Here is a 57,671-nt window from a genome sequence, read left to right as displayed (position 1 = left end):
GCTGGGTGTGCCGCAATGGAAGCTGACCCTGCAAATCGTCCTTCGCGCGGCCAAGGCTGGTGTGGTAACCGGCGTATTGCTCGCATTGGCACGCATCACCGGCGAAACCGCGCCGCTGCTGTTCACCGCTTTCGGCAACCAGTTCTGGAGCAGCGATCTGCTCAAACCCATCGCCAGTGTTCCGGTGGTGGTTTTCCAGTACGCCATGAGCCCGTTCGATGACTGGCACTCCCTGGCATGGGCCGGTGCGCTGGTCATGACGTTGTTCGTACTGATACTGAGTCTGCTGTCTCGCTTAATTCTTCTGCGCAATAGGGCGTCCTGATGAACAACCTTTCCCTGGCCAACGAAAAAACCAAGATCCAAGTGCGCGGTCTGGAGTTTTTCTACAACAACCAGAAGTCGTTGAAGTCCATCGACATGACCATCCCCGAGAAGCGCATCACGGCGATCATCGGCCCGTCGGGTTGCGGTAAATCGACCCTGCTGCGCGTCTTCAACCGCATCTACGCGATGTACCCGAAGCAGGAAGCGCGTGGTGAAGTGCTGCTCAATGGCGAAAACATCCTGGCCCCAGGTTATTCGATGAACCGCCTGCGCAGTCATGTGGGCATGGTGTTCCAGAAGCCGGTGCCGTTCCCGATGTCGATCTACGACAACATTTCCTACGCCATCAAACATCACGAAAAACTATCGCGTCGGGAAATGGAAGATCGCGTCGAGCAGGCCCTGCGTGGCGCGGCCTTGTGGGACGAGGTCAAGGACAAGCTCAAGCAGAGCGCGACCGGTCTGTCCGGCGGTCAGCAGCAGCGTCTGTGCATCGCCCGTACCATCGCGCTGCGTCCTCAGGTATTGCTGCTTGACGAGCCGACCTCCGCGCTCGATCCGATCTCGACTGGTCGTATCGAACAGCTGATCACCGAGCTTAAAGAGCAGTTCACCGTGATCATCGTGACTCACAACATGCAGCAGGCGGCGCGTTGCTCCGACTACACCGCCTTCATGTTCATGGGTGAACTGATCGAGCACGGCGACACCGATACCATCTTCACCAAGCCCTCCAAGACCCAGACCGAAGATTACATCACTGGTCGTTTCGGCTGATCATCCGGCCAGGGCGGGCGCTTCCTGGCGCTCGCCCATGAACTCCTCGATCCTGCTGCGTAGCCAACGCTCGGCAGGGTCGCTGTCCATCACACTCAGCCACGTCATCGACAGGTCCAGCCCCGGTGTGGGGAAGGGCAGTGGCTCGTCATACAGCAAGCCCAATGCGCTCATGGCCTTTGCCGCATAGTCGGACAGCCCCGAAATCATGTCGGTGCCGGCCATCAATGCGGGCAGGGTGGCGAACTGCGGCACCGACAACACCACCTGACGCTTGCGCCCCAGCGCGGTCAGCCACTCATCGGCGAAACTGCTGACACTCGCGACGTGCGACACCACAACATGTGGGCGCGAGCAGTATTCGTCCAGGCTCATGGGGCTGGCAGGCTTGTCGGCGCGCACCAGCCTCGGCTGCACGTTACGCAGCGTCTTGCGCTTGGCATTGGCGGGCAGTTCACGGGTCAGGCAGACGCCAACGGTGATATCGCCGGACATCAGCACCTCGGAAATATTCAGGTAGTCGACGTGCTTGACCACGATCACCACGCCGGGCGCTTCCTGGCGGATGGCCTTGAGCATCGCCGGCAGCAGGCCGAATTCGACGTCATCGGTCAGGCCGATGCGAAAGGTCATCTTGCTGACCGACGGGTCGAAGTCGGTGGTCAGGCTGAGCGCTGTGGACATGGCGTCCAGCGCAGGCGTCAGGTGCTTGAGAATCTCGTGAGCGCGCGCGGTGGGTTCCATGCGATGGCCGACGCGGATGAACAGTGGATCATTGAGCAGACTGCGCAGGCGATTCAAGGCAGCGCTTATCGTAGGTTGGCCGAGAAACAGTTTTTCGGCTGCGCGGGTGACGTTACGCTCCTGCATCAATGTTTCGAATACCACCATCAGGTTGATGTCGGCCTTGCGCAGTTCATTTCGATTCATTGCTGTTCCTTGGCATCAGACCTGGACGGCCAAGTCTAGGCAGTCCACGCAGAAGGCGTCCAGCATTTTGCCTCTGCATGATGAAACGTCTGCTTACGGTTCTTCGGGCAGGAAAAGGGCGAATCTGTAAGGGGAAACAGGGTCTACTGGCAGGCCTGCGGTTTAACGTAAAAACCGCCTTGGATTCCCGATCCCTAGCTACAGGAGGTGCCCCTTATGCGGGCTGCAAAGATTGCCGGTATGTTGATGTCGCTGACGCTGTCAGGCGCAGCACTGGCTGAAACGCCCGGTTATGGCCAGCAACTGGAAGGTTTTACTTACCCTCACGCGCTGCATAAATTCAGTTTCCAGTCCCAGGGCCAGACGCTGGAAATGGGTTACATGGACGTCGCGCCGAGCGGCAAGGCCAATGGCCGCACGGCGGTGCTGCTGCATGGCAAGAATTTTTGCGCTGCGACCTGGGAAGACACCATCAAGGGGCTGAGCGCTGCGGGCTATCGCGTTGTCGCACCGGATCAGATCGGTTTCTGCACCTCGACCAAGCCGGAACACTACCAGTACAGCTTCCAGCAGTTGTCGATGAATACCCATGCGCTGCTGGAAAAACTGGGTATCGACAAGGTGTCGGTAGTCGGTCACTCCACGGGCGGCATGCTGGCCACGCGTTATGCGTTGATGTACCCGAAGCAGACCGAGAAGCTGGTGATGGTCAACCCTATCGGTCTGGAAGACTGGAAAGCACTCGGCGTGCCGTACCGCAGCGTCGATCAATGGTATGAACGAGAGCTGAAGACCACCGCCGAAGGTATTCGCGCTTACGAGCAGAAGACCTACTACGATGGCCGCTGGAAGCCGGAATATGACAAGTGGGTCGACATGCTGGCCGGTCTGAACAAAGGGCCGGGGCACAAGATCGTGGCCTGGAACTCGGCGTTGATCTACGACATGATTTTTACCCAGCCAGTGTTCTACGAGTTTCCCAGGTTGCAGGTGCCGACGGTGCTGATGATCGGCGATGCCGATACCACTGCCATCGGCAGCGACATCGCGCCGCCTGAGGTCAAGGCAAAGATCGGCAATTACAAGGTACTGGGCAAGCAGGTGACGCAGATGATTCCAGGCGCCAGGCTGGTGGAGTTCAAGGGCAAGGGCCATGCCCCGCAGATGGAGGATCCGCAGGGCTTCAACAAGGCACTGGTCTCCGAGCTTCAATAAGCTGCACGTCATGCCATGCAGCAACCTGGTCCGACAGCCACCAGGTTGCCTGCGACCGGCACTGCCGATTACACGGCAATTTCTACCAGATCACCCTTGAGCCTCACCGGCCAGACGTCGAGCCGCTGTTCCGGGTATTCGATGCAACTGCCGTCGTGCAGGCGAAAGTGCTGCTTGTACAGCGGCGAGGCGATGACCAGCTCGCCCGCGATCTGCCCGATCAGACCACGCCCGATCACGTTGGCCCCGGATTTGGGATCGCGGTTGTCGATGGCAAAGAGCTGCTCGCCCTGTGCGGTTTCGGGCAGGTAGAACAGCGCGACCTGCGCGCCGTCCAGCCACGCCACGACGCCTGAATTGGCAACCAGATCCGCGCGTCCGCACAGGGGCTGCCAGTGTAACTGCGCTGCCGCGGGCGCATTGTTGCCGGCGATTATTGTCTGAGACGCGTTCATCACACCACCTCCTTGAACAACGGGATAAGGACCAGCTCTTCGGGTTTTGCCGGCCGGCGCTGGGCGCGTTCCTTGACGAACTGCACGTCGGGGTCAGCACGCCCGTCGTTGACGAAGGTGCGGAAGCGCTTGAGCTTTTCCGGGTCCTTGAGGGCGTTGGCCCATTCGCATTCGTAGCGGTCGACCACCAGTTGCATCTGCGACTCCAGCTCTGCGGCCAGGCCCAGGCTGTCGTCGATGATGACCGCCTTGAGATAGTCGAGGCCGCCTTCCAGCGATTCACGCCAGACCGAGGTACGCTGCAGCTTGTCGGCAGTGCGGATGTAGAGCATCAGGAAACGGTCGATGTAACGAACCAGGGTTTCATCATCCAGATCGGTGGCGAACAGCTCGGCGTGACGCGGACGCATGCCGCCGTTGCCGCACAGGTAAAGGTTCCAGCCGTTTTCGGTGGCAATCACGCCGACGTCCTTGCTCTGCGCTTCGGCGCATTCGCGGGTGCAGCCGGATACCGCAAACTTGAGTTTGTGCGGCGAGCGCAGGCCCTTGTAACGGTCCTCGATGCGCAGCGCCATGGCGACACTGTCCTGCACGCCGTAGCGGCACCAGGTGCTGCCGACGCAGGATTTAACCGTACGGGTCGACTTGCCGTAGGCATGGCCGGTCTCGAAGCCTGCCTCGATCAGCTCGCTCCAGATATCCGGCAACTCGTGCAGTTGCGCGCCGAACAGGTCGATGCGCTGGCCGCCGGTGATCTTGGTGTACAAGTCGTATTTTTTCGCCACCGCGCCAATCGCTATCAGGCCGTCAGGGGTAATCTCGCCACCCGGAATACGTGGCACCACCGAGTAGGTGCCGTTTTTCTGCATGTTGGCCATGAACGTATCGTTGGTGTCCTGCAGAGGCACCAGCGAAGGCTCGGTGATGGGGCGGTTCCAGCACGACGCCAGGATCGAGCCGACTGCGGGCTTGCAGATGTCGCAGCCATGCGCGCCTTTGCCATGGCGAGTCAGCAGCTCGTCAAAGGTTTCGATGCCTTCGACGCGGACCATCGAGTACAACTCCTGGCGGGTATGAGCGAAGTGTTCACACAGGCTTTTATCGACCGCCACGCCGCGAGCCAACAGTTCATGCTCGAAAACCTGTTTGAGCAGTGCGGTGCAACCGCCGCAGCCGGTGGCGGCCTTGGTGCAGGACTTGATTGCGGTCAGATCGGTGCACCCATTGTCGATGGCCGAGCACACGGCGCCTTTGCTGACGTTATGGCAGGAGCAGATGGTCGCTGTGGCGGGCAGGGCATCGGCGCCCAGCGTCGGCGCGCCTTCGCCACGCGGCAGAATCAGGCTCGATGGATCGGCGGGCAGCGGGATGCCGTTCTGCGCATATTGCAGCAGCGTGTCGTAATAGCTGTTATCGCCGACCAGCACAGCGCCGAGTACCTGCTTGCCATCGGCCGACACCACCAGGCGACGGTAGCTGGCGGTGGCTTCATCAATGAAGCGATAACTGACGGCCCCGGCCAGCGCACCGTGCGCATCACCGATGGAGCCGACATCCACACCCAGCAACTTGAGCTTGGTGGACATGTCGGCGCCGAAGAACGCGTCGGTATCCTGTTCGCACAACTGTGCTGCCACGCCGCGGGCCATTTGATAGCCGGGCGCGACCAGGCCGAACACGCTGCCGTTCCAGGCTGCGCATTCGCCGATGGCATAGATATCAGCGTCGCTGGTGCGGCAGTGCTCGTCGATTGCGATGCCACCGCGTGGGCCGAGCGCCAGCTCACACTGACGGGCCAGGGCGTCTTGCGGACGAATACCTGCGGAGAACACGATCAGGTCGGTCTCGAGAAACTCGTCGTTGGCGAAGTTCATCCGATAGCGATACTGCTTGCCGTCGCTGATCGACTGCGTGGCGCGGGACAAATGCACGCCGACGCCCAGCGCTTCGATACGCGCCTTCAATGCAGCGCCACCGAGGTCGTCCAGTTGCACCGGCATGAGAAGCGGCGCGAACTCGACGACATGGGCTTCCAGCCCCAGGGATTTAAGCGCATTGGCCGCTTCGAGTCCGAGCAGACCGCCGCCGACCACTACGCCTCGTCGGGCCTTCGACGCGGCATAGCGAATGCTGTCCAGATCCTCGAGTGTGCGATAGACCAGCCGGGAATTGCCCCGCGCGCCTTCGATAGGCGGTACGAACGGGTAGGAGCCCGTGGCCAGGATCAGTTTGTCGTAACCGAAGCAGCCTTCGGCGGTGATGATTTCGTGACGATCACGATCGATTTCCAGCACCGGTACGCCGAGGTGCAACGTCAGGCCGGGTTGTTCGTAGACAGACATCTCGCTCATGGCCAGCGATTCGGCGTCGCGGCCTGTGAAGTATTCGGACAGGTGCACGCGGTCATAGGCGCGCTGTGTTTCCTCGCCAAAGACGTGGATGCGATAGCGTTCGAGTGCGCCGCCTGCGATCAACTGCTCGACGCAATGATGCCCGACCATGCCATTACCGACGACGATCAGGGTTTTTACATCGTTGAGGGGGAAGACTGTGGTGTTCATAGCGAGTCCCGGCCGAGGCCAATCAGGTTTTTCAAAGCAAAAAAAAAGCGCCCGGAACCGTTCGGTTCCAGGCGCCTTTGCCTGTTGTCTTATTGGGTATTCGGGGGTGCCATCGAGCCACGTTGCCGGAAGCACCCGAGTAGCCCTCTGGTCTCTGCGAGACTGGCGATCCACGTCGATCAACCGGGGCGGCCCGACCACATTCATGGTGGGGTTGTTGAGGATTATGCAGAGGTTGTGCCAGCTTGCGTCGGCAGCGCTCCAAGCCCGAATTGGCAATGCACGCAAGGCTGCGCAGCGTTTACGGCGGCGTCCGGCGCATGACTTTTCCTGCCTTGCATTGGTGCGCATCGAAGGGTTTGCGCTGTAAAGCTGTGCGCCGTACGCGGAGCGTGGGCACGATAACGGCGTGCCTGCGGTCTGTCATTGATTCTGCCCGCAGGGCGCAGGAGCGACCGGGGCGGCGATCCTCATTGTTCGCGAAGACGGTGGGTAAGACGACGCATTTCCTCAGACTGTACCGGCCCTTTCGCGAACAAGTTCGCTCCCACGGCCTTCGGCCAGAATCAAAAGCGGACTTGCGTACAACGCGGAACGCTCCGCGTGGGAATGCCTGTCGTGACGCTCTGCGTCACAATTCTGCGCCGCACCGCTTGTTCTATAGTTAAGCAGTGCGTTCAAAAGCCCAAGTCTGGCGTAACATTTGTATCACCCTGCAATTCCCCCAATAAGTCCGTGCTCATGAACATCACTATTACTGAGGTACACCCCTCCGAGATCCCGCACACCGTCGATTTCGTCATGCGTGCGCGTGCCGGAATCTTTCCCTTGCTCGACACTGTCACCGTTCCGCCCGATCTGGCCGGTTTCGAGCAGGTGTATCTGCACGGGGAGGACGGCAAGTTTCTGATCGCCCGCAGTGAAGGGCAGATCATCGCGGCTGTGGGCTACCTGCCGTTTGATCATCGTTTCCCGCAGCTCGATTATCGCGGGCGCAGAACCGTTGAGATCGTGCGCCTGTTCGTCAGGCCGGAGTTTCGTGGCGACGGGCTGGCCAGCCGTTTATGTCAGGCGCTCTGGGCCCATGCCGAGGCAGGTGGCATAGAGGTTTTGTACCTGCATACCCATCCGTTTCTGCCCGGCGCGATCCGTTTCTGGGAGAAACAAGGCTTTGCCGTGACCGATGTGGAGAGCGATCCGGTGTGGAACACGACCCATATGGAGCGCGTTCTTTAAGAGGGCTTTGTCAGAAGACGAAAGGGGCTGGCAGGGCGCCAACCCCCTTGTACCGATCAGTGCGGAGAACGCTGACGCGCAGTCTTGAGCAGGTCTTCCGGTGTGATATGGCCGACCACCGATTTGGCCGCCGCGCTGCCGGGGAGCGGCAAGTCGAGAATGTGACCTTTCATCTTGCCGATCACGTGCATTTCGCAAGGCTTGCAATCGAACTTGAGGGTCAACACTTCATCACCGTGCACCAGTTGCATCGGCGCGACCTTGGTGCGCACGCCCGTCACACCTTTGGCCTGTTTCGGGCACAGGTTGAACGAGAAGCGCAGGCAATGCTTGGTGATCATCACGGGCACTTCGCCGGTCTCTTCGTGGGCCTCGTAGGCCGCGTCGATCAGCTGTACGCCGTGGCGATGATAGAAGTCGCGAGCCTTCTGGTTGTAGACGTTGGCCAGAAAAGACAGATGCGACTCCGGGTACACCGGTGGCGGGGTCGTCTCCGCCTTGCGGCCACCGCGCGGATGAGCCTTGATTCGCGCTTCGGTCAGTGCCTCGATGGCGTCGCGGCGCAGGGTCTTGAGCTGCGAGTTGGGTACGAAGAACGCCTGTGGCGCGTCAAGGCTGACGTCCTGGGCATGATAGATCGTAGTGCCCAGTTGAGTGAGCAGGTCACGCAACTGATCCAGCGCCTGTTCGGGCTTGTTGGCCGCGCCAAACGGTCCATCGAGACCGACCGTGACGCTCACGCCTTCTTCGCTGGTGGCTTCCAGACTCAAGTGATCTTCGCGCAGCGTAACCTGCCACTGAACGCCGATACGACGTTCGGCCGAGGTCTTGAGCAGCGCCTGTTGCCAGTTGTGGTCCAGGTTGCGGTTCAGCGGATGATTGGGGCGTACGCGCGACAGCGCTGCGGGCATCTCGTTGGGCTCTACGCGATAGCGCCAGCGCTTCTGGCCGTCCTCTTCGAACTCGCCCTTGAGCTCGGCGATGTTGGCACGGAAGCCCACCACTTCACGCTTGATCTGCACATTGAGGCCGTCGCCGTTGGACAGCGGCTCGTGGGTCACGGCGATCAGGTCGCGCTTGCCGAGCTTTTCAACGGTGCCCACCGCCAGACCGGTGAAGGTCGGCGTGTCGAACGCGCCGATGTCGATCTTGCGGTCGCTGACGAAATAATCGGTGCTGCCGCGATGAAAGGTCTTTTCCGGGTCCGGCACGAAAAAGTGCGCGGTACGGCCGCTGGAAGCGGGTGCGAGGTCCGTGCGGTCTTCGAGAATCTCGTCCAGACGCTGGCGATAATAGGCCGTGATGTTTTTCACGTAGCCCGCATCCTTGTAGCGCCCTTCGATCTTGAACGAGCGCACGCCGGCGTCCACCAAAGCACGCAGGTTGGCGCTCTGATTGTTGTCTTTCATCGACAACAGATGCTTTTCGAAGGCCACAACGCGACCCTGATCATCCTTGAGGGTGTACGGCAGGCGGCAGGCCTGCGAGCAGTCGCCACGGTTGGCGCTGCGGCCGTTTTGCGCGTGGGAAATATTGCACTGCCCGGAGAACGCCACGCACAGGGCGCCGTGGATGAAGAATTCGATGGCCGCATCGGTTTCATCGGCGATTGCGCGGATTTCCTGCAGATTCAGTTCCCGGGCCAGCACCAGCTGCGAGAAACCGGCCTGATCGAGAAACTTCGCCCGGCTCAGGGTGCGAATATCGGTTTGCGTGCTGGCGTGCAGCTCGATGGGCGGAATGTCCATCTCCATCACCCCGAGGTCCTGCACGATCAACGCATCCACGCCGGCGTCGTAGAGCTGGTGAATCAGCTTGCGCGCGGGCTCCAGCTCGTCGTCATGGAGGATGGTGTTGATGGTGGTAAAGATCCGCGCGTGGTAGCGGTGCGCGAATTTGACCAGCTCGGCAATGTCGCTGACCTCGTTACAGGCGTTGTGCCGCGCACCAAAGCTCGGCCCGCCGATATACACCGCATCGGCACCATGCAGGATGGCTTCACGGGCGATGGTCACATCCCGTGCAGGGCTGAGCAATTCCAGGTGGTGCTTGGGTAACGACATGGCAACGGGATCCGGCTGCGGGCAAAGCGCGCATTGTAGTGCCACAGACCGCGCGGTGCACCTGTTGCAGATGGCAGCAGGTGCCGGACTGACCATCGGCGTGGTTCAGCGCGAGCGCAGGCGCAGAATCTTCGCCCCGTCACTGGGGTCTGTCAGCCAGTGCGCCACCACGCCGAAGGTGCTCAGCAAGCGTTCCGGAGTCAGTACCTCGAGCGGCGCACCCAGCGCGACCAGCCGACCCTTTTCCATGACCGCCACACGGTCGCAGTCCAGCGCCTGATTCAGATCGTGCAGGGCAATTACGGTGGTCACCGGCAGGGCCCTGACCAGGCCGAGGATGGTCAGTTGATGCTGGATGTCCAGATGATTGGTCGGTTCGTCCAGCAGAAGGATCTGCGGCCGTTGCGCCAGCGCCCTGGCGATGTGAACACGTTGCCGCTCGCCACCGGACAAGGTGTGCCAGGCGCGTTTTTTCAGGTGCAGCATGTCCACATCCTGCAGCGCCTGGCGAACGATTGCATCGTCCTCGGAGCTCCACGGCTCGAGTGCCGACAGCCAGGGCGTGCGGCCCAGTTCGACGGCATCCAGCACGGTCACGGCGTCGCTGGTTTCAGCCTGCTGCTCGACCACCGCCAGCAGGCGCGCCACGTCCCTGCGGCTCAAGGCCTCAAGTGCTCGCCCGCCCAGGCTGACCGAGCCGCTGACCGGCTTCTGAATACCGGCCAGTAGCTTGAGCAGGGTGGATTTGCCCGAGCCGTTGGGACCGACCACGGCCAGGGTTTCACCTGCGGCAATGCTCAGGTCGACATCGCGCAGCAGCGCTGCGCCACGTACCGAATAACCCAGACCGGAACAACCGAGTACCGGTGCACTGAGCGGATGAGGTAAGGCATTCATCGCGTGCTGTTGCCCCGGATAAGAATCAAAGCGAAGACCGGTGCGCCGATCAGTGCGGTAATCACCCCGATCGGCAGCGCCTGCCCCTTGATCAGGGTGCGCGAAAGGATATCGGCAGCGATCAGAAACAGTGCGCCGCTCAAGGCGCTCAACGGCACCAGCCGGGCGTGCCGGACACCGACCAGCATCCGCACCGCGTGCGGGATCACCAGCCCGACGAAGCCGATGGAGCCGACAATCGAGACCATCACCGCGGTGACCAGCGCAGCGCTGGCGATCAGGATGATCTGCACGCGCCGTACCGCGATCCCCAGTGATGCCGCCGAGTCGCTGCCGAAGGTGAACGCGTCCAGCGCTCGCCGGTGCCAGAGGCACACCAGCAGGCCTGCCAGTACTGTCGGCACAGCCAGCCAGACCGAGTGCCAGCGCACACCGCTGAGGTTACCCAGCAGCCAGAACATGATGCCGCGTGCCTGCTCGGAGCTTGCCGATTTGGTGATCAGAAACGAGGTCAGGGCATTGAACAGTTGCGACCCGGCGATCCCGGCCAGAATGATCTGCCCGGCTGCCGTCGTGCCGCGTGAGGAATGCGCCAGCAGGGCGACCAGCGAAAACGCCGCCACGGCCCCGACAAAGGCGCCTGCCGACATCGAGATCGCACCTGCACCAAAGCCCAGAATGGCGACCAGTACCGCGCCTGTCGAAGCCCCTGCGGAAATCCCCAGCAGATACGGGTCTGCCAGCGGGTTGCGCAATAACGATTGCAACACCACACCACAGATCGCCAGCCCGGCCCCGCAGGCCGCCGCGACAATGGCGCGGGTCAGCCGGTAGTTCCAGACGATGCCTTCGTCTATAGGGTCGAGTACATAGCCAGCGCCCCAGAGTTTGTTGGCCAGCACCTGGAAAACCACGTTCAGGCTGATCGAGGTTTCGCCGATCGCGGCCCCGATCATGATCGCCAGCACCAGCACTGCCGAGACCCAGAGCACATGAACCAACGCTATCGGCAATCTCATTTGGCAGCGTTGAAACGGTTGGCGGCGTCAGCCAGTTCCTCGAAACCGGTAAACAGACGCAGGCCCGCCTGCATGCCCTCGGCGTCGATGATCACGATCCGGTCATGCTTGACCGCGTCCATGTTGCGGGTCACCGGGTCGGTCTTGAGGAATTCGATTTTTTTCAGGTAATCGTCAGCCGGGAAGCGGCGGCGATCCATGCGCGCGATGACCAGAATGCTCGGGTTGGCTTTGGCGATGGTTTCCCAGCCCACAGTCGGCCATTCCTCGTCGGACTGAACGATATTGCGCATGCCCAGGCTGTTGAGCATGAAGTCCGGAATGCCTTTGCGGCCGGCCACGAAAGGGTCGCTGGCGAGGTCGGAGCTGGAGAACCAGAACAGCGCCGAGACGTCATTGGCCTTGTTCTGCCGGACGTTGGCGATCGCTGCGCTCAGGCGGGCCTTGAGGTCGGCAACCAGCGCGTCGCCGCGATCCCGCACATCGAAAATCTGCGCCAGTTGCTCGATGCTCTTGTAGATGGTGTCGATGCGGAACGGCTCCAGGCGTGTGCCATCGGCACCGACCAGATTGTCCTTGCCTTCGCAGTCGGACGGCAGGATGTAAGTGGGTATCTTCAGGTCATGGAACTGCTCGCGGGTGCCGACCACGCCCTGTTTGCCGACCATCCACTCCAGTTGCACGGCCACCAGTTCCGGTCGCTTGCCAATCACCGCTTCGAAACTGGGCTCGTTGTCGGCCAGGCGCTCGACCTTGTCGTTCTGCGCCTTGAAGCGTGGCAATACGTTGTTGAACCACAGGGAAGTACCGACCAGTCTGTCGCCCAGGCCCAGTTCGTAAAGCATTTCGGTGCCGGCCTGGCCAATGGTGACAGCCTTGGTCGGCGCATGCTGGAAGGTCAGGGTCGCGCCACAGTTTTCAAGGGTCAGCGGGTACTGAGTGGGGGCGGCGAGGGCCAGGGTGGACAGCGTCAGGCTGGCAGCGAGTGCGGCGAGGCGGGGCAGCGACATGAAATGCGGTCTCCGTTGGAGCAGGTGCCAGGGCGCAATGCACATCAGGAAACACATCCCCGGATGATCACCGGGCACGACAGGAAATGCCGACGCGTGCGGATGTCCTTCCCGGACACCCCGCCGGTTAGTGGGTTGAAGCGGGTCGGCAGGTCTCCTGACTGACACGTCAGCGCCAGGCTCCGGCCTTCCCGGATCACGATCCAGTGGCAGTCATGGAGCAGGCTCGGTGCCTACAGTTGCGGGGGCAGTTTCGTTTTTCGCCTGGTGAGAAAGGCGTGCGAATTCCCTGTTAGTTCCTCTCGGAAACCGACGCGCGGCATGGTAAACGATAAGCGTTTTAGTGGCTAATCCTTTGCGCACAGCTGCTGCAGCAGACGGTCTGTGAGTCCAAAACCGTCCCGATGGGCACTGAACTTTCGGGAAAAACGCTTAAATTATCTTCATGTTCACGTCCGTAAAACCGCAAAGGCCCATTCCAGAGCGTTCGCGTGAAAAACATGGCGCTGGGCCACAACACGTTTTTCACATCTTCTTCACCGCATCGGGACGATGCTGAACCTATCTTGCCTGCATGGGAGCGGCACAGACCTCGGGCACTCCCTGGGTCAACGCCACACATAGGTTCATGGCAGGAGTGGTCCTTTGACCGACACGATAATCAACAAGAATGTACTTCCCCGTTCGGGCATCAGTCAGCGCTACAAATTGCATCGGCACATCGTATCGATGTCCGTTGCCGTCGTGCTGACGGCTATCTGTGCATGGTTCTACTCGGCGTTCTCAGGCGTGCATGTGGTGGACCTGGGGGTCGGCAGCAACCTGAGCGTTTCCGGCCTTCGCGAGCACTGGCGGCAAGGCAATGTGGTGGTGATGATTCGCCACGCCGAACGCTGTGACCGCTCGAGCAACCCGTGCATGAGCGACGCCGACGGCATTACCTCCAACGGCCGCGACGCCGCTTTGGCGGTGGGCGCCGGGTTGCAGAAAATGGGCATGGACCACGCGCGCATGATCGCCAGCCCCAAGACCCGCACGCAACAGACTGCGCAACTGTTGGCCGGGCACGCGGTGGCTGGCCAGGACTGGATCAACGACTGTGACAGCGGTTTCATGAAAGCGGTGCAGGCCCACAAGGTCAGCGGCGAGAACATGGTGCTGGTGACTCACAGTGGCTGCATCGATCAGTTCGAGCGCAAGGTCGGCGTACCTGGCGGCGAGCGCTCCAGTGAGTACGCCCAGGCGTTTTTCGTACAAATAGACGGCAGCCATCCGCCGAAAATCCTCGGCTCCCTGAATGCCGGGCAATGGGCAAACCTCAACAGCGAGCAATTCAATTGACGACATCTTCCAGCGCCAGGCTGCGGTTCTACGGCATCAACCTGGGTGTACCGGTGTTTTTCGCGTTACTGGTCTTCGTCACCTTCGACTTGACCACGATCGACCGGCAACTGAGTGACCTGTTTTTTGATTCGACGGCCGGGGTGTTTCCCATCGGCCAGAGCCATCTGTTCGAGAACATCACGCACAGATGGGCGCGGATCCTTCCGAACTGGACCGGAGAGCTGGCGATCATTGGTGCGATGCTGTCCTTGGTCTGGCCGTTGCTGGAAAAATATGATGATTCGCGCCTCGCGAGGCGGCTGACGGGTTCTCGGTTGGGCACCTTCCTGCGCTTTGCACGCAGGCACCGGCTGGACTTCTTTTTCGTCATCGTTGCCTTTGCGCTGAGCACCGCCATGATCCATTACCTGAAAAGCCACACCAGCGTTTACTGTCCTGTCGAGACTACCTTGTACGGTGGCAGTCAGGCGCACATCGAGTGGTTCAGGAACTTCAACCTGCTGCACGAGGCCGGCGCCGGGCGATGCTGGCCGGGCGGTCACGCGTCAAGCGCGTTCAGTCTGCTGGCCCTGTACTTCGTGGCTCGTCGCTATTGCTGGCGGCATTCGAATACTCTGCTGGCGACCATTCTGCTGCTCGGGATGATTTACGGCACCACGCGGGTGCTGCAAGGCTGGCACTTCATGTCGCACACCTTCTGGGCAGGTATTGTGGTGTGGCTGAGCACGTTGCTGGTTGCCTTGTGCTTCTATGGCCGATCGAGGTTGCAACAGCCGATTCGCCAGGCGTTGGCCGTCAACAAACCTGATGCATTCGTCACTCGACCTGCACACGCACTGGCGACAGGTTCCCGGTCGGCCGGGTAGAACAACAACAAGGCGCGGCAATGAACATTCTGGTTATTGAAGACCATCGTGATATCCACGATAACCTGCTGGAATTCTTCGAGCTCAGGGGGCATGCGGTAGAAGGGGCGCTGGACGGCCTGAGCGGGCTGCATCTGGCCGCGTCGAAACGCTTCGATGCGATCATTCTCGACATCATGCTGCCCGGCATCGACGGCAACCAGATCTGCCACAGCCTGCGCCAGTATTCGAAGTCGGAAGTCGCGATTGTGATGCTCAGCGCGCGCGATGAACTGGATGATCGGCTCACCGGTTTCAAGGTGGGGGCCGACGACTACATCACCAAGCCGTTTGCAATGTCCGAAGTGCTCGCCAGGGTAGAAGCGATCGTCAGCCGACGGCAGCGCCAGGACAACCGGATGATGGTGGTTGCCGACCTGCAGTTCGATCTCGACACCCTGGAGGTCACCCGCAAAGGCGTGCCTTTGAAGCTCAACCCGACCAACATGAAGCTATTGGAACTGCTGATGCGCAAAAGCCCGCATATCGTCAAGCGGGCCGAGCTGGAAGAGGCGCTTTGGGGCCGTGATGCCCCGAACAGCAGCAGTTTGCGCAGCAACATCCACGTGCTCAGGCGGGTACTGGATGGCGGGCACGACACGCCGTTACTGCACACGGCCCATGGCCTGGGTTACAAGCTGTGCGCGCAGCGCTGAGGCGGACTCATTCGAAGTTGAACAGGCGCTGGATCAGGGTCGGTGTGCTGCCGGTCCAGCGTTTGAATGAACGGCGGAAATTGGCCGGGTCGTTGAAGTTCAGGTAGTCCGCCACAGCTTCGTTGCTCATCCCCTTGATCTGATACAGGTACAACGCGACGTGCTTGCGCGCCAGGTCGTGCTGCGCCTGAAAGTGCGTGCCGTGCTTGTGCAGCTTGCGCTTCAGCGTGGCCGGGCTCATGGCGAAAGCGTGAGCGACCTGTTCCAGGCTGGTGGCCTGTCGCACATGTTCACGCAGGTGCTGGTGCAAGCGGTCCAGCAGGCTGAACGACATGCCCAGCGCGGCGAGTTGCCCGTCGGCTTCCTGCTGCGCGACCTGCACGGCAATGGGCGATGCGCCAGGCCAGGCATGGGTAAGGTAATACCTGGGCAGGCGCATCATGTTCAGCGGGCGGCCAAATGCCGTGTTTTCGCCCAGATGAACCCAGTACTGCTCGATGTAGCGTGGCTCTTCGTGACAGAAACTGCATTCCCACGGCAAACGCTCGCCGCTCAGCGACTGACTCATCGCCACCAGTGCGGTCATGCCGGCTTCGAGCAGGAAGCGTTGCTGTTCACCTGCACCACAACTGTCCAGCCAGTAGAGATAGGCGAACTGTTCGTCCAGCTCCAGACGCGGTATCAGCAGCGGGCTGAGCAGCGCCTGTTGGCGGATCAGTATCTCCAGCGCCTGATGCAGGTTTTGCGCATGACGCAGCGCGTGACTGGCCGCGCCGTAGTGGCCGGGAAACAGCCGCTGGCCGAACAGGAAGCTGGTGTCGTCGGCTTCCATCTGACGTTGCGCGTTACCGATCAGGACGAAAAACTGTTGCGGGCTCAGGCGCGTCTTGCCCGCAACGATGTCCTCGTAAAACAGCCCGGTGCCTTTGAGCAGGCGATGGCTGTCAATGCCGCGCGACAAGGCAAGATCAATCAGCGTTGCCGGCTGGTAGTGGCCGGGGATGAAGCGGCTGTCGATTTCATACCAGTCACTTTTAAGCGTCATGGCAGGCGCTCAGGCAGTGCAGGTCAGAGGGCGTCGGGCGCGAGCCAGCGACAGATTGAGGCGGCGCAGCAGGTTGTCCGGCGTTTCATTGAGTGCCATGACGACCGCCACGCTGGCCGACAGGTGAATGCGTTCGCCCTGTTGGCGGGTCTTGTGCGCCAGACTGGCGACCGCCTGCTGCAACTCCAGCGCCAGCAGCTTTGCCTGGCTTTCTCCGGTGTTGGGCAACAACACCACGAAACGGTCGCCAGCCAGACGGCAGAGCAGGTCCTGACGGCGTAGATTGAGCACCAGCAAGTGGCTGAGCGCCGACAGCACCTCATCGCCTTCGGCATGCCCGAAGGCATTGTTGATCGCGCTGAAACCATCCACGTCCAGCGCCAGCAGCGACAGTGGCTGCTGTTGGCAGACACTCTGTTCCAGGCTGACCACCAGTTGGCGCTTCAGGTAGTCGGCGCTGCCCAGCGGGGTGAGTTTGTCGTACAACCGGTGCTCCCGGAAGCCGCGCTCGCGTTTTTCCATTTGTGCGCTGATTGCCAGTTGTTCGCGATGCCAGTGGTAGATGCCCAGGGTCAACAGAATCAGGCCGACCGGCATCGGGCCGGATTCCAGCCAGTGATCCCATTCGATCGCGGCGGGCAGGCGGATGAATTCGTCGAGCGCGTCGATCCACCACGAGAAGAACACGCAACTCAGGCCGATCGACAGGTAATTGGTCACCCGGCCGGCCGGTCTGCTCTTGAACACCAGAAACAGCCAGACCAGCGACAGCAGGGCGGAGCCACCTTCACCGACGATGTCCAGCCACTGCCATTCGCTGACATGTTTGAGCGTGCCGAATGCCAGAAACGCCAGCAGGCCGAGATTGGAGGCGACCATCAGCACGGCGAGTTTCCAGCGATGAGGTTGGATGATCCTGAACATGAACAGACGGCTCCCGAGGTGCTGATTATCGGCCAGCAGAACAGATGCACATGACACTTCGGTGACGGGTAACGCGAACCGCGAAAGGTCGAATCAGCTCACGTGTGTTACAGGTTTTTGCTTCGCATCTGACGTATAAGCCACCTCTGATCAGCGCCAGGACTCAGCCGTCACTTACGTCGCACTCTGCGTCTTCAGTGCCATTGCCGCGTTGGCAGCGGTTGCGGGTAACGCATGAGGTTGTGTCGTATCAGAGTTACCTGCCTGTCGGCGTTTGATTCTGGCCAGCGGCCGTGGGAGCGAGCTTGCTCGCGATCTGTCGGGAACCGACAGTAGAGTCGGTATATACAGTGCGCCAGACACACCGAGCATCAGTACGGCCTGCAGCTCCAGCCCCGCCTGAAAGTCAAATCAGCTCATTTACCTGCTCGATTCCCCTCAAACCCGCTGTTTTCAGCCCCTGGGCCCGTTACCTGTCACAGAACCGTCACTGCACGACTCTAGCTTGCGCCTCCAGTTGCCGGGCCATTTGCCTGGTCTGTCGGGTTTATGGGGGAGGACTTACATGCACAGGCGTCGCAGCAGGGCCCAACTGGTCGGTTTCACACTCAGCGCGCTGGCGTTTGCCATCGGCAGCGAACGTTTGCAGGCCGCCGAAGCCGATACCACCGAGCACGTGCAAGTGGTCGGCCAGGCCGCGAGCATCGACAACGCGCTCAAGGAGCAACGCAGCTCCGACAGCATAAAGAGCGTGGTGCATGCCGACGGTGTTGCGCAGTTACCGGACCAGAACGTCGCCGAAGCGGTGCAGCGCCTGCCGGGCGTCAGCGTCGAGCGCGATCAGGGCGAGGGGCGCTTTGTCACCGTTCGTGGCCTGGCCCCCGACCTGAACAGCGTGACCATCAACGGCACCATGGTGCCTGCCCCGGAAAGTGATCGACGCGCCGTGGCGCTGGATGTCCTGCCCGCCGAACTGGTGCAGTCCCTGTCAGTGATCAAGACCCTGACCCCGGACATGGACGCCAATTCGCTGGGTGGCACCATCGATGTCGAGAGCCTCTCGGCCTTCGACCACAAGGGCCTGTTCTACACCGGCAGCAGCGAGGCCAGCTACGACAAGAACACCCGTCAGACCAGTCCCAAGTTTTCCGGCGCGGCGAGCAATCGTTTCAGCCTCGGCGACGGCATCGACAACTTCGGCGTGGCAGCAGCGCTGAGCTGGCAGAAGCGTGACTTCGGCTCCGACAACGTCGAAACCGGCGGTGACTGGGATGGCGCGCGGCTGCAATCATTCGAACAGCGCGACTACGACATCAGTCGCGAGCGCGCCGGTGGCGGCCTGAACTTCGATTACCGGCCCGATGACGTCAGCAAGTATTACCTGCGCACCCTGTACAGCCGCTTCAAGGACGACGAAGTCCGCACCACCAACGGTTTCGAGTTTGCCGATGCGCAAAGCGCAGGGCAGACAGGCGATGCCGAAGGCACGCGCAAGCTCAAGGCGCGTACTGAAACCCAGGAAATCCAGTCCTACGTGTTCGGTGGCGAGCGCATGGTCGGCCTGTGGACCCTCAGCGGCCAGGCCGGTTACAGCGAATCCAGCGAGGACAGCCCTGGCCATATCGCAGGCGCCACGTTCGTCGGCAACGATGACTTTGCCGACACCGGTTTCTACGACCGCGACAAGCCGCGGCCGATTGTCGGCTCCTCGTTCTACGACAACTCGAACTTCACCCTGGACAAGGTCGACTTGGAAAAGCAGTACACCAAGGACACCGAGAAAAACCTGCGTCTGGACCTGGCCCGTGATTACGATTTCAAGGGCTATGCCTCGCAGTTCAAGTTTGGTGGCAAGGTCAGCCGTCGCGACAAGAGCAATGACCTGGAAGTCTGGAAATACGAGGATTTCGATGACTTGGGCTTCAGCGACCAGCAACTCAACCTGACGCAGTTCCAGAAAGGCAACATCGACTACCGGCTGGGCAACTTCGGCAGCGGCATCAGCCCCGGTGCGATCAAGGGGCTGATCGGTGGCCTCAACGCTGCTGACGCCTACGACGAGGCCGAAAGCCGCGCCAATGACTTCAAGATCAACGAAGACATCAACGCCGGTTACTTCATGAATACCCTGGATGTCGACAAGTGGCGCTTCATCGCCGGACTGCGCTACGAAGGCACGGAAATGGACGCCAAGGGCACTGGTGTGCGTGATGGCGCGTTCGAGTCCAGTACCACCAGCCGTCGCTATCATCACTGGCTGCCGGGCCTGCATGCCCGTTATCAGATCGACAAGAGTACCCAACTGCGCGCTGCATGGACCAAAACCGTGGTACGTCCCACGTTCGGACAACTGGCACCGGGTTTTGTGATCGACGATGACGAAGCGTCTTTCGGTAACCCGAATCTCAAGCCGCTGGAGTCAAGCAACCTGGACCTGGGCATCGAACACTTCATGGGCCGTGCAGGCACGGTGTCGGCGTTCGTGTTCTACAAGGACATCCAGAATTTCGTCTACAACACCGACCTGGCCGGCACCGGGCAGTGGGCGAACTTCTCCGAGGCCAACACCTTTGCCAATGGCGACAAGGCCAAGCTGTATGGCCTGGAGCTGGCCTACTCGCAGAAGCTCGACTGGTTGCCTGCGCCATGGAACGGTCTGCTGCTGGGCGCCAATGCCACGTTGAGCCGCTCGGATGCCAGCATCAACGGTTTCGACCAGAGCACCGGCAGCAATCGCAAACGCGATATCGACCTGCCCAGCCAGTCGAAAACCGTCGGTAACGTCATGCTCGGCTGGGAGAACGACAAGCTCAGTCTGCGTCTGTCCGCCAACTACAAGTCGGCCTACCTCTACGAGCTGGCGGCGATCGGCGACAAGGACCATGACCAGTATGTGGACGCGCAGACCTTCGTTGATTTCAGCGCGCGCTATTCACTGACGAAGAACCTCAAGGTCAGCTTCGAGGCCCAGAACCTTACCGATCAGCCGTACTTCGTCTACAGCGGCCATCGCGCCTACAACGGCCAGTACGAAGAGTACGGCCCGACTTACAAGGTCGGCCTGACCTTCACCCATTTCTGATCGATCTGAAGCGCTCATTCAAAGGATTCAACCGTTCATGATGATTTCGCTATTACCCAAGCCAGTGTGCCTGGCGCTCTTGCTTTACCTGACGGCCGGGGCTGCGCAGGCCTCGTCGCCGATGGATCTGAACCTGACGCGCTGGGCTGAAAACGCCTCGTTCAAGGCTCAGTCTGTCGCCTTCTTGCCGGACAGTGACGGCAGTCGGCGTCTGGCCACGAGCATCAAGGCCGGCCTGTTGCTGCTGGATGAGCAGGGCCGCGAACTGGCAAGCATGCCCGGTTCATTTCAAGGGCTCGACAGCCGCTCAACGGGCGAGAGCGTCTTGCTCGCGACGCTGGACAACGCACGTCAACAGGCACTGCTGACCCAGCTGGACCCGGCGAAGATGCACTGGTCGAAGCCGGTCTACCTACCGGCACGCGACTATTCAGTGGCCGGCCTGTGTCTGTATCGCGATGACGCCAGCAACCTGTTTGTATTTTTGGTGGGCGAAGAGGGCAAGGGCGAGCAATGGCTGATTGGTGCGAACAACCGGCTCAATGGCGAGCCGCGCCTGGTGCGCAATCTGCCGCTGCCTCCCAACGCCGAGTTTTGTCAGGTCGACGATGCTGCGCACAGGTTGTTCGTCAATGAAGCGAACATCGGCTGGTGGGCTTACCCGGCGCATCCCGAGGCCGATGTCGCCCGGCAGCCGGTGGCGCTGCGCGAGCCGTTTGGCGAGCTGAAACAGGCCGCCGGGGCAATGGCTGTTGTGCCTGGCGGTCTGCTGGCGCTGGACCCGAAGGGCAAGTCGTTGCATCTCTATCAGCAGCAGGATGATCAACAGCAGGCAGCCTGGGTGCCGGTGGCCGATCTGTCATTGATGAACCTGAAGAAGCCCGAAGGTCTCTCGGTGCATGAGAACAAGGGTGGTTTGCAGGTGCTGGTCAACGACAAGGACGGTGAGCGTCTGTATCAGGGGGCGCTGAACTGGACGCCCAAACCGGTCGCGGTTGCTGCGCCGCTGCCGAGTGTCATGCCGGCCATCCAGAGCCAGTCGGTCGGGCGTCAGGGTGACGCCGCCGACGACCCGGCGATCTGGGTCAACCCGAAAAATCCGGCACTCAGCCGGGTGCTGGGTACCAACAAGAAGCAGGGTCTGCTGGCTTACGACCTGAGCGGCAAGCAGTTACAGGAGCTGCCGGTCGGGCGTTTGAACAATGTCGATGTGCGCCCCGGTTTCATGCTGGGCAACAAGAACGTCGACCTGGCCGTGGCGAGTAATCGCGATCGCAACAGCCTGAGCCTGTTCAGCATTGACCGCGCCAGCGGCACGCTTCACGAGGCGGGGGAAATTGCCACGCCATTGGCGGAAATCTACGGCGTCTGCCTGTTCAAGCCTGCCAGTGGCGAGCTGTATGCCTTCGCCAACGGCAAGGACGGCAGCTTTCTCCAATACCGGCTCAGCGCCCCGGACGGCAAGGCCAAAGGCGAGCTGGTACGCCGCTTCAAGGTCGACACCCAACCGGAAGGCTGCGTGGCCGATGACCAGCGTCAGCGCCTGTTTCTCGGTGAAGAAGACGTAGGTGTCTGGGAAGTCGATGCGCGGGCGGATCAGCCTGCAACGCTGTCCAGCGTGATCAAGGTGGGTGAAGTGGTGCACGCCGATGTCGAGGGGCTGGCGCTGTACCAGAGCGATGGCCATGACTATCTGCTGATTTCCAGTCAGGGCAACGACAGCTATGTGGTGGTGGATGCCGAGCCGCCTTATGCACTGCGCGGCGCCTTTCGGGTCGGCCTGAACGCGAAGGCGGGGATTGACGGCACCTCGGAAACCGACGGCATCGAAGTGACCGCCATGAACCTCGGCGGCCCCTGGAGCAAAGGCATGCTGGTGGTTCAGGACGGGCGCAAGCGCATGCCCGAGCAGGCGCAGAACTTCAAGTTCATGCCGTGGGCGGAGGTCATGAAGACCTTGAAGCTGCCGTAAGTCGTTTGTCATCAAGCGGTGCTAATCATTCGTTCCATTACAGAGGACTACCCCGATGCACGCCACTCTCGAACACATGACCATCTGGGGCCTGATCAGCGATGCCAGCCTGCTGGTCAAGGCCGTGATGCTGATTTTGCTGCTCGCCTCGCTGGTCAGCTGGTACCTGATCATTCAGCGCAGTCTTGTCCTGCGTCATTACGAGCGCTCACTGGATGCCTTCCAGCAACGCTTTCGCAGTGCCGCCGACCTGGCACCGCTGCAGGCGCAGGCATCCTCTGCGCAGCGTGATGCGACTGGGATCGAGGACGTATTTCAGGCGGGTTACGCCGAATACATGCAGCTCAAGCAGCGGCCGGGTATCGAGCCTGATGTGGTGCTCTCCGGCGTCGAGCGCTCGCTGCAGGTCGCCATCAGCGAGCAAGAGCTGCAATTGGAAAAAGGCCTGCAGTTTCTCGCCACGGTAGGCTCGGTCAGCCCGTATATCGGCCTGTTCGGCACGGTGTGGGGGATCATGAATTCCTTCATCGGCCTGTCGCAGGTGCAGCAGGCCACACTATCGACGGTCGCGCCGGGTATTGCCGAAGCGCTGATCGCCACCGCCATCGGGCTGTTCGCGGCCATTCCGGCGGTGATCGCCTACAACCGCTTTGCCGCCCGTGGCCAGACCCTCACGGCACGCTACTACAGCTTCGGCAACGAACTGCAGGTGCGCCTGAATCGCACTCTGCAAGGCCTGACACGCAACATGGCCGCTGCTGCCTGAGGACTTGTCATGCTGGTCAAACCGCAACGCAAACATGGCCCGAAGGCCGAAATGAATGTCGTGCCTTACATCGACGTAATGCTGGTGCTGCTGGTGATTTTCATGGTGACGGCGCCGATGCTCACCCAGGGCGTGAAAATCGAGTTACCCAAAGTGGCCAGCGAAGCGCTCGTCACCGACACCCGGCAGCGCATCGTGACGTTGTCCGTCAAGGCGCAGGGCGGCTACTACTGGAACCTGGGCGATACCGTCGACACTCAGGCGCAGACCGATCAGGCCGCGAGCCTGGAAGACATGCAGGCGCGCATTGCCCAACTGGTGGCCGAGCGCAACGACACGCAAGTGTTCATCCGTGCGGATGACAAAGCCGATTACGGTCGTGTGGTTGCTGCCATGGCGGCCCTGCAACGCAGTGGCGTGACGCAACTGGGGCTGGTGACCGAGGCGCCGCAATGAACACCCTGACCCTCGACTATCAGCCGCCGCGCCGCGAATGGGGGAACCGGCCCTGGCTGCGCCGCAATGGCCTCGCGGCGGCGGTCGCGCTGGCGTTGCATGGCGCTTTGCTGAGCGGTCTGATGCTCGGCTGGAACGCCTGGGAAAAACCGCCCGAACCGGTCAGAACCCTGACCACCCAATTACTGATTCTGCCGCCAACGCCCGCGCCTGAGCCGGTTCCAGTGGCAGCGGCACCGGTAAGCGAACCCGTGCAGATGCCGCCACCCCCTGCACCGGCATCGTTGCCGGTCAGCAAACCGCTCGAAGCTGCGAAACCGCAGACAGAGCCGCAACGTCAACCCGACCAGGCTGCAGTGGCCCGCAAGCGCGTCGAAGAGCAAAAGCGCGAGCGCGAGCAACTGCAGAATGCCCAACGCCTGCGCGAGGCCGAGCAGCGCAGGCAGCAGGAACAGCAATTGGCCGAACAGCAACGTCAGCAAATCGAGCAGCAGCGTCAGGCTGAGCAGGCACGCCAGTCCGCCGAGCGTGCCCGCCAGGCGCAGCACTCATCACAGCAGCAGACTGCCGCTGCCGACAGCAGCCAGTATCAGCCACTCAGCAAGGAGGCTCCGGACTATCCCGAACGGGCTCTGGACAAAGGCATCGAGGGTGATTGCACGGTGGTCTACGACGTGTCGCCGCAAGGCACGGTGGTCAACCCGCAAGTGCAGGGTGCGTGCCATCCATTGTTCATCCGTCCGTCACTGGCCGCAGCGCAAACCTTTCGTTATCAGCCACGGGTTGTCGAGGGCAGGGCGGTGACCGTGTCCGGGGTGAAGAATACCTTCCACTACCGGATCAAATAGACAGCGGGCCTGACGCAAGCTGCGACAGGCCCGCTGAGGTTTTAACTGACCTTGAAGCGCCGTACCAGCGCAATCAGGCGAGTGTTGGACTCGGAAAGGGCAGCGGTGCTGCGTTCGTTGCTGGAGCCGCCTTCGACCAGCTCTTCGACGATGTGCCGAACGGCAATGATGTTACGGCTGATTTCCTCTGACACCGCGCTTTGCTCCTCGGCCGCTGTGGCGATTTGCGTGCTCAGGTCGTTGATCTGCAGAACCGAGCGAGTCATGTCGTCCAGGCCGCTTGTTACGGCGGTGGTTTTGCCCGCCGTGGTCTGGCAACTCTGGCGGGTTTTTTCCATCGCGGCTACTGCGGCGCTGACGCCTTGTTGCAGGCTGCCGAGCATTTCGTTGATCTCCGACGTGCTGGCCTGGGTACGAGCGGCGAGGGCGCGCACCTCATCGGCCACGACCGCGAAGCCACGGCCCTGTTCGCCGGCGCGCGCGGCTTCAATGGCGGCGTTAAGCGCGAGCAGGTTGGTCTGCCCGGCGATTTCGCCAATCACCGCCAGCACCGCGTTGATGCGCTTGGCGTCCTGCTCCATCGACTGCACTTTGCTGGTGGCCGAATCGACCTCGCTGATCAGTGCATTCACGCTGTCAGAAGCGTCCGCAACCACAGTTTTCGATACCTGCGCGTTCTCGTTGGCCGACTGCGTGAAGCTTGCGGTCTGCGCCGCGCTGCGGGCCACTTCATCCGCAGTGGAGGACATCTCGGTGATCGCAGTAACGGCCTGATCGGTTTCGTTGGCGTGACGGATCAGAATGGCATTGGTAACGCCCGCCTGACTGCGCAGTTGTTCGATACCGCTGGCAATCTCGCTGGTGGAACTGCTGACGTCGAGCATCATGCGTTGTAGGTAGGCAATGAAGTTGTTGACCGACTCACCCACCTGATCCACTTCATCGTGCCCTTTGACGGCAATGCGCCGGGTGAGGTCGGCATCACCGGCCGACAGCGTGTCGATGTTGGTTTTGAGCACGCCCAGGCGGTTCATCAGCGTGCGCAACGCAACAATCATCAGCACCAGCAGCACCAGAACCATCGGGATCTGCAGCCAGGCCAGGGTCTTGAGGACGGTTTCGCTCTGGCTTTTCAGCAGGTCGGTGTTTTGCGAAACGGCCAGCAACCAGGGCGTGCCCGTGACCGGGATCAGAAACAGCGTCGATTCCTCGCCATCGCTGTTCTGGTAGGTCAGACGCGAGGTGCCAGTACCTTTGGCGGCGAGTGCCGACTTGATGCCATTGATGAACGGCGATTGCGCCGCCAGTTCGGAGACATTGCGCAGCACGATCTTGTCGCTGCTGCCCGGCACGTTGGACAGAATCTTGCCATCGGCCTCGATGATCATGATCCGGCCGTGGACTTCCTGCTCTTTGGCTTCAACCAGCTTGTTGAAGAAGCCCAGCGTCACGTCGATGGTCGACACGCCCCACGGCTGGCCGTCTTTGGTGATGGCCATGGCGCAGTTGGTGCGCGGTTCCGGGCTGGCGGCGTCCTGATAGGCGGGCGCCCAGGCGCATTGGCCAGCAGGCGAGTTCAAGCCGCCTTTGTGCCAGCCCTGTTCGAAATAGTTGAGCGACTCAGGCGAGTTCCAATGGGTGTTGACGATCAACTTGCCCGACGCATCGCGATGGTAAAAGGTGCTGTGCTTGGCACGACCGGGCGTGCGCACGTTCGGCAAAGGCCAGATCCCGCCGCCGAATACCTTGGCTTCGCCGTACTGGTTGACCATGAACGGCAGCAAGCGATCGATATCGTCACTGGACAGTTGCGGCACCAGTTCGGTAATGACCCGCGCCTGCGCCTGTACGCGGGCCAGTTCGGTCTTGATCTCGTTACTGATATCTGCTGCCTTGGCGGTCAGCATGTTTTCATCGTTGGCGGTGAGCCTGGGGGAGACGAACTGACCGATTCCATAAACCGTCAGAACGATGACCAGCGCCATGAATCCTACGAAGGTTGCGGTGTAGCGAGCTTGTACTGTCTTGAGCGAGGCCATTTTTTGTTATACCTGGTCCGTAGGAAAGGAATTGCCTGACTCAGGTGTCGACCGGGATAGATATTTCTTGATGTGACAAAAGTGCCAACTTCAGTACGATCAGCTGCGTCCCGTGTCGCGTAGGGCACTAGAGGCATTTTCTCGTGCTTCGGGCCGGAGGCCGTGGGAGCTACCGGGCCGCCGCGCATTGCTCGCGATCTGCCGGGAACCGGAAGCAAGATCGTTGCATACGGTGCATGAGGAACAACCGATATCGCGCAAGCCGCAACGCAGAAAATTTTTCAGTCCCTCGCTTGACTTCCTTTTCCTAATCAGTAACATAGCGCTCATTCCGCGATAGCTCAGTTGGTAGAGCAAGTGACTGTTAATCACTGGGTCCCTGGTTCGAGTCCAGGTCGTGGAGCCACCTTCCGTAATGCAAGTTCAGTGTTGATTTAAGTGATTGCTCTGCAATCACTTAACCGCGGTAGCTAGGGTTTGGAGCCTTACTCGCGGCAGTAATGAATTTAAATCTCGCTTTGCTCCTCCCTTTTCAAGCACTTTTCGCGTCATAGCCTTGAGCACCGCGTGCTACAGCGCATGTCGTCACGTGTTGAATTCGCCTCTCGCCCGAACCGCCGTCAAACCCTAATCCAATAGACCCTTTCTTGGAAAACCCAGCGTTTTTTTCAGCGAAGGGCGATTTCGCGCGGCCGCTGCAGCCGCAGTCAGATGAGCCTGTAGCAGATGGTTCAAACCGTTCGTCGGATTTATTCGGTATTTGCAATAAAAGCAATCTGCCAGCACGGAGCGCAATTTACTTCCTCTACAGATTTGTACAAGATTTGATACAGGTCGACGAGGGCCGTTGTAGGTGGCTGAAGAAGACCCTCCACCGATGTCTTTTCGATATTTATTAGGACTCATGGCATGCAAAAAAATGCATGCCAGGCGCTTTACTGTTTGGATCAGCACGTTGGTTTGAAAACTACGTGTTGAATTCATTTGCATTATAGCGTTATCGAATGTAGATCACTTGGTCTGCATGTTTATTTAAATAATGTTGTGGCATCAGCGTGCTCTGATGATAAGGGAGAGGTGAAAATTTGGCGATCTTCGTAATGCCGTTGTTGTACTTATACTATGTTCTTGCTTTCTGGTTTATTTGCAAAGTTTCTCTGTGGGGTTACTCGAGTAATGTAAGAAAGGTTCACGTTGTAATAAGATTTCTCTGTTTGTCGTTTATATTCTATGGGTCTGAGCTTTATTCGTATGCTGAGTGGAAAGTGGCATGCGCTACTATGGCAGGGCTGCATGTTTATGCTAAAGAGCCTGTGCAGGGGTTTTTCTATCCTCGTATTAGGCAAGTAGAGTCTAAATATTTTCTGAATAAGGGGTATGGTTTTGTCGAAGGTGCAGAGCTTGCCAAGTTGAAGCCTGCCTCTGATCAAATATATAGATTTTATAAAGGGGAAGATGGGGATGTAAATAAGGAGGCTGTTACAAAAATTCAAAGTGTTTACCAGTACGAGTCCAAGCATATAAAAATGTTAGGCGGCGGCAAAATCGACAAAAACATAGTAAGGAAAATAGACTCTGATCAGATATTAGGGGAGTCAATAATTGTTCAGTACAATGGAGGCATAATACAAGATTTGCTATTTTCTTTCTTTTCGGCTGATCGGGTGGGGCTAAGTGCGCAGTGTGTCGGTGATTTGAATGGAAAAAACATCATCGAGGAAGTTATTCCTCCTATCTTGAGCAGGGAAATGAAATGAATATTAAAATTTATGCAGTAAATAGTTTGTTAGCGCAGGCATCATATGGGCTTTTTTATTCTTTAGCAGATACAGATGTAATTAGTGCGTTAATTAATCCTGACAAGGGAGGTTTTTCGGAGGTACAAGCTACAGATTTTGTTGAGCAGTACGAACTGGTCAGCTACCAGCAGAATACAGAAAATGGATTTGCCGCTGCGATATTTGAAAATCGTATTACACATGAGGTTACGTTTACAATCCGAGGGACCGAAGGCGATTTTAACGATATGGTTGAGGCGGACGCAATTGGGATTGGATTCAATGGAATTGCAACTTGGCAAAGCATTGATCTATTCAATTATTACCAAGAGCTTACTACGCCGGCAGGCCAAGCATACACTGCTTATAGTTACAGCTCGGGTATTTACACGCCTCTCGGGTTGACCATCGTTCCTGCAGGAATTACAACTGAGGTCAAGATTGCAGGCGACGGGTATAAATTAAGTTCAAGTGGTTTTAATATTGCAGGCCATTCTCTGGGAGGGCACCTGTCGATCGTGCTGAGCAGGTTGGCAGAAGACAGTGTAAAATCGGTATTTACATACAATGCGCCGGGTTTCGATACGGCACTTGTTCCCGCGGCTAATAATACCGAATGGTTATTTAACACGCTAGCTGCATTGCAGGTTGCGGAGACTGGAGCCACATCGATTGGTACCAAGTTCTCGCCGGAAAAAATAACCAATCTGGTATCTCCTGGCGATATGGTGTCCAAAATAGGTACCGTGCCAGGGATCATCTATAAAAGCTTCGATGAACTGTCAGATATAGTGGGGGCACACTCTATTGTCAATCTTTCGGATGCACTTGCAGTTGCATCATTATTGCACTTTTTTGACCCCTCTCTGACCCTTGGTGCTATTGCAGGTATATTGTCCAGCAGCACGCTTAATGAAAACCTGGCACTGGACTCCGTGGTATCGGCTTTAAGCGCGATTATCAATTCAAGCCCTGTCAAGGAGCCCGCAAGGGTTAGTGAGCTTTCACGTGACGATATGTACGAAAATATATTGTCTATGAACAATCACTGGGTGGCTGGAGATAAGCCCACTACTTTTGTTACTTCGTTGGTAGGTTTATCTGCTAACGCAATCGAAAGTCTCATGTATAGCAACGTTGCTTATAAATACGCAGCCTACAACTTTAATGGTTTTGCGTTGAAAAACGACAGTTTTTATCAGGGCATGCAAGGGATCGATACTCTGAATGATTACAATCAGGCGACAGGCACAGGTAATATAACTTCGGCATGGGTGTCAGATAGAGCGTTATACTTGAGTTTGCTATTGAAAGCTGATGCTGAAGGTGCTGATACGGCACTGGGTTCTCCTCTGATAACGCTGTCAAAGCACGCTTTCCTGTTTGAAGAAGGAAATACGACCTACAACACTCTTTATGTCAACGAAGGTATAGATCGGCAATCAATACTCTTTGGTTCTCGGGCTGATGATAACCTGCTTGGAAGCTTGGCACGTGATCATCTTTATGGCGAAAGTGGTAATGATTATTTGTACGGAGGTGATGGCGATGATCTGCTTGAGGGCGGGGAAGGTAATGACCACCTGAATGGTGGACGAGACGATGACCGTTTAATCGGTATGGGCGGAGCCGATACCTTAACCGGCGGCTCAGGAAATGATCAGCTTGAAGGGGGGGCGGGTATTGATACTTATAGCTTCTTCAAAGGCGACGGTCTTGATCACATTATTGACGGGGATGGTTTAATAAAAATAAATGAAGCGGCTGTGCACGGTGGTAAGCAAGTTGGTCCTGGTGCTAACACCTGGTTGAGTGAAACGGGAGATGTAAGATTTTCCTTAAGTGACGAAGGTGGTGACCGTAAAAGCTTGTCGATGTTTTATGGAGACGGCGATCGGATAGTCATTGATAATTTCGTAATGGGTACTTTTGGAATCACCCTAAGTGACTACATTGAGCCTGATCGAAGTTTTGGTAATTTAACTACCATTGAAGGAGATTTGAAACCTGAAGATCAGGATGTCACGGAGGCGGATATTCAGGTCGGCCTTGACGGCTGGGGTAATGAAATAGTCATGCCTGGCGTCGCAGATCCGGACCGCGAAAATAGATTATTCGATACCCCTGGGAATGATAATTTATTAGGGCTGGGCGGTGACGACGAGTTAACGTCTCGACAGGGTGGCGATGACAGGCTAGATGGCGGTAGTGGAGACGATACGTTAACAGGTGGTGTCGGTGATGATACCTTGGTCGGTGGTGTTGGAACAGATATTCTCATTTCCAGCGATGGTGATGATGAATTATATGCTGAAGTGGAAACAACGCTAGACGACTTTATAATGTCAACGTCAACCAAGAATGGGGCCAATTTCCAGGATTGGCTAGATGCTGGTAAAGGAGATGATCTACTTATCGGATCCTCATCACGGGATATGCTGCTTGGCGGTGAAGGAGCGGACACCCTGGCAGGTGGCAATGGTGATGATTTTCTTGGCGGTGACGAGATAGGAGGTATTCCTGATGCAGATTGGTCTTTTACTACGGATTTGCAAAACAATGGATTGATGTTACTCAACACGTTTAAAGCAGGGCTGAATGACGATATTGAGGATGGCGGTGATGACGTCATGTACGGTGGTGCAGGAAATGACATGCTTTGGGGGAGTTTTGGAAACGATTATCTAAGTGGCGACTCCGGTAATGACATACTTGATGGTGACGATGGAAATGACACACTTTTTGGAGGCACGGGAGACGATTTCCTAGCGGGAGACAGCCTGGACTATTCTGGAAATTTGGGAAAAGGGGCTGATTACCTGGATGGCGGTGATGGCAATGACCAACTGATCGGATCAGCTTTAAACGACATACTAATTGGGGGCACTGGCAACGATACCTTGTGGGGCGATAATTTTTTTGGAGGAGACGATCTTCCAGGTCAAGACTTCCTGGATGGAGGAGACGGCTCGGATTATCTGATGGGAGGCCAAGATAACGACACTCTCTATGGCGGCGATGGCGAAGATTTTCTGTTCGGAGATGAAACGTCTGCACCGAAAGCCCAGCACGGCAACGACGTCTTGTATGGCGGTCAAGGTAATGACGAAATTCAGGGTATGGGAGGCAACGATACCCTTTTCGGAGGGGGCGAGAACGACACTCTCTTGGGCGATGGTCGTGACGTTGCCGCAGAGTCGCATGGGGATGATTTGATCTTTGGTGAGGCAGGCAACGATAGCCTATGGGGTGGAGGCGGCTCCGACTCCTTGTATGGTGGAGAAGGTGCGGATTTTCTTGAGGGAGATTTTCCTGGCCTGACAACTTTATATGAAGGGAATGATTACCTTGATGGAGGAAATGGCGAGGATACCCTTCAAGGTGCAGGCGGTGACGATACGTTATTCGGCGGTAATGATAACGACGTGTTATTCGGGGGGATGGGAGATAACGTTCTGGAAGGCGGGCAGGGCAACGATTTTATTTCGGCTTCTACCGGCAATGATGTGTACCTATTTAACAGCGGGGACGGCGCAGACACCATCGAAGACAGCGGAGGCAATAACAAGATTTTCTTTGGTGGTAAATTTTCGGTCGACTCTCTTGAAGTCAGGATTTCAACTCCGTCGTTGGGTCAACAGTATCTTCATGTAGGCGACTCATTGGGCAGTTATGTTTTGCTCGCTAACATGCCAGCCTGGTCAACGTCCAGTTTTAGTTTTGTCGATGGGGCTACATTAAGCTATGCCGAGCTTATAAAACTCTCCGAAAATAGTTTGAAATACACCGGCTTTGAAAAGTCTGAGCTTGTATATGGCACCATGTTAGCTGATGTCATTAATGGTGAAGGCGGTGACGATTCCCTCAATGGCCAAGGCGGTGACGATCTGTTAGATGGCGGAGAGGGCGCAGATACATATATCGTCAATGCAAACGATGGTGATGACATAATATCTGATAGCGTTTGGGTTCCCGCTAGCACAGTCACTCCACTTACTGTTGAACAAGCCAACAATGCCGTAGCTGCAGACAGTGATATTTCAGGAAACGTTGTCCGTTTTGGGCAGGGGATCACCAGAGATAATGTTCTTTTTAAGGAGGCCTTGACGTTTTCATTGCAGAAAGTTCTCTTGGTAGAGTACCCAGGCGGCTCATTAACCATTCTAGGCGGTTTTGAAAGTGTCATCGCGAAGTATAGTTTTGCTGATGGATCGGTGCTCACTCACGCTGACGTGATGAAAATAGTATCTTCAACACCGGCTGTTTCCAGCAACGGCGCAGATACGATTACCGGCACAGATGCTGATGATCAACTTGATGGCAAAGACGGGGCAGACCTCATCTACGGCGGCTTAGGGAATGACAGTATCGTAGGCGGACAGGGAGACGATACGTTGTATGGGGGCTATGGTGATGACCACCTATACGGTGGGGATGGCGATGATCGTCTCGATGGCGGTTCAGGTAACGATGTGTTGGAGGGTGGCGCTGGAGATAATACATTCTATTTTTCGCGAGGTATGGAGAATGACACATTCATCGCGGACGGCGCATCGAATAACACATTGATTTTCGGCTCGGACTATAAGTTGTCCGACGTGCTGGTAACTCAATCGGGTGCTGATCTTGTTCTCACCAGCCGTAACGGGCCAGAAAGCGTTACATTAAAGGATTATTACACCCTACATCAAAGTTGGAGCGCGGTTTTAGCCGGTGTGACTTATAAGGGGTTTGATCAGGTCCTTGAAGCTTCCGCTTTTCAAGAAACTTCGGCGTACGCGTCTTATCAACAGCAATTTATTGACAGCGTCCAGAATGATTTGTTTTTACGGCTTACCAGTGATGTATACACTTCATTGGGGGACGGTAACTTTCAATGGGTCAGCAGGGGCGACAATGCTTTTTCGAGTTGGGTTTCCTATAAGAACTGGAACAGTGAGTTTGTCATTGGTCATGTTGAAGCTCCGGTCGGATCTATGCATCATAAACAGCCAGCGGTAGCTGTACTTTTCGAAGATACGAGTTCCAGTAAGCGCGTTGAGAATAGCGCTATTATTTCTGTCGCTCCTAGCCACTCAACAGGATCGAATTTTGTTCCAAAATCAGGTGCAGTGTTTCACCCTAGCGTGTCTAACACTGGATTTGATTTTGCTTTGGGTAGCACTATAGTTGAGGTTAACGATGTTACTGGAAAGCCGGATGGGTGGTGGGTTTATCCCCCAGCCAATTCGGCCTCTTCGAATTCCTATAAAGGTATTCCTGAAGGCTCCACACAAATTTCCAAGCTTTTTTCGGTGTCTACTAGCTTGACGACATTTACCCATAAGATTGTTTATGGCGACAATGTGAGCGGGCGAGTTGATGTTGAGCACGGTAATATTTTCTATGCAGGTAGTGGAGATGATCTATTAGTCGCTTACGCCCTAGATTCGTATCATGGTGATCTTTGGTACGGCGGGACGATGATGTCAGGTGGTGACGGCAATGATACGTTAGTCGGTCATCATGGTGACGATGTTTTAATTGGCGGCGGCGGAAATAACGTATTTTTTGGTGGTAACGGAAAAGACACTTACGTTATAGATAAATTTAGTGGTACTGATGTTATTGCCGACTTTCCAGAGCCTGATGATCATGATAGTTGGACTGCAGACAATAAACATATTTGGACATTTGGCTATGAAGAGTATTCGCTTGACGCCCTCGATACCGTCATTCTGCCTGACGGTGTCGCTATTGGTGATCTGAAACTTACCCAGAGCACTGTGTTGCTAGAGGGCTTGAGTCTTGATCTATTAAAAACTCCAGAAACAGAATTCTCGAATGCTGTACAAGCCGCCAAAGCCGCTATGGCTTATAATACCTTAGACCTTAATTGGAGTGGGCACAAAGTTCAAATCGTGCTTCCGCACTCTAACGATCCGCGCGGTTCGGGTATTGAGCAAATCGAGTTTTCTGACGGTACGAAAATTTCCTTAAAAGATTTGATGGCTAATAAAGGCTTCAGTAGTGTGCCCGATCTCTATTTAAACGGAGTCAACATAGAATACACCGGGTTGTTAGGTGCCCGCATTGATCAAAAATTACCATTTGCTGGCGGCGCCGGTCACGATACTATTACTACGAGCAGATATGACGCCTATGGATTTGGTGGTGACGACTACCTTGAGACTGTTGCTAACAAAGGACAGTATTCGCCCTATTTATACGGCGGGGACGGTAATGACACGTTAGTGGTTAACACTGTTGCTTCATCAGTCGATGGTGGATTTGGCGACGATGTTATCGTTTTGAATGGTGATATCTGGACTAATGTAATCGGTGCTGTTGAGGGACACGACAGCATCTTGTTTCGTAATGGCGTCACTGCTGAGAGATTATCGTTTCATAAAATGGCAGCGTCATTGGCTATTATTGTAGATTCTGATACTAATAAAATAACAGTGATAGATGAGTATTTTAGCACTGTCGGGTCGGGTGACTACACGGTACGTACCGCTGATGGAAAAGCTTACAGTAAAGAACAAATAAGTATGATGCTGACCGAAATGCCGATTCCTAACCAATCACTTCAAGGTAGCCTGGGCAACGATATGATTTTTGGTTCTGATGCGCCAGAAGATATCTATGGCTACAGTGGTGTCGACGACACTCATGGTGGCGCCGGCAGTGATCGATACTTTTTCTCTATGGGCGAACAACTTGAAGTTCAGGAGGGTGGAGGCACGAGCGACGCTGTTGTATTTGAAGGAGGGGTTGATGCTAATTTGCTTGCTGCTTCGGTCAGGAAAGTTGGCAATGATCTACTTTTCGATTTCAACGCTGTCTCAGCCGGCCACGTGACTGTCAAAAACTTTTTCCTCGGAGGTGAGTTTTTGGTCGAACAATTCGTGACCCAGGCAGGTGATGTCATACCTGCTCAAAAAATATTTGATATATTCAATGTCGTAATGCCGTTAATTTCTTCCTCTGCTTATGATTCGCGTATCAATGATTTGGCAGACGCTGATTCTGTCATTAACGGCTCTGACGTCCGCGATGACATATTTGGCTTCAATGGCTCGGATACTTTGTTGGGGCGTGGGGGAGACGATAGGCTTAGCGGAGGGAATGGCAATGATTTGCTGTCAGGGGGACTTGGAAACGACAGACTGATAGGCGGTCGTGGTGACGATATTTACGTTTTTGCCAAAGGTGATGGTCAGGATGTTATTGATAACACCGGGGGCGGGAAAGATATTTTGCGACTGGTGGGCATCAATGGTGCAGATATCAGTGGTGGTTTGGTTAAAGATGCCAATAATCTGGTTATTAATGTCAATTCCTCATCTGATTCTATTACGCTCGAAAACTGGTTTGTCGGCGGTGACTCTACAATAGAAAGTATAGTTTTTGATGACGGAGCCGTTGCATCGGCAGCGATTGCTTCTGCATACGGTATCAACACATCGACAAGCACTATTTCTGATGTTTATTCTTCCCTTCCGGAAGAGCGCGACTATTCAAATGTTATGGTTGCCAGGCACGATAATATGTTTCTGGTAGGTACTCAGCTTGGCGACTTTATTGAGGGGTCATCGGGTGATGATGTTTTGTATGGTGGTGGCGGTGATGATTACCTTATCGGCGGAAAAGGGAACGACAATTATCTAAATATTTTTTGGGGTGATACGGGTAAAGATGTCATTAATAACTACTCCACCGTGTCTTCAGATAAAGATTCCTTGATGTTAGATGTGATGGATATCAAAACGATCTGGTTTGCCAAAAATAATACTGACTTAATTATTTCACATTTGGGTACGTCTGATTCGGTCACTGTTGTTGATTGGTATTTAGGTGAGAATTATAAAATTGATCAGATGTCAACTCCGCGTTACAGCGTCAGCGCCGAAGGCATTGAAGACATGGTAGAGGTCATGTCGACGCTGGGCGAACCCGTCAATGGTCTTATAACTCTGACCGGCGACCAGCAAGCTGTTTTTGATTCGTTGATCGCCTCCAACTGGATTAACTACTCTACGCCCGTTGTCATGTGACCTTTCAGCATCCAGGCACGCTGTGCCTGGATGCTGGCTTCAGGAAGAAGAAACTTGAATATATTGATTATTCATCAGAATTTTCCGGGCCAGTTCAAGAATCTGGTTCGTGATATTTCACGTCGTTCAACGTGTGAGTTGACCGTCATTTCTCGGGATACTACGCCTGTCTATCACGGTGTGCGTCACATCAGGTACAGGCCCAAGAGGTCGGTATCAAGTACGACCCATAATTATTTAAGAACCTTTGAGGATGCTGTGCTTCATGGTCAGCAGGTTCTCAGAGTGCTGTTGCAACTGAAAAGAACTGGCTACCGTCCTGCTGTTATTCTGGCGCACCCAGGATGGGGAGAAGCTTTATTCATAAAAGATGCATTTCCGGACACGCCGCTTATTAATTTTTGCGAGTACTACTATCATGCTATGGGTGCTGATACAGGATTTGATCCCGAGTTTCCTGCATCAGCCGATAGCCGTGCTCGACTACGGATTATCAATTCTCTTCACTTACTCAACCTTGAACAGTGTGATGTAGGTATCACACCGACCCGCTGGCAGCACTCCCTTCATCCGGCTGCCTATCGAGACAAGATAAAAGTCATACATGAAGGAATTGATCTTGATGGGCTTATGAATGTTCACCGTAGTGACTTGATTTTAGAGAATGGTCAGGTTATTCGTTGTGGTGACCCTGTCATCACCTACGTTGCCAGAAATCTTGAGCCCTATAGGGGGTTTCATGTATTTATGCGTTCTTTGTCACGAATACTCAATCACCATGATTCGGTACAAGTTCTGATTGTCGGTGGTGACAGCGTCAGCTATGGAGCTCGCCCTCACGGTTCTTCAGGCTGGAGGGAGAAAATGACTTCTGATATGAGTTCATCTGATTTAAAGCGTATTCACTTTCTCGGAAAAGTCAGCTATGCCAAATACAAACAGGTGTTGTCATTGTCATCAGTGCACATTTACTTGACTTATCCATTTGTGTTGTCCTGGTCATTGCTGGAGGCGATGGCGATGGGGTGCGTTGTTTTGGGGTCAAGAACCAGGCCCGTCGAAGAGGTTGTTACTGATGGCGTCAATGGATACTTGGTGGACTTTTTTGATTGTTCCGGTATCGCCGATCAAACGCTGTCAATTTTAAATAATCTGGATAAGCAGGAATATATAAAGGGAAATGCACAGAAGAGCGCCCAAGCTTACAGTAGCAATGAAGGCAATTCAGCATATTGGGATGTCATCCATAGCGTGGTGATCTAATTTTTTTGTATGTGTTTACAAAACGGCTTAAGACCATTTCGTTATCTGTTGCTGCACACCAGAGGGCTTGCTCGATCAAAAAATCAGCCGCAACCTCAGATGAATTCAGGGCTGATGGCGCAAAGCATCTATCACGACGCCCAACGCTGACGACTGCTCGCGACGGTTGGGGTAGTAAAAATGGTATCCGGGAAACGGTTGGTACCAGTCTTCCAGTACACGCACCAGACGCCCTTCGGCAAGCTGCGCTAAAACCATGTCTTCCGGCAGGAAGGCCAGGCCACAGCCAGCAACCGCTGCGCGCAGAATTGGCGCGCTGCTGTTGAATGTCCATTGCCCTTCGACGCGCGCTTTCAGCTCGTGACCCTCCTTTTCAAAGTCCCACTGCAACAGGCTGCCGTGAGTGGGCAGGCGCAGGTTGATGCAGCTGTGTTCTGCCAGATCGCCGGGTGTGACAGGTGGCGTGTAGTTGCGAAAGTACTCGGGGGAGGCCACGACCGCCATGCGCAGTCTGGGGCCGATCGGCACGGCGATCATGTCTTTGGCCACCTGATCGCCCAGGCGGACACCGGCATCATAGCGCTGCGCAACAATGTCGGTGAGGGCGTAATCGACGGTGATTTCTACATGGATGTCTGGAAAGTTTGGAAGCACCTTCAGCAGTTTCGGCCAAAGGATGTTATTGGCGGCATGTTCTGAAGCGGAAATCCGCACATTGCCCGCAGGCGTGTCGCGAAACTCCCTGATGGCTGCCAGTTCCAGTTCGATTTCTTCGAAGCGTGGTGCCATCGACTGGTACAGGCGCTGGCCCGCTTCGGTCGGTGACACGCTGCGCGTGGTTCGGGTCAGCAGCCGCACACCAAGACGCGCTTCGAGGGCGCGCATGGTATGGCTGATCGCCGATTGCGACACGCCCAGCTGTGCCGCAGCGCGAGTGAAACTGCCTTCGCGGGCAATAACCACGAAGGCTTGCAGATCGTTGAGGTTGGCGCGAGACATTGAGGGATTCTGTGGTGAGTTGAACGGGCCAAGCGTAATGTAAGCATATTGTGTATCGGCCGATATGCCGTGCGTTGCCGATGACCTGTCAGTCCAGATTCTTCTCGGCGAGAAACTTCGCTACAAGGTCTGCAATCTGGACGTTGTTCAGGTCGGACATCGGGAAGTGCGTATTGCCCCTGATGCCGATTTCAGGAAGGTGAATCAGAAGGTTTCTTGCCACGTTCATAATCATTCCTTTGACGTTTCGAGTGCTTGTGTCAGCGCCTCGCGTGCGCGTCTGGCGATGGTTTCATCTGCCTGCTCGGCAAGTATGTTGGTCACCTCGCGCAGCTGTGCAGCGCTTAAACCCACCCTCATGCTCGCCAGCATATGGGAACGCAACTGCGGCTCGGCACCCGGCGTTGCTGCCAAGGCACCGACGGTGGCCAGCTCGCGTTTTTGCCAATCGAGGTTGTCGCGCTCGAAGATGTCGCCGAACAGATGCGTTTTCAGGAACTGATTGATGACAGGGGCGAAGTCAAATAAAGGCCCTTTGACGGTGCCACCGGAAATGCGTGTCTGATTGGCTACTCCTGCCTCACGCAACGCCTCGCCTGTGGGGATCGCCCGGCCGGGGTCGTTTCCGGGTGCGTCCTGAATACCGCGCTGTTTGCGTGCCTCGACCGTGTTCATCAGTTCGTTCAGCGCATTGAGGCTGCGCGGAAACCCGGCATAGGCGTAGAGCTGAACCAGAATCTCCTGGGCCTCGCTAATGGATAGGCCAGCGTCGAGCCTCTTCGTTGCTGAACGGGCCGTAGGCTTCCGCGGTATCGAAGAAGTCGACCCTGCGTTCTTACGCGCTGCGGATCAGGCTGATCATGGCTTGCCTGTCGGCGGCCGGGCCGTAGGCCGAGGTCATGCTCATGCAGCCAAGGCCCAGCGCCGATACCTGAAGAGAACTGTTGCCTAAATTACGTTTTTGCATTGTGTGCCTCCCGTGGAACGAACCAGCAAAGCTCGCGGGCGAAAAAACATGGATGGGCTGTTCTCAGTGACGATTTCACTGCAGCAACATCGGTCGAGAGGAAGTTATGCGAGGGAAGGCTGAGGTACTAGACGGGTAAATCGGCAAGGGTATATGAGGAAGACTAATTAATCGGCTGCTGAACGAGTTTCGAGCAGATTTTCGCGCCCATGCGCAGCATGGGCGCGATAGTCATCAGGACGTGTGCGTACAAACGTGAGCGATGAGCACGACGGCGGTAATCAATGCTCAATACGGCGAAATAGTCCCCAGCAAACCCACCGCAATCGCCAATAACAAAAAACCTATCAATGAAAGTCCGAGCTTGCCCATGAGCGTCTCCTGCTGGTCGATCTGTCTGTAACGAGCCGCAGGCGCCACTCTTGGCGGTTGGCCTGCGCGTTTCAATGCGCTGCCATTATCGTGCTCGGATAGATTCTGGTACAGATTCAGAAACGGCTTAAAAATACGGATCAGTTGTCTTTATGCAAGGCATGAAAACGCTCAGAACGACGCGATGATACGGCCCAGCATTGCCATGGCCTGCTCGCTGCGTTCGTCCCAGGGAGTGCCGTAGTTAAGGCGCGCGCAATTCTTGAAGCGCCGTGACGCGGAAAAGATCGGGCCGGGTGCGAGGCTGATGCCCTGCGCGAGTGCGAGTTGAAAGAGCTGCAGCGAATCAACCTGCTCGGGGAATTCGAACCACAGAAAGTAGCCGCCGACGGGGCGGGTGACGCGTGTCGCCGCCGGAAAATAGCGGGCGGCTGCAGCGAGCATCGCGCCTTGTTGCAGTTCGAGGGTGTCACGCAGTTTACGCAGATGGCGGTCATAGCCGCCGTGCTTGAGGTAGTCGGCGAGCGCGGCCTGAGCGGGGACCGAAGGGGAGAGGGTGGTCATGAGCTTGAGGCGGTCAATCTGCTCGGTGTAACGCCCGCCTGCCACCCAGCCGACCCGATAGCCGGGCGCGAGGGTCTTGGAAAACGAGCTGCAGTGCATCACCAGTCCGCTGCGATCCAGGCTTTTCACCGGGTGAGGCGCCTTGGCGCCGTAATACAGTTCGGCGTACACATCGTCCTCGATCAACGGGATTTGATGCTGTTCCAGCAGGTCGTAGAGCCTGATCCTGTTTTCCTGAGTCATGCTCGCGCCCAATGGGTTCTGAAAGCTGCTCATGAACCAGCAAGCCTTGATCGGCAGGCGTGTCAGGCTGTCCTGTAGCGAATCGAGGTCCACCCCGTCACGCGGATGCACGGGGATTTCGACGGCTTTCAGCTTCAGACGCTCCAGCACTTGAAGGCAGGCATAGAACGCCGGAGCTTCGATGGCGACCAGGTCGCCGGGCTCGGTGACGCACTGCAGGCACAGGTTCAGGGCTTCCATGGCGCCATTGGTGATGACCAGTTCGTCAGCGGGCAAGCGCACGCCACTGATCATGTAGCGTAGGGCGATCTGTCGGCGCAGTTCGGGGTTTCCGGTGGTCATGTCGCTGACGATGCCCGCAGGCGTCAGCGCACGCACAGCTGAAGCCATCGACTTTGCCAGGCTCGCCAACGGATACAGATGCGGGCTGGGAAACGCCGAGCCAAATGGCACGGTGTCCGGGTCCTTGAGCGAGCCGAGCACTGAAAAGATCAGGTCGCTGACACCCAGTTCGGTGCCTTCGCTGGCGTGTCTGATCAGTTCAGGTTCGGTCAGTGCATTGGCGGCATGCTCGCGCACGTAATACCCGGAGCGTGCGCGGGCCTGAATCAGTCCCTTGTCTTCCAGCAGGTAATAGGCCTTGAAGACCGTCGCCGGGCTGACGGACCAGGTGCGACTCGCGACGCGTACGGACGGGACTTTTTCCCCGGCGGGCAGGACGCCGCTGCGAATCATTTCCGAGATGTCGGCGGCGAATTTTTCGTAACGTTTCATAAGCGGCATCGAATGAACAAGGCTGCATCATGAGCGAAACCGGCCATAACGAACAGAGACACAACAGCTGTAAAAAACAGAATCAGATGGCTTGTTCACGTGTTTCAGGGTGTTGCGTCATCCGTCACTCAGGTCGTTCGGGGAGATGACTTGCGCTTGAATCACTCAAACGGATAGGTCTATGATGCCAGCGCCTTACGACCCATCGAAGGAAATAGACGTGTCCCGTTCCAACTGGCTGCCTACGCCGCCTTAGCGCTACGCCCCCCTCGCAACACCTGACTGCCTTCTTGCTGCAGTCGCCCGTTGCTGCGCCCGTTTTTTGGTCGCCGCCACTCCCACTCTGACTACTTAATCGAAAACCGATGCTCCTGCTCGTCCGGCAATCGCTGCCGTGCGTCTTGCTGCGTCTGTCACAGGTATTTCCATGCTCGAAAAAATCAAAGCTACGTGGTTTTCCAACGTTCGTGCCGATGTATTGGCCGGGCTTGTCGTTGCATTGGCCCTGATTCCAGAGGCCATCGCGTTCTCCATCATCACCGGGGTAGACCCGAAAGTCGGGCTTTACGCGTCATTCTGTATCTGCGTGGTCATCGCGTTCGTGGGCGGACGCCCGGCGATGATTTCTGCGGCTACAGGTGCGATGGCCTTGCTGATGGTGAATCTGGTCAAAGAGCACGGGCTTCAGTATTTGCTGGCCGCCACCTTGCTCTGCGGCGTACTGCAGATCATCGCCGGCTATCTGCGCCTGGGTGAGTTGATGCGCTTCGTTTCACGCTCGGTGGTTACCGGGTTCGTGAATGCACTGGCGATTCTGATTTTCATGGCCCAGTTGCCGGAATTGACCCATGTGACCTGGCCGGTTTACGCGATGACCGCAGCGGGCCTGGCAATCATCTACCTGTTCCCGCGCGTGCCGGTGCTGGGCAAGTTGCTGCCTTCGCCGCTGGTGTGCATTCTGGTGCTCACCGCAATTTCCATTTACATGGGGCTTGATGTACGAACCGTGGGTGACATGGGCGCAATGCCCGACAGTCTGCCGACCTTCATGTGGCCGGACGTCGCGCTCAATCTCGACACACTGCTGATCATTCTGCCGTATTCCGCCGCGCTGGCCGTGGTGGGCCTGCTGGAGTCGATGATGACCGCGACCATCGTCGATGACCTGACTGATACCACCAGTGACCGAAACCGTGAGTGCAAAGGGCAGGGCATTGCCAATATCGCCACGGGTCTGATCGGCGGCATGGCTGGCTGCGCCATGATCGGCCAGTCGATGATCAACGTGAAGTCTGGCGGCAGAACACGCCTCTCAACCCTCAGTGCGGGTTTGCTGCTGTTGATCATGATGCTGTTTCTGGGGGAATGGCTGGCGCGTATTCCGATGGCGGCGCTGGTGGCGGTGATGATCATGGTATCGATCAGTACCTTCAGTTGGGGATCGATCCGCAACCTCAAGGAATACCCGCTCTCGACCAACATCGTGATGGTGGTCACCGTGGTGGTGGTCGTGGCGACCCATAACCTTGCCTATGGTGTGCTGGTCGGTTCTCTGCTTGCCTCGATGTTCTTTGCCAGCAAGATCGCTCACTTCCTCGATGTCACGTCGCATCGTGATCCCTTCCACAGCCATCGCACCTACTACGTGACCGGCCAGGTATTCTTCGCCTCCGCTGACCGTTTCATGGCCTCATTCGACCTGCGCGAAAGCCTCGAGACACTGGTCATCGATCTGCGCGAGGCGCATTTTTGGGACATCACCGCTGTGGCCGCATTGGACAAGGTGGTTTTGAAACTGAGAAAGGCGGGCATCAGCGTCGACGTTATCGGCATGAACCGGGCCACCGCTACGCTGGTGGACCGCTTTGGTGTGCATGACAAGCCGGACGGTATCGATTCGTTGATGGGGCACTGATCTGCGGGGCCGGGCAGGCAGGCTCAGCCCGGAATCTCCAGGCGGATGACGGATCCTCCGCCTGGCCTGTTGCGGACCTCGATAGTGCCGTCGTGCTCGAGACAAATCGCTCTGGCGATGGACAGGCCAAGGCCGCTGCCTCCCGAATAGCGCGCCCGCGAACGTTCGGCACGCCAGAAGCGGTCGAACACCTGTTCGAGGTTCTCCGAGTCAAAGCCGGGGCCGCGGTCCGAGACGGTCAGTTCCATGCGCCCTGCGCTGGCTTTGCCGACAATCAGCAGCTCACCACCCATCGCCGAATAGCGCAGCGCGTTATCGACGAGAATATTCACGACCTGGCCGATCCGGTCACGGTCGGCGTTGACGGTCAATTTCCGCGGGATGTCGATCATCACGGCGACACCTGCCTCATCGAGCGGCGTGGCAAACCAGCCCAGACGTTCGACCACCAGTTTCTCAAGGGAAAACTCCGTCTTGTCCAGGGTCAACTGACCCGCGCTGGCGAGCGAGAGCAGGTGCAGATCGCTCACCAGTTTGTTCAACTGGCCGAGCTGGCGGTGGACCATTTCCAGTTGTGCCAGGTCACGCGGGAACACTTCGTCGATCATGCCTTGTATGCGTCCCATGGCGGCATTCAGTGGCGTGCGCAGCTCATGGGCAATCATGGCACTGGACTCGCTGACTTCCAGTTCGTAACGGCCGAGCTGAGTGGTCATGGTATTGAAGTCGCTGACCAGCGCCTGCAATTCGTCCGGGTCGTTGGCGCTCATCGGCAGGCGCGTCTTGAAGTCACCCTGGGCGACCTGACGTGCGCCTCTGGCAATCGAGGAGAACTGGCTGGAAAGCGGACGGGAAAACAGAAAGCCGAAGAATATGATGATCGGTATCGCGATCGACACCAGCGCTGCCAGCACCCACCATTCCTTGTTGGCAATGCCCGGCAGCAGGTTTTCGATCGGGTAATACTCGAAGAACAGTTCGCGCAGCTTGACCATGTCCAGGGTGGGCTCTGCCTGCAGCCGCAGGAACTCCATGCGCACGTCGGCCGGCATTGCCTGCAGGGTGAGCCAGTCAGAGACTGTGACGTGTAGCCACATGCAGAACGCGATGACGATGACCGCACCGACGGCGAGCATGCTCATGCGCATGCCGACCCAGTGCCACAACGGTTTTTGTCTGTGCCTGAAAAAATCTCGCATGAAGATCACCTGAACCGATAGCCGACCGAACGGACGGTGACCAGCACATTTTCCACGCCATGGATCTCCAGTTTGCGCCGAAGGTTATGCACATGCGCATCGACAACCCTGGCCAGCGCCTCGCTGTCGGGAAGGCAGATTTCCAGCAGTTCTTCGCGAGTGAAGGCCTTGGACGGCGTTTTCAGCAGCGTTGAAAGGATCTTGAACTCGGTAGGTGTCAGGTCGAGTACGGTCTCTGCGCCATCCTGACCTTCAATGATCGCGGTGACCGCATCCAGCTCCACCAGCAGGTTCTGGTAGCGCAAATGACGCTCGTTGTTGCCGTTCTGCTGGGAGCGCCGCAGAACCGCATGCACGCGGGCCACCACTTCTCGCGGGTTGTAGGGCTTGACCACGTAATCGTCGGCCCCATAGCGCAAGGCGCCGAGTTTTTCCGGTTCGTCGCCCATGGCGGTGACCATGATCACCGGCGTGTCGCTGCAGCGCCGGACGGCCGACAGCACGTCGGTACCACTGACAAGCGGCAGCATGACGTCCAGCAGAATCAGGTCGGGTTTCCACTGACGGTGCATATCGATACCGCGCTGACCGTTTTCGGCCAGCCCGACGTTGAAACCGTCACGACGCAGGTAAGCCTCGAGAATGCTGGCACTGTCGGCGTCGTCTTCAACGATAAGAATGCGTTTTCCTGACACGAGCGCGCCTCTTGATCAAATCTTGATAATTCACGAACGGTTTGTTGAAAGTCGACGTTCAGGATGCTGTCCAGAGCCCACTGTCGCGGACAGATCCTATGCCGATGAGTACACCGCTGTCCAAGCGTATCCACAACCGCCGCTGGCGTTGCCTGGCCATGCTGGCGAGCCTGACTCTTTCGGGCTGCTCGTTGATACCGGCCTATCAGCGTCCGGCGTTGCCGGTCCCGGTCGATCAGGCGTCCGCTGTGGTCCCGGCCTCGAATACCTCCAGCGCCGTCGTGCTCAGTGCCGACGAAGAAGCGCTGGCTGGCGAGTTGTCGCCAAAAGGCGAACTGCGCCGGTTGCTGCAATCGGCCCTCGCGTTCAATCGCGATTTTCGTGTGGCGGCGCTGCGTGTGGAGGAGGCCAGGGCAATGCGCGGCATTACCCGCGCCGATCGCTTTCCGACCCTTGCTGCAGGTGTCGAGCGCGATCGTCAGCACTTCGATAATGCGGCCGCCGACGAGCGTTATGGCCAGGACATTTCCATCGCGTCGGTGGGCGTCTCTGACTTTGAACTGGATTTCTTCGGGCGCGTGCGCAGCCTGTCAGAGGCGGCGCGGCATGATTATCTGGCCAGCACCTACGGCCAGCAGGCGGCACGCAGTGCGTTGATTGCGGAAGTCGCCCGCGCCTGGCTGGCCGAGCGTCTGGCCGCTGCTGTGCAACAGGATGCGCAGGCGGTTCACGAGGCCCGGCTGATGCTGGTCAAGGCGGCCGAAGAGCAGCAGCGTCAAGGTGCGCTTTCGCTGGATGATCTGATGGCACAGCGCCTCGACACCCTGAGCGCGCAACAGCAGGTGCAGGATGCGGCAAGCGATCACGCCAACGCGTCGCAGGCCTTGTTGTTACTCACCGGCTATTCGACGGTATTGCCCGTCAGCACGCCAGACACCCCTGCGCTGACCACCGCGCTGGTCGAGACGCCGTCCTGGCTGTCGAATCTGCCGTCTCAGCGTCTGCTGGAACGCTTTGACATCCGTCAGCGCGAAGAAGCCCTCAAGGCCAGCAATGCCAACATTGGTGCTGCCCGTGCGGCGTTCTTTCCGTCCATAAAACTCAGTACCGGCGTGGGCTTGCAGAGCGACAGCCTGCGCACCTTGTTCAGCAACGGCAGCGGGGCCTGGCTGTTTACGCCGCAGTTGAATCTGCCGCTGTTCGACGGCGGGCGTAATCAGGCCAACCTGGACCTTGCCAAGGTGCGTCAGCAGATCGCGGTGGCCGAGTATGAAAAGGCTGTGCAGAACGCCTTCCGTGAAATGTCCGCTGTGCTGACCCGCCGTCAGCAGGCCCTGAACCATGTCCGCAACGAGGTCGAGCGGGTTGCGCTGGTCCAGGAAAAAGTGCGGCGCCTGTCCTTTGAACTCAATGCGGGCGCCGTCGAGCGCACTGCATTGCTGGTTTCCACTCTCCGTATTGCTGAAGCCGACGCAGCCGCTCGCCAGTCCCTCGATGCGCTGCAGCAAAACCGCATCGATCTGTTTCGAGTGCTGCACGGAGCAGAACCGACAACCCCACCCCAATCCTGAATGACACCGGAGTATCCCCATGAGCCCTGCAATCTCTCGTACTCACCTGCGGTCTGCGCTGCTTAAACCTGTGCTGACCGTGTTGATCACCTCTGCGGCCATGACCCTGGCAGGTCAGGCCTGCGCCCAGGACAGCACTGCCGAAGGCCAGTCGATGCTGGGTGACCGGTTCAACGTCAATTTCGGGCTCGGCATGGCCGTGCTGCCGCGCTACATGGGGGCCGATGAATACCGCAGTCAGGTGGTGCCCATGCTGACGGTCCAGCGCGGTATCTTCTTCGCCGACACCACGCGCGGTCTGGGGCTGCAATGGCAGTCGGATTCCGGGTTCGGTGCCAGCGCTGCACTCAATTACGATTTCGGTCGTACCGAGAAAAACAGTACGAATCGGCCTGGTTCCAACGAGCTGAGAGGGATGGGCACTGTCAAGGGCGCGACCGTTGGCGACTTCATGGTTTCCCAGCAACTCATGCCGTGGCTGTCCGTCAGTGCCGAGGCCGAACTGCGGGTGGCTGGTGAAAAACGTGGCAATCGTTACCGGTTGGGTTTCGAGGGCATCGCCTACCACAGTCAGACCGATACGGTGACCCTCGACATCGATGCGCACGCTGGTGACGGCCGTTACAACCAGACCTATTTCGGCGTGAGCCCGATCCAGAGTCAGCGCACCGGCTTCTCCAGTTTCAGCGCAGACAGCGGCATTTACGCCTACTCGGCGGCGCTCGCCTGGCAGCATACCTTCGACGCCCACTGGTCAACCGTCGCAAGCGTCGGGGTAACGCATTACACCGACCAGACCCGCGGCAGTCCGCTGGTCGAGACCGATGCCGAAGGCAGTGGCCTGATTGCCTTGAATTACGCTTTCTGAAGGGTTGAAGCCTGCCATGCGATTGAATCCTGATGCGTTTCCGGCCCTACGGCGGTGTGTGTCGCGCGCTTGCGGCGTCGTGCTGATCACTCTGATGATCAGTGGCTGCGGTGATAAACAGACGGCCAGCGTTCCGCCTGTCCGGGCTGTCAAGGTTGAGACGGTCCGGGCAGGAGAGGGCGCTGCGTTGCGCTTCATTGGCACCGTTCGGCAGCAGGATCGCGCCAGTCTGGCGTTTGAATCGGCAGGCACCCTGACAGAACTGCGGGCCGACATTGGTGATAGCGTCAAGCCGGGCCAGGTGCTCGCCCGCCTTGATCCGCAGCCTGCGCAATTGCGTCTGCAGGAGGCGCAGGCCGCTTTGCGTCTGGCCCGTGCCCAGGCGCTGGAGCGCCAGCGTAACTACCAGCGTCAGCAAAACCTGCTCGCAGCGGGCAGTGTCGCCCAGAGCGTGGTCGAGTCGGCCCACTCGTCCAGTGAACAAGCCAGCGCTGAGCTGATGCGCACGCAAGCCGAGCTGGATCTGGCCCGTCGCGAACTGGATCGCACCCGCTTGATAGCACCCTTTGCCGGGCGCGTGGTGGCCCGTCATGCACAACCGCAGAGCTTGTTGCCCGCCGGACAGGTGCTGCTGGATATAGAGTCCGCCGCAGAGCAACAAGTGGTGGCGGCTGTTCCGTTGGCACTTGCCGAGTCGCTCGAGCCGGGCGACCTCGCCAGCGCCTCCAGCAGCGCAGACGGTACGGTAGGGTTTGATCTCGCCCTGGAAGGCATTTCGCCCCGCGCCGATGACGGGCTGGTCAGAACGGCCGTGTTCCGAGTGCTGCGGCCTGCCGGCAGGCTGCCCAGTGGCGTCACGCTGCTTGTGCAAATGCATCCCGCTGCCGACTCACAGACGCTGTCGGTTCCAGTGCAAGCGTTAAGGATGGGTGCCAACAGCCACCTTGCTGAAGTCTTCGTTTACCAGGCGGGAGGAACAGTCGCCGTACGCTCCGTGACGCTGGGTATGGTCAGAGAAGGTCGGGCACTGGTCGTCAGCGGGCTGGTCGCAGGTGAGCAGGTGGTCACTGCCGGCGCCGCCTTTCTGCAGGACGGTCAGCCCGTCACGCTGTTTCATTCAGACACTCGCCTGACCGGTGACCCGCAATGAACCTTACCTCCCGCGCCATGGGCGCAAGCCGCCTGACCCTGTTTGCCGCCTTGCTGATTTTGCTGGCCGGTTTTGTCACGTTTTTGAGCTTTCCTTCTCAGGAAGAGCCGTCGGTGACCGTTCGTGACGCACTGGTCAGTGTGTCTCTGGAAGGGCTGTCCGCAGAGCGCAGCGAGGAACTGCTCGCCAGGCCGCTCGAAGAGCGTATCCGTGAACTGGCCGAGATCAAGAACGTGCTCACCACGGTCCAGCCTGGCCGAGTGATCGTGCAGGTTACGGCGTATGACAACGTCAAGGATCTCGGGCTGCTGTGGCAACGGCTCCGGGCGAAGGTGAGTGAAACGAGCGGTGGTTTTCCGCCCGGCACCCAAGGGCCTTTTGTCGATGATGATTTCGGTCGCGTCGCCGTGGCTTCGATCGCGCTGACCGCGCCGGGCTTCACCATGAGCGAGATGCGCGGCCCGATCAAGCGCTTGCGTAATCAGCTTTATGAGCTCAAGGGCGTCGATCAGGTCCAGCTGTATGGGCTGCAGGATGAACGCATTTACCTCGACTTCAATCACCAGACGCTGGCCGCCGCCGGACTTTCTCCGCAACAGCTGCTTCAGCAACTGCAGGCCCGCAACCTGATCGCGACGGGAGGCAACCCGGTCATCGGGCAGCAGAGCACTACGCTTTCGATCAGTGGCGAGGTGCTTTCGCCGGAGCAGCTTCGGCAGTTCCCGGTGCAGTTGCCCAGTGGTCAGAAGGTCGCGTTGCAGAACCTGAGCAGGGTATCGGTGAGCCCTGTCGACCCGCCGGAAACCGAAGCGATCTATCAGGGAAAGAATGCTGTGGTACTGGCCGTTTCGATGCAGCCAGGCCTCAATGTGCAAACCTTCGGTGATGCCTTGCGCAAGCGACTCGCTGAGCTGGAGCAGCAACTTCCGACGGGTTTTACCTTGCACGTGGTGACCTTCCAGTCCAGCGTGGTCGAGCACGAGATGAGCAAGATGTATCACGTCATGGCCGAGACGGTGGTGATCGTGATGTGCGTGGTCATGCTATTTCTGGGCTGGCGCACCGGGCTGGTGGTCGGGGTGATTGTGCCCTTGACCATCCTCAGTACGCTGCTGGTCATGCGCGCACTGGGGATCGAGCTGCAGACGGTGTCGATTGCCGCGATCATCCTGGCGCTGGGCTTGCTGGTGGACAACGGCATTGTCATCGCCGAAGACATCGAGCGACGCCTGCATGCGGGGGAGGATCGACAGCGCGCCTGTGAGGAGGCCGGGCGCACCTTGATGATCCCTCTGCTGACTTCTTCACTGGTCATCGTCCTGGCGTTTTCGCCCTTCTTTCTGGGGCAGACCAGTACCAACGAATACCTGCGTTCGCTGGCAGTTGTGCTCGCCACGACGCTGATCAGCTCCTGGCTGCTCAGCATCACGGTGACGCCTCTGTTGTGCTTTTACTTCGCCAGGGTGCCGGCCGGCAAAGCGTCGGCGGATGATGCCGATGAGTATGCATCGCTGTTCTACCGTGGCTATCGCAAGGTCATCGAGCGTTTGCTGAATCACTCGCTGCTCTTCATCGCCTGCATGATGGGTTTGCTGGCGTTGGCGGTCGTGGTGCTGACCCGGGTGCCGTACGATTTTCTGCCGAAGTCGGACCGCATGCAGTTCCAGATTCCGCTGGTGCTCGAGCCCGGCAGCAGCTCGCGAGACACGTCGCGAGCGGTGCGTGATATCAGCCAGTGGCTAAGCAGCGATCAGGATGTGGAACACAGTATTGGTTATGTCGCCAGTGGCGGGCCGCGGATCGTGCTGGGCCTCAATCCCCCGTTGCCCGCGCCGAATATCGCGTATTTCACTGTCAGCGTGCGTGAAGGTGCCGACCTCGATGCGGTGATCGAGCGCACACGGCAGTTTATCCTCGCGCAGCACCCCGAAATCGAAGCGCAGCCCAAACGATTCTCGATGGGTACCACCGAGGCGGGGATTGCGGTCTACCGGGTCATCGGTCCTGATGAGGACGTGTTGCGCGGTATTGCCCGACAGATCGAGCAGGCGTTGTCGGCGTTGCCCGGAACCCTGGATGTCCACGATGACTGGCGGACGCGATTGCTGCGTTACGACGTTGTTGTTGATTCGTACAAGGCCCTGCAGGCCGGTGTTGCCACTCAGGACGTCGCCCAGGCCCTGCAACTGAGAAACAGCGGGCTGTCCGTTTCGTCGCTGCAGGATGGCGATACTGCTGTCGCCATTGTGGCGCGCGAGCAGAGCACCCTGAGCAAACCGGGCAATGATCTGGACAGCACCCTGATTTACCCGGCTTCCGGGGGCGCGCCGGTGATGTTGTCGGCCATTGCCACTGTCGAGCCCAGGGCCGAGGCATCGACTATTCAGCGGCGTAATCTGCAACGCGCAATCACGGTGGTGGGGCACAATCCGTCAATGACGGCGACCTCGATCGTCGAACAGTTGGCACCGCAGATAGCTGCAATCAGCCTGCAGGCGGGTTACCACATCGAACCCGGTGGCGAAATTGAAGACTCGGCCGAAGCCAATCAGGCGCTGTTGCAGTACATGCCGCATGCACTGGTCGCGATGCTGTTGTTGTTCGTCTGGCAGTTCAATTCGTTCCGCAAGTTGCTGATCGTCATCTCCAGCGTGCCCTTCGTGCTGATCGGCGTGGCGCTGGCGTTGGTGCTCACCGGCTATCCGTTCGGCTTCATGGCCACCTTCGGGCTGCTGTCGCTGGCCGGCATCATCGTCAACAACGCCGTGCTGCTGCTCGAACGTATCGAGGCTGAACGCGAGCAAGGCCTGGCGGTGCGTGATGCAGTGGTTAATGCAGCTATCAAGCGCTTGCGGCCGATCGTGATGACCAAACTGACCTGCATCATCGGGCTGGTGCCGCTGATGCTGTTTGCCGGCCCGCTCTGGGAGGGCATGGCGATCACCATCATGGGTGGCCTTGCGTTGGGTACGCTGGTGACACTGGGCCTGATTCCGATCCTCTACGCGCTGCTGTTCGACCGCTTCGAGCGCTGGCGCAAGGCGAGCTGAGCCATGACGGCCGGTGCGTGTGTAGGGTATGGTCCTGAGAAAACCTCGATGATCGAACACAAGGATGAAACACATGCGCTCATTTACCCGCTCGCCACTGGCCGCCCATCTCGCCCTGGCGCTTGCGTTGACAGCTCTGGCACCGGCGGCCATGGCCGAACCGCACAAGGCCATCCAGGCCGATGCCGAGCAATACAAGGACGAAGCCTTGAAGCTGCTGGAGCGTCTGGTGAACATCGACTCGGGTTCCGGGTATGTACCGGGCCTGACCAAGGTCAGCGACATCGCGATCGAAGAACTGAAAAAGCTCGGTGCCACCATCGAGCTCGTTCCAAATACGCCAGAGGCCAGCAACCACGTCATCGCCACCCTGAAAGGCACCGGCAAGGCGAAGATTCTGCTGATGGCGCACATGGACACCGTGTTCAAGGAAGGCTCCGCGGCCGAGCGTCCGTTTCACATCAAGGACGGGCGTGCCTATGGCCCAGGGGTGATGGATGACAAGGGCGGCATCGTTGCAGCTATCTATGCACTGAAGGTGCTGCACAACTTGAAATTCACCGACTACGCGCAAATCACGGTGTTGCTCGACGCCAGCGAGGAGACCGGCTCAGGCGTTGCTACCGAGCTGATCAAGAAAACCGCGAAGGAGCATGACGTCACCCTCAACCTCGAGCCGGGTCGTCCGGCCGACGGTCTGGTGGTGTGGCGCAAAGGCTCGGCAACCGCGCTGGTCGAAGTCAAGGGCAAGGCCTCGCATGCAGGCGTTGCGCCTGAGCTGGGACGTAACGCCGCGACCGAAGTTGCCCATCAGATCCTGCAACTCGGCAAGCTGGGTGACGATGAGAAGAAAACCACCGTCAACTTCACCGTGCTCAAGGCGGGGGATCGCACCAACGTGATTCCCGATCAGGCCAGCGCCAAGGCCGATGTGCGCGCTGCCGTACCGGAAGAGTTCGACCGCGTCGAGCAGGACCTGGCCAGGGTGTCGGCCAACAAGCTGGTGCCCGATACCGAGGTCAAGACCAGTCTGGTCCGTGGCCTGCCACCGATGCCGCAGACCGCGCAGTCCGATGCATTGGTCGCGATGGCGCAAGGCATCTACGGCGAACTGGGTCGCACCCTGACCATCGAGGGCAGCGGCGGGGCGGCGGATTCAAGCCTGTCTGCCAGCGTGGGTACACCAACGCTGGATGGCTTCGGGATTGTCGGCGGCAATATCCATACGCCCGAAGAGTATGCCGAAGTGGGCAGCGTGGCGCCGCGGATCTACTTGCTGTCGCGAATGATCATGAAGTTGTCCGGGCAACAGTGATTCGATAGGCCTCCCGTGCGTGGCGCGGGAGGCTGTAGAGTCGATGACTCGCTTTTAAACAAATGCAGGGCTGCACACCTCGCGATACTGCATACAGCGGGAGACGGCACTGATTCTGGCATAGCGGTTCATTGTCGAGTGTTGGCCGACAACTAGTTGTTATTGCTCATCCCCGTTTTGCTCATGCGCCACACCACAGGGTTTGATCGAAACCTGCTGCCTCTGTTTTACACCCCGTCCATGCAAAAAAGGACCGTCGGCGCCGATCCAGAGCCCTGAAAGGTCCGCATGCTTGCGCCTGTTTCCTTAGACCATAGTCATTTTACTAGTGTATCTGCGGCCTTGACACGATCCGGTTTTCGCGTGCTAGCCGATCAGCATTTCTGCATATATTTAATTATGACCTTAATACTATGTCGAAAAGATACGCTGTCCCCTATCAATATTAAGCACATGACCCTTGAGCGCTGGCTAAAGGTCAGTGTTGTAAAAATAAGCTTTAAAAAAAGTTCAACAAATCGGATACAAGGTCGATACAAATATTTGACGCCGCTATGATGGCGTTCTAGTATTGCCCACCTTTTTGATATCAATATGCTACCGCAAGGACGCGCCGTGTATCCTCATGCCCTAAAACTGGCTTTGCTGCTACTGCTCGCCCTCGCGCCAGCTACCTTGCTTGCAGCCACTGCTCCCGCCAGTTTGCCAGGTGACCAGGATCTTATTCGTGACCGTCAGGATCGCCTGCTCGAAGAGCAGCGCCGCCGTCTTGAAGAACTCAAGGACCTGCCGGGCAAACAAGCCGCACCCGCTGCCCCGAGTTCTCCGGCCGATACACGTTGTTTTACCATCAATCGTATTGAGCTCAAGGGCGCCGACTCGCTGTCGGCCGCCGAGCGCGATGCGCTGACCAAGCCCTATATCGGCAAGTGCCTTGGTGTCGCGCAGCTCAATGAGCTGCTTAAAGTCATCACCGATCACTACCTCGAAAAAGGCCTGGTGACGACTCGCGCCTACCTGCCGCAACAGGACCTGTCGACAGGCGACCTGCAAGTGCTGGTCATCGAAGGCAAGCTGGAGCATCTGCGTGGCGATGCCGCCAGCGGCCTGTCGGCGCGTGAGCTGGCCATGACGTTTCCCGGTAAAGAAGGCCAGATGGTCAACCTGCGCGAAATCGAGCAGATGGTCGATCAGCTCAATCGCCTGCCATCCAATCAGGCGCAGATGGAACTGACCCCCGGCCAAGTCGTCGGCGGCAGTGACGTAGTGGTCAAGAACACTCCGCAAAAACCATGGCGGGCCAACCTGTCGCGTACCAACGAAGGTCAGCGCAGCACCGGTGAGCAGCAATGGAACGCCGGCCTTGAGTGGGATAATCCGTCGGGGCTGGCCGACCAGTTCAGCCTGCGCGGCGGCCACGATGCGATCAGCGATCGGCAGAAAGCCTCCCGCAACGCCTCGCTTGCCTACAGCCTGCCGTGGGGCTGGTGGACGTTCAGCTACCTGTACAACATCAGTGAATATCGTTCGGTGGCGCAGGCCTCGAACGTCAACTTCAAGCAGGACGGCGATAGCCAGAACCACCAGTTCAAGGCCGAGCGGGTCGTGTATCGCGACGCGCTGAGCAAGACCTCGCTCAATGCCGGTCTGTCCTACCTGCGCACCAACAATTATGTCGAAGACAGCAAGCTGGCGGTCAGCAGCAATCGCATCACCGAGGCGCAGTTCGGTATCAACCATGGGCGGCGGGTTGGCTCGGCGTTCGTCAACATCGATCTGGGCATGCAGCAAGGCATCGGTGCACTGGACGCGCAGGGCAACCACGATCCTCGCCCGGGTGAGGCTGATGCACGTTATCGCAAATACACCGGCACCCTCAGCTACCTGCACCCCTTTCAACTGTGGGGCGAAAACCTGAGCTTCACCAGCCTGGCCACCGGGCAGCGCAGTGAGGATGTGCTGTTCAGCTCGCAACGCACCAGCCTGGGCGGATCAGCATCGGTGCGCGGTTACAAAGATGAGTTTCTGTCTGGCGACAGCGGTGGTTACTGGCGTAACGAGTTGCGCCTGACTCGCCCGGTCACCCTGGACTGGCTGCGCCCGGTGTTCGCCGAGTATGGCGCGGCTGCCGGTTACGACCAGGGTGTTATTCGCAATGACCGTTACAACGGCAATCAGCATGGGCGCTTGTCCAGTAACTCGTTCGAGCTGTTTACGCGTGGCCAGCACGTTGCTGCCTCAGTGACGTTCGCTCATTCCCTGGAACGTCCCGGTGTGATCGAGCGCGAAGCGCCGATCTATTTCCGTATGGACTTTTTCCTCTAATCACACCGTATTCAACCTACCTGTTCCGAGGTCATTTACATGGACGTTCACCAACTGGCTCTGCTTGCTCGTCAGCCTTCTGCTGTGCTGGTCGAGCGCCGGTCTTTCTGGGGAATGCCCAAGCGCGGCCTCGCGCTGATTCTCGCCAATGCGATGTTCTGGCAGCCGATGCTGGTTCAGGCCGAAGGCATCGTGGTCAGCGGCACGAATACCAGCCTGAATCAGGCCGGCAATGGCGTGCCTATCGTCAATATTGCCGCGCCGAATGCCAGCGGCCTGTCACACAACCAGTATCAGCAGTTCAACGTCGACAGCCAGGGCGTCATCCTCAACAACTCCACCAACCAGACCCAGAGCACTCAACTGGGCGGCATCATCGTCGGCAACTCCAACCTGCGCGGCACGGCGGCCAGCACCATTCTCAACGAAGTGGTCGGGGCCAACGCCAGTCAGCTTAGAGGCTATACGGAAGTGGCCGGGCAGGCGGCACGTGTCATCGTCGCCAACCCATACGGCATCAGTTGCAACGGCTGCGGTTTCATCAATACCCCGCAGGTCACGCTGACCACCGGCAAACCGGTGCTGGATGCCAACGGGCAGTTGCAGCGTTTCAATGTGCAGGGCGGCAGCATATCCATCGACGGTGTGGGGCTGAACGCAGACAACGTCGACCAGTTCGACATCATCACCCGTAGCGCGAAGATCAATGCCGAGATACACGCCAAGCGCCTCAACATCATTGCCGGTCGCAACGATGTCGACGCACAGACGCTGAATCCCACCGCCTTGCCTGACGACGGCAGCGCCAAACCGGAACTGGCCGTCGACAGCTCGGCGCTGGGCGGCATGTATGCCGGCGCGATCCGTCTGGTGGGCACCGAGGCGGGTGTCGGCGTCAGGCTGGCTGGCGATCTGGCGGCCAGTGGCGGAGATATCCAGCTTGATGCCAACGGCCACTTGAGCATGATGCAGACCGCTGCCAGCGGTGCTGTGGCGGTCAAGGCCAACAGTGCCGAGGTCAACGGGCCGGTTTATGCTGGGTCGTCACTGGGCATGACCACGGCAGGTGATCTCATCACCCGGCAGAACGTCGCCGCACGCGATGCACTGACACTTTCCGCAGGCGGTCAGATCAATAACACCGCGGTGATCGAGGCGGGCGTCAATGCAGACAACAGCCGCAACACATCGGGCGATGTGACGCTGTCTGCCAACGGTCTGAACAACAGCGGCAGCATCACCGCCAGCCGCGCCCTGCAAGCCAGCATCAGCCAGACCCTGAACAATCAGGGGGCCACACTGAACGGTCAGTCGAGCACACGCATCGTAGCTACTGCCATCGACAATCGTCAGTCAGGCCGAATTTTGAGCCAGGGCGGCACTGTCGATATCAACGCGTCTCAGGTGCTCAACAGCCAGAGCGGGCTGATCAGCAGCAATGGCACTATGACGATCACTGCGGGTTCGCTGGACAACAGCCAGCAAGGCAAGCTGTTCAGCAGCAGCGCTTTGTCCGCCCGTATTTCCGGGCCGTTGCTCAACCAGTTGGGGCTTATCAGCGCCAATGGCGATCTGCTGCTCAACGCGGCAAGCGTGGACAACCGCAGCGCGGAAATCTCCAGTCTCGGCAGTCTGACCTCGACTGTCAGCCAGTTCGACAACCGCGAAAAAGGCCGTCTGCTGGCCAACGGCGCGCTGCAACTGACCTCTGACCACCTGAACAACCAGAACGGCTCGGTCGCCGGACAGCAAGGCGTACAGCTGAATCTGGGGCAACTGACCAACACCGGCAACGGCAGTGTCTACGGCAAAAGCAACCTGAATGTGGCCGTCAACGGCGCTTTGGGCAACGATCAGGGCGTGCTGCGCAGCGACGGCACACTGGCCGTGCGCGCGGCCTCTCTGAGTAACAACAGCGGCAGCTTGACCAGTGCCGGCACGGCAACCGTCAGCACAACGGGCGCAGTCGCCAACCGTGGCGGACAGATTCTGAGCGATGCGGGCCTGACGCTTTCCAGCGGCAGTTTGGATAACAGTCAGAGTGGTCGCATTGCCGG

Annotated in this window: 36 protein-coding genes, 1 tRNA gene, 5 pseudogenes and 1 riboswitch (2 of these 43 running past the window's edge); of the genes and pseudogenes, 24 read left to right on the top strand and 18 right to left on the bottom strand. The window is 57.9% G+C overall.

The window, feature by feature from the left end:
• Positions 1 to 325, top strand: partial view of a phosphate ABC transporter permease PstA gene (pstA, locus tag BT119_RS14535; protein WP_003435912.1) — the end only. 560 nt of this gene lie to the left of the window's left edge; only the last 325 of its 885 coding nucleotides appear in the window; the start codon falls outside the window, past its left edge; its stop codon occupies positions 323 to 325.
• Positions 325 to 1,104: a phosphate ABC transporter ATP-binding protein PstB gene (gene pstB / locus BT119_RS14530; RefSeq protein WP_002553918.1), complete on the top strand. Its 780-nt coding sequence runs from the start codon at positions 325 to 327 to the stop codon at positions 1,102 to 1,104. The genes pstA and pstB overlap by 1 nt, the downstream gene beginning before the upstream one ends.
• Here pstB and BT119_RS14525 read toward each other — a convergent pair whose 3' ends face one another.
• A complete protein-coding gene (locus BT119_RS14525) occupies positions 1,105 to 2,034 on the bottom strand; it encodes a LysR family transcriptional regulator (RefSeq protein ID WP_003371946.1) in 930 nt (309 codons plus the stop codon).
• A gap of 216 nt (positions 2,035 to 2,250) precedes the next feature.
• On the opposite strand from BT119_RS14525, the gene BT119_RS14520 reads away from it, so the two are divergent.
• A complete protein-coding gene (locus tag BT119_RS14520) occupies positions 2,251 to 3,249 on the top strand; it encodes an alpha/beta fold hydrolase (RefSeq protein WP_003371948.1) in 999 nt (332 codons plus the stop codon).
• A 68-nt stretch (positions 3,250 to 3,317) separates the two neighbouring features.
• Here BT119_RS14520 and nirD read toward each other — a convergent pair whose 3' ends face one another.
• Both nirD and nirB read right to left on the bottom strand, forming a co-directional pair.
• On the bottom strand, positions 3,318 to 3,704 hold the full coding sequence (nirD, locus tag BT119_RS14515; RefSeq protein WP_003435908.1) for a nitrite reductase small subunit NirD: 387 nt from the start codon (positions 3,702 to 3,704) through the stop codon (positions 3,318 to 3,320).
• Positions 3,704 to 6,265 (bottom strand): nitrite reductase large subunit NirB, encoded by a 2,562-nt coding sequence (gene nirB / locus BT119_RS14510; protein ID WP_072366170.1) that lies wholly within the window; start codon positions 6,263 to 6,265, stop codon positions 3,704 to 3,706. The genes nirD and nirB overlap by 1 nt, the downstream gene beginning before the upstream one ends.
• 741 nt (positions 6,266 to 7,006) lie before the next feature.
• Between nirB and BT119_RS14500 the strand changes: the two genes are divergently transcribed.
• Positions 7,007 to 7,501, top strand: coding sequence for a GNAT family N-acetyltransferase (locus BT119_RS14500; RefSeq protein ID WP_003435905.1), 495 nt, complete (start codon positions 7,007 to 7,009; stop codon positions 7,499 to 7,501).
• A gap of 56 nt (positions 7,502 to 7,557) precedes the next feature.
• Here BT119_RS14500 and BT119_RS14495 read toward each other — a convergent pair whose 3' ends face one another.
• From BT119_RS14495 to BT119_RS14480, 4 genes are all read right to left on the bottom strand, one after another.
• Entirely contained in the window at positions 7,558 to 9,564 is a 2,007-nt protein-coding gene (locus BT119_RS14495; protein ID WP_003435903.1) for a peptidase U32 family protein, read from the bottom strand.
• Between the two features lie 105 nt (positions 9,565 to 9,669).
• Positions 9,670 to 10,461 carry an ABC transporter ATP-binding protein gene (locus tag BT119_RS14490; RefSeq protein ID WP_054081060.1) on the bottom strand — a complete coding sequence of 264 codons (792 nt, stop codon included), beginning with the start codon at positions 10,459 to 10,461 and terminating at the stop codon, positions 9,670 to 9,672.
• Positions 10,458 to 11,480, bottom strand: coding sequence for a FecCD family ABC transporter permease (locus BT119_RS14485; protein WP_032609862.1), 1,023 nt, complete (start codon positions 11,478 to 11,480; stop codon positions 10,458 to 10,460). Before BT119_RS14485 ends, BT119_RS14490 begins: the two co-directional genes overlap by 4 nt.
• On the bottom strand, positions 11,477 to 12,490 hold the full coding sequence (locus tag BT119_RS14480) for an ABC transporter substrate-binding protein (RefSeq protein ID WP_003371964.1): 1,014 nt from the start codon (positions 12,488 to 12,490) through the stop codon (positions 11,477 to 11,479). The genes BT119_RS14485 and BT119_RS14480 overlap by 4 nt, the downstream gene beginning before the upstream one ends.
• A gap of 129 nt (positions 12,491 to 12,619) precedes the next feature.
• A riboswitch (cobalamin riboswitch) is annotated at positions 12,620 to 12,819 on the bottom strand.
• A gap of 316 nt (positions 12,820 to 13,135) precedes the next feature.
• Between BT119_RS14480 and BT119_RS14475 the strand changes: the two genes are divergently transcribed.
• Genes BT119_RS14475 through BT119_RS14465 form a run of 3 tightly spaced genes read left to right on the top strand, consistent with a single transcriptional unit; the run spans position 13,136 to position 15,395 of the window.
• Positions 13,136 to 13,831: a lipopolysaccharide core heptose(II)-phosphate phosphatase PmrG gene (locus BT119_RS14475; RefSeq protein ID WP_003435897.1), complete on the top strand. Its 696-nt coding sequence runs from the start codon at positions 13,136 to 13,138 to the stop codon at positions 13,829 to 13,831.
• Positions 13,798 to 14,700 carry a phosphatase PAP2 family protein gene (locus BT119_RS14470; protein ID WP_175550581.1) on the top strand — a complete coding sequence of 301 codons (903 nt, stop codon included), beginning with the start codon at positions 13,798 to 13,800 and terminating at the stop codon, positions 14,698 to 14,700. Before BT119_RS14475 ends, BT119_RS14470 begins: the two co-directional genes overlap by 34 nt.
• Positions 14,701 to 14,720: 20 nt before the next feature.
• Positions 14,721 to 15,395, top strand: coding sequence for a response regulator transcription factor (locus tag BT119_RS14465; protein ID WP_003435895.1), 675 nt, complete (start codon positions 14,721 to 14,723; stop codon positions 15,393 to 15,395).
• A 7-nt stretch (positions 15,396 to 15,402) separates the two neighbouring features.
• Here the strand turns inward: BT119_RS14465 and BT119_RS14460 are convergent, their stop codons facing one another.
• Positions 15,403 to 16,440 (bottom strand): AraC family transcriptional regulator, encoded by a 1,038-nt coding sequence (locus BT119_RS14460; RefSeq protein ID WP_003435894.1) that lies wholly within the window; start codon positions 16,438 to 16,440, stop codon positions 15,403 to 15,405.
• A gap of 9 nt (positions 16,441 to 16,449) precedes the next feature.
• Positions 16,450 to 17,364, bottom strand: a complete 915-nt coding sequence (locus BT119_RS14455) for a GGDEF domain-containing protein (protein WP_003411459.1) — start codon at positions 17,362 to 17,364, stop codon at positions 16,450 to 16,452.
• A gap of 565 nt (positions 17,365 to 17,929) precedes the next feature.
• Between BT119_RS14455 and BT119_RS14450 the strand changes: the two genes are divergently transcribed.
• From BT119_RS14450 to BT119_RS14430, 5 genes are read left to right on the top strand one after another with little or no spacing between them, the layout of a single operon-like run.
• Complete coding sequence (locus BT119_RS14450) at positions 17,930 to 20,446, top strand: TonB-dependent receptor (RefSeq protein ID WP_072366166.1); 2,517 nt, start codon at positions 17,930 to 17,932, stop codon at positions 20,444 to 20,446.
• A gap of 37 nt (positions 20,447 to 20,483) precedes the next feature.
• Complete coding sequence (locus BT119_RS14445; RefSeq protein WP_072366164.1) at positions 20,484 to 22,418, top strand: phytase; 1,935 nt, start codon at positions 20,484 to 20,486, stop codon at positions 22,416 to 22,418.
• A 55-nt stretch (positions 22,419 to 22,473) separates the two neighbouring features.
• Positions 22,474 to 23,184, top strand: coding sequence for a protein TolQ (tolQ, locus tag BT119_RS14440; protein ID WP_054081056.1), 711 nt, complete (start codon positions 22,474 to 22,476; stop codon positions 23,182 to 23,184).
• 9 nt (positions 23,185 to 23,193) lie between these two features.
• Complete coding sequence (tolR, locus tag BT119_RS14435) at positions 23,194 to 23,640, top strand: protein TolR (protein WP_003371985.1); 447 nt, start codon at positions 23,194 to 23,196, stop codon at positions 23,638 to 23,640.
• The gene (locus tag BT119_RS14430; RefSeq protein WP_058417308.1) at positions 23,637 to 24,488 is read left to right on the top strand and encodes an energy transducer TonB; all 852 of its coding nucleotides are present in this window, start codon (positions 23,637 to 23,639) and stop codon (positions 24,486 to 24,488) included. Before tolR ends, BT119_RS14430 begins: the two co-directional genes overlap by 4 nt.
• Before the next feature lie 41 nt (positions 24,489 to 24,529).
• On the opposite strand, the pseudogene BT119_RS27870 reads toward BT119_RS14430, so the two are convergent.
• Both BT119_RS27870 and BT119_RS27865 read right to left on the bottom strand, forming a co-directional pair.
• A pseudogene (locus BT119_RS27870) lies at positions 24,530 to 25,105 on the bottom strand (methyl-accepting chemotaxis protein); the annotation flags it as partial.
• A gap of 333 nt (positions 25,106 to 25,438) precedes the next feature.
• Positions 25,439 to 26,260, bottom strand: a pseudogene (locus tag BT119_RS27865) (cache domain-containing protein); the annotation flags it as partial.
• A 597-nt stretch (positions 26,261 to 26,857) separates the two neighbouring features.
• On the opposite strand from BT119_RS27865, the gene BT119_RS14420 reads away from it, so the two are divergent.
• From BT119_RS14420 to BT119_RS14405, 4 genes are all read left to right on the top strand, one after another.
• Positions 26,858 to 26,933: transfer RNA gene (locus BT119_RS14420), tRNA-Asn, on the top strand.
• Between the two features lie 874 nt (positions 26,934 to 27,807).
• Positions 27,808 to 28,284 (top strand): hypothetical protein, encoded by a 477-nt coding sequence (locus tag BT119_RS14415; protein ID WP_248671628.1) that lies wholly within the window; start codon positions 27,808 to 27,810, stop codon positions 28,282 to 28,284.
• Positions 28,281 to 36,344: a calcium-binding protein gene (locus tag BT119_RS27510; protein WP_072366160.1), complete on the top strand. Its 8,064-nt coding sequence runs from the start codon at positions 28,281 to 28,283 to the stop codon at positions 36,342 to 36,344. The genes BT119_RS14415 and BT119_RS27510 overlap by 4 nt, the downstream gene beginning before the upstream one ends.
• A 54-nt stretch (positions 36,345 to 36,398) precedes the next feature.
• Positions 36,399 to 37,607 carry a glycosyltransferase family 4 protein gene (locus BT119_RS14405; RefSeq protein ID WP_072366158.1) on the top strand — a complete coding sequence of 403 codons (1,209 nt, stop codon included), beginning with the start codon at positions 36,399 to 36,401 and terminating at the stop codon, positions 37,605 to 37,607.
• Positions 37,608 to 37,712: 105 nt separating this feature from the next.
• Here the strand turns inward: BT119_RS14405 and BT119_RS14400 are convergent, their stop codons facing one another.
• The 5 genes and pseudogenes from BT119_RS14400 to mapR all read right to left on the bottom strand — a co-directional run bounded on the left by BT119_RS14400 (position 37,713) and on the right by mapR (position 41,526).
• Positions 37,713 to 38,606: a LysR family transcriptional regulator gene (locus tag BT119_RS14400; RefSeq protein WP_072366156.1), complete on the bottom strand. Its 894-nt coding sequence runs from the start codon at positions 38,604 to 38,606 to the stop codon at positions 37,713 to 37,715.
• An 88-nt stretch (positions 38,607 to 38,694) separates the two neighbouring features.
• Positions 38,695 to 38,814, bottom strand: a pseudogene (locus tag BT119_RS26830) (alpha/beta hydrolase); the annotation flags it as partial.
• A gap of 23 nt (positions 38,815 to 38,837) precedes the next feature.
• Positions 38,838 to 39,383 (bottom strand): annotated as a pseudogene (locus BT119_RS14395) (carboxymuconolactone decarboxylase family protein); the annotation flags it as partial.
• Positions 39,382 to 39,573, bottom strand: a pseudogene (locus tag BT119_RS14390) (aldo/keto reductase); the annotation flags it as partial. The pseudogenes BT119_RS14395 and BT119_RS14390, both read right to left, overlap by 2 nt.
• Before the next feature lie 543 nt (positions 39,574 to 40,116).
• Positions 40,117 to 41,526: a GntR family transcriptional regulator MpaR gene (mapR, locus tag BT119_RS14380; protein ID WP_058417309.1), complete on the bottom strand. Its 1,410-nt coding sequence runs from the start codon at positions 41,524 to 41,526 to the stop codon at positions 40,117 to 40,119.
• Between the two features lie 427 nt (positions 41,527 to 41,953).
• Here mapR and BT119_RS14375 point away from each other — a divergent pair, with 427 nt between their 5' ends.
• The gene (locus BT119_RS14375) at positions 41,954 to 43,441 is read left to right on the top strand and encodes a SulP family inorganic anion transporter (RefSeq protein WP_003411446.1); all 1,488 of its coding nucleotides are present in this window, start codon (positions 41,954 to 41,956) and stop codon (positions 43,439 to 43,441) included.
• A gap of 23 nt (positions 43,442 to 43,464) precedes the next feature.
• On the opposite strand, the gene BT119_RS14370 is transcribed toward BT119_RS14375, so the two are convergent.
• Entirely contained in the window at positions 43,465 to 44,640 is a 1,176-nt protein-coding gene (locus BT119_RS14370; protein ID WP_058396301.1) for a sensor histidine kinase, read from the bottom strand.
• A gap of 5 nt (positions 44,641 to 44,645) precedes the next feature.
• Complete coding sequence (locus BT119_RS14365) at positions 44,646 to 45,335, bottom strand: response regulator (protein ID WP_003435879.1); 690 nt, start codon at positions 45,333 to 45,335, stop codon at positions 44,646 to 44,648.
• A 98-nt stretch (positions 45,336 to 45,433) separates the two neighbouring features.
• Here BT119_RS14365 and BT119_RS14360 point away from each other — a divergent pair, with 98 nt between their 5' ends.
• The 7 genes from BT119_RS14360 to BT119_RS14330 form a co-directional block, all read left to right on the top strand.
• Positions 45,434 to 46,906: an efflux transporter outer membrane subunit gene (locus tag BT119_RS14360; protein WP_072366150.1), complete on the top strand. Its 1,473-nt coding sequence runs from the start codon at positions 45,434 to 45,436 to the stop codon at positions 46,904 to 46,906.
• Between the two features lie 19 nt (positions 46,907 to 46,925).
• The gene (locus tag BT119_RS14355; RefSeq protein ID WP_003435876.1) at positions 46,926 to 47,774 is read left to right on the top strand and encodes a MipA/OmpV family protein; all 849 of its coding nucleotides are present in this window, start codon (positions 46,926 to 46,928) and stop codon (positions 47,772 to 47,774) included.
• A gap of 16 nt (positions 47,775 to 47,790) precedes the next feature.
• Positions 47,791 to 48,924 (top strand): efflux RND transporter periplasmic adaptor subunit, encoded by a 1,134-nt coding sequence (locus BT119_RS14350; RefSeq protein ID WP_072366148.1) that lies wholly within the window; start codon positions 47,791 to 47,793, stop codon positions 48,922 to 48,924.
• Positions 48,921 to 51,974 carry an efflux RND transporter permease subunit gene (locus BT119_RS14345; RefSeq protein ID WP_072366145.1) on the top strand — a complete coding sequence of 1,018 codons (3,054 nt, stop codon included), beginning with the start codon at positions 48,921 to 48,923 and terminating at the stop codon, positions 51,972 to 51,974. Before BT119_RS14350 ends, BT119_RS14345 begins: the two co-directional genes overlap by 4 nt.
• Positions 51,975 to 52,047: 73 nt before the next feature.
• A complete protein-coding gene (locus BT119_RS14340) occupies positions 52,048 to 53,289 on the top strand; it encodes a M20/M25/M40 family metallo-hydrolase (RefSeq protein WP_072366143.1) in 1,242 nt (413 codons plus the stop codon).
• Positions 53,290 to 53,904: 615 nt separating this feature from the next.
• Positions 53,905 to 55,614 (top strand): ShlB/FhaC/HecB family hemolysin secretion/activation protein, encoded by a 1,710-nt coding sequence (locus tag BT119_RS14335; protein ID WP_072366141.1) that lies wholly within the window; start codon positions 53,905 to 53,907, stop codon positions 55,612 to 55,614.
• Between the two features lie 39 nt (positions 55,615 to 55,653).
• Positions 55,654 to 57,671, top strand: the 5' portion of a protein-coding gene (locus tag BT119_RS14330; RefSeq protein WP_256573020.1) for a two-partner secretion domain-containing protein. The gene runs 15,142 nt beyond the window's last position; 2,018 of the gene's 17,160 nt are visible here — the first part of the coding sequence; its start codon is at positions 55,654 to 55,656; the stop codon falls past the right edge of the window.

It is taken from the genome of Pseudomonas sp. NFACC10-1 (assembly GCF_900119195.1).
GTDB lineage: Bacteria > Pseudomonadota > Gammaproteobacteria > Pseudomonadales > Pseudomonadaceae > Aquipseudomonas > Aquipseudomonas cerasi.
This window is presented reverse-complemented; position numbering and strand designations above follow the sequence as displayed.

Bases quoted from the DNA above. Each gene is read 5' to 3' on its own strand.
- pstB (WP_002553918.1), top strand. From the start codon at position 325: ATGAACAACCTTTCCCTGGCCAACGAAAAAACCAAGATCCAAGTGCGC.
- BT119_RS14525 (WP_003371946.1), bottom strand. From the start codon at position 2,034: ATGAATCGAAATGAACTGCGCAAGGCCGACATCAACCTGATGGTGGTA.
- BT119_RS14520 (WP_003371948.1), top strand. From the start codon at position 2,251: ATGCGGGCTGCAAAGATTGCCGGTATGTTGATGTCGCTGACGCTGTCA.
- nirD (WP_003435908.1), bottom strand. From the start codon at position 3,704: ATGAACGCGTCTCAGACAATAATCGCCGGCAACAATGCGCCCGCGGCA.
- nirB (WP_072366170.1), bottom strand. From the start codon at position 6,265: ATGAACACCACAGTCTTCCCCCTCAACGATGTAAAAACCCTGATCGTC.
- BT119_RS14500 (WP_003435905.1), top strand. From the start codon at position 7,007: ATGAACATCACTATTACTGAGGTACACCCCTCCGAGATCCCGCACACC.
- BT119_RS14495 (WP_003435903.1), bottom strand. From the start codon at position 9,564: ATGTCGTTACCCAAGCACCACCTGGAATTGCTCAGCCCTGCACGGGAT.
- BT119_RS14490 (WP_054081060.1), bottom strand. From the start codon at position 10,461: ATGAATGCCTTACCTCATCCGCTCAGTGCACCGGTACTCGGTTGTTCC.
- BT119_RS14485 (WP_032609862.1), bottom strand. From the start codon at position 11,480: ATGAGATTGCCGATAGCGTTGGTTCATGTGCTCTGGGTCTCGGCAGTG.
- BT119_RS14480 (WP_003371964.1), bottom strand. From the start codon at position 12,490: ATGTCGCTGCCCCGCCTCGCCGCACTCGCTGCCAGCCTGACGCTGTCC.
- BT119_RS14470 (WP_175550581.1), top strand. From the start codon at position 13,798: ATGGGCAAACCTCAACAGCGAGCAATTCAATTGACGACATCTTCCAGC.
- BT119_RS14465 (WP_003435895.1), top strand. From the start codon at position 14,721: ATGAACATTCTGGTTATTGAAGACCATCGTGATATCCACGATAACCTG.
- BT119_RS14460 (WP_003435894.1), bottom strand. From the start codon at position 16,440: ATGACGCTTAAAAGTGACTGGTATGAAATCGACAGCCGCTTCATCCCC.
- BT119_RS14455 (WP_003411459.1), bottom strand. From the start codon at position 17,364: ATGTTCAGGATCATCCAACCTCATCGCTGGAAACTCGCCGTGCTGATG.
- BT119_RS14450 (WP_072366166.1), top strand. From the start codon at position 17,930: ATGCACAGGCGTCGCAGCAGGGCCCAACTGGTCGGTTTCACACTCAGC.
- BT119_RS14445 (WP_072366164.1), top strand. From the start codon at position 20,484: ATGATGATTTCGCTATTACCCAAGCCAGTGTGCCTGGCGCTCTTGCTT.
- tolQ (WP_054081056.1), top strand. From the start codon at position 22,474: ATGCACGCCACTCTCGAACACATGACCATCTGGGGCCTGATCAGCGAT.
- tolR (WP_003371985.1), top strand. From the start codon at position 23,194: ATGCTGGTCAAACCGCAACGCAAACATGGCCCGAAGGCCGAAATGAAT.
- BT119_RS14430 (WP_058417308.1), top strand. From the start codon at position 23,637: ATGAACACCCTGACCCTCGACTATCAGCCGCCGCGCCGCGAATGGGGG.
- BT119_RS14415 (WP_248671628.1), top strand. From the start codon at position 27,808: ATGGCAGGGCTGCATGTTTATGCTAAAGAGCCTGTGCAGGGGTTTTTC.
- BT119_RS27510 (WP_072366160.1), top strand. From the start codon at position 28,281: ATGAATATTAAAATTTATGCAGTAAATAGTTTGTTAGCGCAGGCATCA.
- BT119_RS14400 (WP_072366156.1), bottom strand. From the start codon at position 38,606: ATGTCTCGCGCCAACCTCAACGATCTGCAAGCCTTCGTGGTTATTGCC.
- mapR (WP_058417309.1), bottom strand. From the start codon at position 41,526: ATGAAACGTTACGAAAAATTCGCCGCCGACATCTCGGAAATGATTCGC.
- BT119_RS14375 (WP_003411446.1), top strand. From the start codon at position 41,954: ATGCTCGAAAAAATCAAAGCTACGTGGTTTTCCAACGTTCGTGCCGAT.
- BT119_RS14370 (WP_058396301.1), bottom strand. From the start codon at position 44,640: ATGCGAGATTTTTTCAGGCACAGACAAAAACCGTTGTGGCACTGGGTC.
- BT119_RS14360 (WP_072366150.1), top strand. From the start codon at position 45,434: ATGCCGATGAGTACACCGCTGTCCAAGCGTATCCACAACCGCCGCTGG.
- BT119_RS14355 (WP_003435876.1), top strand. From the start codon at position 46,926: ATGAGCCCTGCAATCTCTCGTACTCACCTGCGGTCTGCGCTGCTTAAA.
- BT119_RS14350 (WP_072366148.1), top strand. From the start codon at position 47,791: ATGCGATTGAATCCTGATGCGTTTCCGGCCCTACGGCGGTGTGTGTCG.
- BT119_RS14345 (WP_072366145.1), top strand. From the start codon at position 48,921: ATGAACCTTACCTCCCGCGCCATGGGCGCAAGCCGCCTGACCCTGTTT.
- BT119_RS14340 (WP_072366143.1), top strand. From the start codon at position 52,048: ATGCGCTCATTTACCCGCTCGCCACTGGCCGCCCATCTCGCCCTGGCG.